Below are 57,671 nucleotides of genomic sequence, written 5' to 3'. Positions count from 1 at the left end.
CGGCGGCGGCCAGTTCGGCCGGGGCGAAGCGGCCGCGGATGCCCGTGCGCAGGCGCTCGCCGTGCTCGAGCGCGCGCATCTCCAGGTAGGGGTCGACGACGGCGTGCTGGTCACTGCCGAGCGCGATCACCGCGCCGGCGTCGGCGAGTTCGCGGGCCGGGCCGATCCCGTCGGCAAGGTCCGCCTCGGTGGTCGGGCACATCACGACGGTGGCCCGCGCCGCCCCCAGCGCGGCGATGTCCTCCCCGGTCAGGTGCGTGGCGTGGACCGCGGAGAGCCGCGGAGAGAGCAGCCCGTGGCGGGCCAGCAGGCCGGTGGGCGTGGTGCCGGTGGCGGCGAGGCAGGCGGCGTTCTCGGCGGGCTGTTCGGACAGGTGCACGTGCAGCGGGGCGCCATCTCCCGAAACGCCGGGCCCGAGGACGTCGTCCAGCCCGGCGGCAATGGCGGCCAGGTCCTCCTCCCCCACGGCGCGCACCGAGTGGATGGCGGCGCCGAGGCTGACCAGCCCCTTCCCGCTGCCCTCCCCAACACCATTTTCTTCGTCCAGCGCGGCGCGCAGCGAGGCCAGGCGCTCCAGCCAGCCGGCGGCGTCGCCGTCGGTGAAGCGGGCCTGGGTCGGGTTCAGCGGCAGCGGGGCGCCGGAAGCGTCCAGCCCGCCGCGCAAATAGCAGGTATCCAGCAGGACCAGCCGGATCCCGGCCGCCTTCGCGGCGCGGGCCAGCGCGCGTTCCATGGCGTGCCCGGACCAGTTTCCGGCGGCGCTCCCGGCGGCCCCGTACGGGACCCCATCCGGGCCGTGGTGCAGGTAGTGGAACTCCCCCACCGCGGTCCACCCGCTGACCACCATCTCGGCGAACACCGCGGTGGCGAGCTGTTCGTATCCGGCGGGGTCCAGCCGTTGGGCCGCGGCGTACATCTGGTCCCGCCACGTCCAGAAGGTTCCGGCCCCGCCGGCTTCGCCCTCGTGGGTGCGCCCGCGCAGGATCCGGTGGAAGGCATGGGAGTGGGCGTTGACCGGGCCGGGAACGCGGAGCAGGCCCTCCCCCGCCGAATCCTTCCCCGCCGGTCCCGTGCTCACAGCAGGTCCTCCAGCGCGTCGGCGAGCGCCACCACGCCGGCCTCGGCGTCGTCGTCCTCCACGAATTCCTCCGGCGAGTGGCTGATGCCGGTGGGGTTGCGCACGAAGAGCATGCCGGTGGGAACCACGGAGGCCAGCACCCCGGCGTCGTGCCCGGCACCGGTGGCCAGCACCGGCGCACCGGGCACCGTGCGCCGGACGGAGTGCTCCAGCGAGCGGGCCAGGGCGGCGTCGAAGTGCACGGTGCCGCTGTAGGACTCCTCGAACAGTTGGGCGGAGCAGCCCTCGAACGCCGCGATCTTCTGGGCCTGCCCGTGAAGGCGCTCGACGAGGTCCGCAACCACCGCGTCCTCCGGGTGCCGGACGTCCAGCCAGAGGTCCACCCGGGAGGCGATGACGTTGGTGCCGCCGGGGACAGGTTCCAGCCGCCCGACGGTCGCGCGCGCCCCGGGGACCGCGGCGGCGAGCTTGCGCACCGCGAGCACGATCTGCGCGGCGGCGACCATCGGATCGGCCCGGTCCTCCATCAGGGTGGTGCCGGCGTGGTTGCCCTGCCCGGTGACGGAGATCCGCCAGCGGCCGTGGCCGAGGACCGAGGACCCCACGGCGACGGCGGGCCCGCGGCCGGCGTGATCGGTGAATTCCGCGGAGTTCAGGCCGCGGCCCTGCTCCACATGCAGCTCCACGAAGTCGCCGATGCGTCCCAGCGCCGCCTCGTCCCGGCCCATCCGGTCCGGGTCCAGTCCGTGGGCGCGGGACACGTCGGCGAAGGTGTTCCCGTCGGCGTCGCGCAGGCGAAGCGCCTTGGCCGGGTCGATGGCCCCGGCCAGCAGGCGCGAGCCCAGGCACGCGACGCCGAAGCGGCTGCCCTCCTCCTCGGGGAACACGGCGACGGCGAGGGCCCGGTTGCGGTGCAGCGCGCCGGATTCCTCGCGCCGGCGCAGCAGGTCGACGGCGGCGAGTGCGGAGGCGACGCCGAGCGGGCCGTCGAACGCGCCGCCGCCGGGGACCGAGTCCAGGTGCGAGCCGGTGACCAGCGCGCCGCGGCGCGAGGACTCCGGCAGGCGGGTGCCGCCGTCGTGCAGGTCCCACCAGGCCCAGAGGATCCCGTTGGCGTCCGTCTCCACGGCCAGCCCGCGCGCGGAGGCCTCGGCGGTGAACCACTCGCGCAGGTCCTGTTCGGCGTCGGTGTAGACGGCCCGGCTGTAGCCGCCGCGGCGTTCGTCGCGGCCGGTGTCGGCGATGGCGGCCATGAGGCCGGTGATGGTGGACAAGACTGCTCCTTGGCTATTCGGGCGACGGGAAATGAGGTGCGGCAGGGTCCGCGCGAGAGAGCGGCCAGGGGTCCCCGTGCGCGGAGCGTGCGGGGCAGGCCGCGAACGGGCGACGGAGCCGACACGCCAGAACCCTGCGCCACCCTCCTCACTCTGCCATCGGGATGCGGACGCCGCGCTCGCGGGCGACCTCGGCGGCCCGCTCGTACCCGGCGTCGACGTGGCGGATCACGCCCATGCCGGGATCGTTGGTCAGCAGGACCTCCAGCTTGGCCGCGGCCAGGTCGGTGCCGTCGGCCACGGAGACCTGGCCGGCGTGGATGGAGCGGCCGATGCCGACGCCGCCGCCGTGGTGGATCGAGACCCAGGTGGCGCCGGAGGAGGCGGCGGTGAGCGCGTTCAGCAGCGGCCAGTCGGCGATGGCGTCGGAGCCGTCCTTCATCGCCTCCGTCTCGCGATACGGGCTGGCCACGGAGCCGGAGTCCAGGTGGTCGCGACCGATCACGATGGGGGCCTTGACCTTGCCGGTGCGGACCAGGTCGTTGAACAGCAGGCCGGCCTTGTGGCGCTCGCCGTAGCCGAGCCAGCAGATGCGGGCGGGCAGGCCCTCGAACTCGACGTGCGCCGCGGCGGCGTCGATCCAGCGGTGCAGGTGGGCGTTCTCCGGGAAGAGCTCCTTGAGCGCCTGGTCGGTGACGCGGATGTCCTCCGGGTCCCCGGAGAGAGCGACCCAGCGGAACGGGCCCAGGCCCTCGCAGAAGAGCGGGCGGATGTAGGCCGGAACGAAGCCGGGGAACTCGAAGGCGCGCCCGTAGCCGCCCTTGCGGGCCTCGTCGCGGATGGAGTTGCCGTAGTCGAAGACCTCCGCGCCGGCGTCCTGGAAGCCGACCATCGCCTCGACGTGGCGGGCCATGGAGGCCTGCGCCAGCTTGGTGAAGCCGATCGGATCCGCGGCGGCCTCGGCCGCCCACTGTTCCACCGTGTACTCGACCGGCAGGTAGGAGAGCGGGTCGTGGGCGGAGGTCTGGTCGGTGACGACGTCGACGGTCAGTTCCCCGGCCTGGTGGCGGCGCAGGATGTCGGGGAAGACCTCGGCGGCATTGCCGACGTAGCCGACGGAGAGCGCCCGCTTCTCCGCCTGGGCGGCCAGGACCTTGGCGATCGCGGCGTCCAGGTCGGTTTCGACGTCGTCCAGGTAGCGCTTGCCCAGGCGGCGGCGCAGGCGCTCTTCCGAGACGTCGACGATCAGCACGGCCCCGCCGTTGAGGGTGACGGCCAGCGGCTGGGCCCCGCCCATGCCGCCGCAGCCGCCGGTGAGGGTCAGCGTGCCGGCCAGGGAGCCGCCGAAGCGCTTGTTGGCGACCGCGGCGAAAGTCTCGAAGGTGCCCTGCAGGATGCCCTGGGTGCCGATGTAGATCCAGGACCCGGCGGTCATCTGCCCATACATCATCAGTCCCTCGGCCTCCAGCTTGCGGAACTCGGGCCAGGTGGCCCAGTCGCCGACCAGGTTGGAGTTGGCGATCAGCACGCGCGGGGCCCACTTGTTGGTGCGGAAGACGCCGACGGGCTTGCCGGACTGGACCAGCAGCGTCTCGTCCTCCTCCAGGTCGGCCAAGGTTTTCACGATCGCGTCAAACGCCTCCCAGGAGCGGGCGGCGCGGCCGGTGCCGCCGTAGACCACCAGGTCCTCGGGGCGCTCGGCGACCTCGGGGTCGAGGTTGTTCATGAGCATGCGCAGCGGGGCCTCGGTCTGCCAGCTCTTGGCGGTCAGCTCCGTGCCGCGCGGGGCGCGGACGGTGCGGGAGGGGTCGTGCTGGGTGAATCCGGTGCTCATTCCTGGTCCTCCAGATGGGTGGGGGTGGGCAGATGGGTGGGGGTTGGCAGCTGGGTGCCGGCGGGAAGTGGTGCGGGGCCGGCCGGGGCCTCCAGCAGGGATCGCGCCTCCGCGGCGACCAGCTTGCCGATGCGGGCCACCTCCTCCGGGCCGGTGCGGTAGGAGGGTGCGACGACGGAGAGCGCGGCGACCACGCGCGCCGCGCCACCGGTTCCGGCCATGACCGGCGCGGCGATGGCGGTGACGTCCCGCTCGACGCCGCGGTCCACGACGACGTAGCCCGCCTCCGGCGTCTGCCCGCGCAGCACGGCCCCGGCGGCGGTGCCCTCCAACGGGATGGACCGCCCGACCCAGGAGGTGTGGCGCACCGAGTGGGTGCCCTCCTGCACGGCGATGTAGATGCCGAGGTCGTTGTCGCCCGCGGCGGGCACGTTGAGGTAGGCGGATTCGCCGGTGCCGGCGACCAGCCGGAAGAGGGGCTCCTGGGCGAGCGAGACCAGCGACTCGTGGCTGAGCGCCTGGGCGCCGAGCTGGACCAGGCGCATGCCGGGCCGGTAGCCGCCGTCGTCGTCCCGGCGCACGAAGCCGCTGGCCTCGAGGGTCCGCAGCAGGCGCAGCGCCGTCGAGGCGGAGAGCCCGGTCCCGCGCGAGGCGTCGGCGAGGCTGATCTGCCCGGCGTCGCACACGGTGCCGAGCAGCTGCAGCGCCCGCTCGACCGTGCGGGTCGAGGCTTCGGCCATGGGTCCTCCTGGGTCGGGAACCAACCGGCAGACCTTGCCACCAGTCGGCATTTGCGTTTCACTTATTGAAACGTGAATTTCAGCACTTGGCAAGGGCCGGGTGCCCGACCTTCGAACAGGATGAGCCCGCATGCAGCAGACCGTCTCCGTCACCACCGCCCCCCTCTCCCCCGCGGAGGTGGTGGCCGTCGCCCGGCACGGCGCCGCCGTCGAACTCTCCACCGAAGCGCTGGCGGCCATGAAGGACTCCCGCACGGTCATCGATGCGCTGGTGACCGACGAGCGCCCGCACTACGGGGTCTCCACCGGCTTCGGCGCGCTGGCGACCAAGCAGATCCCCCTTGAGCAGCGCACCCAGCTGCAGCGCTCGCTGATCCGTTCGCACGCGGCGTCCTCGGGCGCCGAGGTGGACCGCGAGGTGGTGCGTGGGCTGATGCTCAACCGCCTGCACACCATGGCCACCGGCCGCACGGGCGTGCGCCCGGTGGTGGCGGAGGCCTACGCCGGGCTGCTGAACGCCGGCATCACCCCGGTGGTCGGCGAGTACGGGTCGCTGGGCTGCTCCGGGGACCTGGCCCCGCTGTCCCACTGCGCGCTGGCCGTGATGGGCGAAGGCCGGGTGCGCACCGCCGACGGCGAACTGGCTGACGCCGCCAAGGCGCTGGCCGACGCCGGCATCGAGCCTGTGGTGCTGGCCGAGAAGGAGGGGCTGGCCCTGATCAACGGGACCGACGGGATGCTCGGGATGCTGCTCATGGCGGCCGCCGACCTGCGCCGGCTGTTCGCCACCGCCGACCTCGCCGCCGCGATGAGCGTCGAAGGCCTGCTGGGCACCGACGACGTCTTCGCCGCGGACCTGCACGCCCTGCGCCCCCACCCCGGGCAGCTGGCCTCCGCCGCGAACCTGCGTGCCGTGCTGGCCGGGTCCGCACTGATCGCCGAACAGAAGGAAGGCTCCCACGCCTTCACCCGCGTGCAGGACGCCTACTCGCTGCGCTGCGCCCCGCAGGTGCACGGCGCCGCGCGCGCCACGCTGGACCACGCCGAGTCCGTGGCCGGGTACGAACTGGCCTCGGCCATCGACAACCCGGTGGTCACCACCGACGGCCGGGTCGAATCCAACGGCAACTTCCACGGCGCCCCGGTGGGCTACGTGCTGGACTTCCTGGCGATCGCCGCCGCCGACATGGCCTCCATCTCCGAACGGCGCATCGACCGCTTCCTGGACAAGGCGCGCAGCCACGGGCTGAACGCGTTCCTGGCCGACGACCCGGGCGTGGACTCCGGACACATGATCGCCCAGTACACGGCCGCGGGCATCGTCTCGGAGATGAAGCGGCTGGCCGTGCCGGCGTCGGTCGATTCGATCCCCTCGTCGGCCATGCAGGAGGACCACGTCTCCATGGGCTGGGCCGCGGGGCTGAAGCTGCGCCGGGCCGTGGACGGGCTGGAGCGCGTGCTCGCCGTGGAACTGCTCACCGCCGCCCGCGCCCTGGACATGCGCGACGGCGGCGTGGCCACCTCCAAGTCCTCCCCCGCCATCACCGCCGTGCGCACCCTGATCCGCACCGTGGTCGAGGGCCCGGACACGGACCGCTACCTGTCCCCGGAAATCGAGGCGGTGCGCCTGCTCACCCACTCCGGGCAGGTGCTGGAGTCGGCCAACGGAGCCCTGGGCTCGGAACTGCTCTGAGCCCCGCGGGGCCTCCGGTAGCGGGACCCCGGCTCTCCGCGCCCGCGCTCCGGCCCTCACGCCGGCCCGCCCTTGCCGGAAAATTCCCTGCCGTATGCGGGCGGGATATTTCCGGCAAGGGCGGGTCGAGCGGAGTCGGGCCGGTCGGGCCACTGCCGTCAGTTCGCCGGAACCACCTCCACGTCGTCGACGGTCACCACCAGCGGCGCGTTCGTGGAACTCGAGGACAGGTAGGCCAGCAGGCCAACGCCGCCGGCGGCCTGCAGGCCGGCCGTCGAATCGGTCGCCGAGACCTGCCACCCGGCGGGCTCCGCCGCACCCCGCTCCCACACCTTGGCCCGGACCGTGGTGGGGCTGGTTCCGGTGGCCTGCACGCGCACCTCCAGGCGGTCCCCCACGGCGTAGGCCACGCCCGGAACCGTCACCGCCGTCTGGAGCGCGGTCTCCGCGCCCGCCGCCGTCGTGCGCACGGTCTGGAGCCTGACCTGCCCGTTGGCCATCAGGATGGCCTTGGCCCGGTACTGCCCGGCTCCGGGGACGCTGCGCGCGATCGTGGAGAGGTACAGGCCGCTGCCCGTGGCGGGCTTGTCCGTCCCCAGGCTCAGCCTGAGGTCGGTGCTGTTGGAGGAGACCGCGTTCAACTGGGCGCTGCCCGAGTTCCCGGCGGCGGGCAGCCGCAGCCGGCCCAACCCGCCGGACACCGAGGTGTTCGCCGTGCTGGAAACGGTCCAGGTCCCGCCGGTCTCCGCGGCGCCGAACCCGCTGGCGACGGTCCGCCCGAACGTGTCGCGGGCCAGCGGCGCGGTGCCCGCCGTCACCGTGACGGAGCGCAGCAGCGTGCCGGTGGCGCCGTCGTCGTCCGTGACCGTGAGCCGCACCGGGTACGTCCCGGCCGCGGCGAAGGTGTGCTGGGCGAGGGCCCCGCTGCCGGTGGAGCCGTCGCCGAAGTCCCAGGCGTACTGCGCCACCGTGCCGTCGGTGTCGGAGGAGGCGCTGGCATCGAAGGAACAGCCCAGGCCGGTGCAGGAGTTCGTGAAGGAGGCAGTCGGCGGAGAGTTGGCCGGAGGTCCCCCGGCCGTGAGGGAGAAGTCGTCCGTGAACGTGCCCCCGGAGGCGCGCCGGAAGCTGGCCGTGAGGCTGTCCTGCCGGAGCGTGAGGTTCAGGGCTCCCCAGGTCGGGTTGCTGTTCAGGCCGGAAGCGGCGGCGAAGTACCCGGCCTCGGAATCGGCCATGTTCACGTCGCGCAGCGCGACGCCGCCGGTCCCGACGGTGGCGAAGACCGTGCCCGCCCCCTTGGCCATCGTGTTGTCCGGGTCCGCCACGCAGGAGGCGTTGTACGTGCCGGGGACCAGGGTGGAGCATCCGGGCACGCCCGTGGCCAGCTGGCGGGTGCGCTGGTATGCGTGCTCGTGCCCGGAGAGCACCAGGTCCACCTTGCGGTTGAGCATCAGGTTGGTGATGTCCGCGCCCGGCGAGCACGCGTACACCCCAATGGACAGGCAGGGGTAGTGCATGCCGACCACGACCCACGGGATGTCCGCGCTGCGCGCCCCGTCGATGGCGGAGGCCGTCCAGTTGTAGCGCGCGGTCCCGGCGTTGTAGTTGTACGTGCCGTCCGTGAAGGGAAGGTTCGGGGAGATCATCACGAACCGCACCAGCGGGTCCTCCTCGGGCACGTCGACGTACCACTGGCGCCCGTAGGTGCCGACGAGGCCGGGCAGCTGGTTGGGCAGGCAGGCGGAGAAGTCGTTGATGTTGCCGTTCTGGCCGTTGCTTTCGTGGTTGCCGGAGAGGAGCTCGAAGGGGAACCCCGCGCCGACGGCGCCGGTGACGGTGTCGCACCAGGCCTGTTCCTGCCCCGTGGTGCCGTAGGAGAGGTCCCCGAGGGCCAGGTGCAGGTCGGGCGAAATGCTGTCGATCTGGTTGAACACGGACAGGGCCGCGGCACTGGAGGAGTAGTCCCCCGCCGCGGTGAAGTGCACGGCGCCGGGTTCCTGGAGCGCCGCCGGTACCGCTGCCGGGGCGGGTGCGGAGATCGGGGCCGCCGCGGGCACCGCGGCCTGGGCCAGGACCACGGCCAGCGCGGCCAGAGCCGTCAGGGAGGTTTTCAGGGCTTTCACGGTGCGCTCCTCAGGGTCGGTGAACGCGTCCCGCCGTCCCCTGCGGCGTGGCTGCCCGGGCTCCCCCGTCGGGCCGCGTGGAGCAGAGGATACGCAGGGATCCCCGCCGCGGCATCGGTGGGCGGCACCCGTTCCGGGGCGGCGACACCCGTTTCTGCCCGCGGGCACACGCGCCGGGGCGCGGACAGCACCCGCCGCTCCACTCCGGCCGGGCCTTCCGGAAAAGACCCGGGGCAAAACCCACCGCCGCTACTTCAACCCGACCGTCCGGAAAAGACCCGCCAGCGGCCGGGCGGGAGATTTCCGGACGGTCGGGTCAGGCCGACTTAGGCCGGCGTCGTGGCGTCCGCCGGGACGGGAGGAGAGTCGGGGGCGGACACGGCGGCCTTGCGGGGCCTGGTGGCCGCGAAGGCGCAGAGCCCGACGAAGGAACTGCCGGCCAGCACGATCGCCAGCGGCAGGGCGCTCAGTTCGCCGCCGAGGCCCACCAGGACGCTGACCAGGGCGCCGACGCCGAACTGGATCCCGCCCATCCAGGCGGAGCCGCTGCCGGCGACGTGCCGGACCTCGGCGATGGCCAGGCCCGTCGTGTTGCCCATGACGAAGCCCATCGAGGACACCAGCAGGAACAGGCACGGTGCCAGCGCGACCGCCGGCAGGCCGGTCAGCACGAAAACCAGCATGAGCAGCGACACCCCGAGCATCACCGCAACGGCCACGCCGAGCGTGCGCCGCGCGGGGACCCGCACCGCCAGCTTGGAGGACACGATGCCGCTGGCCATCATGCCCAGGGCATTCATGCCGAAGAACATCCCGTACACCTGCGGGCTGAAACCCATCATGGACTGGTACACAAAGGGCGAGGCCGAAATGACGCCCATCAGGACCCCGAAGTTTGAACCGCCCAGCAAGGCGTAGCCCATGAAGCGGGGGTGCTTCGCCGCCTCGCCGAGCCCGCCCAGCAGCGCGCCCCTGCGGCGCTTCTCCGCCGGATGGCTCTCGCGGACCACCAGCAGCATGCCCAGGAGCATCACCACGGCCAGGCCGGCCACCACCCACAGGACTCCGCGCCACCCCGCGGCGGCGGAGACGAGGCTTCCCGCCAGCGGCGCCACGGCCGGCGCCACGCCAACGATGGTCATCAGGACGCTGAAGACACGCACCGCGGCGGCCCCGGACACGCGGTCGGAGACGATGGCCCGGGAAATGACGATGCCGGAGGACGCGCTCAGGCCCTGCAGGAGCCGGGCCGCCACCAGCACCTCCAGCGTGGGTGCGGTGGCAGCCAGGATGGAGGCCAGGAGGAACACGGACAGGCCCGCAAGGAGGGGCCTGACCCGCCCGTACTTGTCCGACACGGCGCCGAAGAACAGCTGTCCGGCCCCCATTCCCAGCAGGAACGCCGTGAGCGTCAGCTGCACCCCGGAGGCTTCGACGCCCAGGTCGAGGGCCATTTCCGGGAAGGCGGGAAGGTAGAGGTCAGTGGCCGCGGGTCCCACCATCGAGAACAGGGCCAGAACCAGGAGCAGGCTGAGCGGAAGCAGGCCCGGCTTGGTGGGCGCGGTGGAGGAAGTGGTGGAGGGCATGGGTAAATAATAGCCGAAATAATTTATGTGTAAATAACTATGAATTCATCATGACCTACACTGGTGGCATGGAAGTTGCCACCACCGGGATCGATGCGCTCGCTTCGTCGCTGGCCCGCCTGATCATGGACACCGCCCGCGAGATCCGTCCGCAGATCGAGGACGCCGCCCAGGCCATCCCGCTCACCCCCTCGGAGGTGCTGCTGGTGCGCCACGTCGCGCAGGCACCCGGCATCACCCCGGGCGAACTTTCCAGCCGGGCCCACATGCAGCGCAGCAACGTGAGCACCACGCTGCGTTCCCTCGAGTCCAAGGGCCTGGTCGAGCGCCGCTCCGGCGAAGGCGACGCCCGCTGCGTCGAACTGCACCCCACCCCCGCCACCCTGCGCAACATGGCCGCCTTCGGCGCGGCCCGCGCGGTGGTGGTTCGCGAGGCGGTGGACACCTCCGAGGAGGAGCTGCGCGCCGCCGTCGACCTCCTGGAGCGCCTGCAGCAGGGCCTGGAGCGCCGCCGCCTCAACCAGACCGCTGCCCAGGCCGCTGCCGACCCCGAAGCCGCCGCGGCCGACCGCTGAGGCGGGCCGCGGCGCCTGGGCCGTTCGGCGGGCTCCCCGGAGGGATAATGGTTCCCATGGCTCCCGCTTCCCTGTTGGCTTTCGCCGGCCTGTCCGCCGTCCTCGCCCTCACTCCCGGCCCTGACACGTTCCTGGTCCTGCGCCATTCGCTCGCCAACGCCCGCACCGGCTACGCGGCGGCGCTGGGATGCATTCTCGGGACGGTGCTGTGGTCGGCATTGGTGGGCCTGGGCGTGGCGGCCCTGCTCCAGCAATCGGCGGAGATCTACCACTGGCTGAAGGTCGCCGGCGGCCTGTACCTGTTCTACCTGGGGGCCAGCACGTTCCTGAAGGGACGCCGCACCGCCGGCGCCGCTCCCGGAACCGGTGCTCCGGACCGGAAGGCCGCCGCGTCGGGCCTGCGCGGCCCTTTCGCCGCCGGAACCCTCTCCTCCAGCCTGAACCCTAAGGTGGGCCTGTTCTTCCTGGCGCTGATGCCCCAGTTCATCCCGGCGGGCTCCAACACCCTGCTGTCCGCGCTGGGCCTGGGCGCGATCTTCGGCGCGATCGGCATGGCGTACTTCGTGGTGCTGGTGACGGTGGCGTCCAAGGCCATGGCCTGGCTCAAGCGCCCGGCCGTCAACGAGTGGCTGGAACGCGTATCCTCCGGCATCCTGGCGGCCCTGGGCCTCGGCGTGGTGGCCAGCGCATTCGCCGAGTCCCGGTAACCGGGTCCGGAACGCCATGGAACCCGTGCCCCTGGAACCCGTCACCCTGTCCGGCCGCCTCGTCACCCTGGAGCCGCTGGCCCCCGACCACCACGACGGACTGGTGGAGGCCGTGCGGGACGGCGAAGTGTGGAAGCTCTGGTACACCGCGGTGCCCGCGCCCGAAGGCATGTCCGCCGAGATCGGGCGGCGGCTGGCCCTGCAGGAGGCCGGGTCGATGCTGCCGTTCGCGGCCCGGCGCAACGCCGACGGCGCGCTGCTGGGAATGACCACCTTCATGAACATCGATGCCGGCCTGCCCCGCGTGGAGATCGGCTCGACCTGGAACCGGGCCTCCGCCCGCGGCACCGGAACCAACGCCGAATCCAAGCTGCTGCTCCTGGCGCACGCCTTCGAGGTGCTGGGCTGTCCCGCCGTCGAACTGCGGACCCACTGGATGAACCACCAGTCCCGCGCCGCGATCGAGCGCCTCGGCGCCAAGCTCGACGGCGTGCTGCGCTCGCACGCCCGGACCGCCGACGGGGCCCTGCGGGACACCTGCGTCTATTCGATCGTGGCCGCCGAGTGGCCGCAGGTGCGCTCCGGGCTGCTGCACCGGCTCCGCCGCGCCTGACCCCCGCCGCCCGATCCGCGGCGGCGGGGCGGCGGCCCGTCAGGTCCGGAACCGGCCCGGGTCCAGGGCGGCGAGCGTCTCCGCGGAGCCCTTGGGCCGCACCCCCTCCAGCAGCCCCACCGCCAGCGCGGCGATGCCGCTGGAGGTCTGGAAGCCGAAGCCGCCCTGGCCTGCCAGCCAGAAGAAGTCCTCGACGGCGGGGTCGAACCCGACCACCGGCACCCCGTCCGGGGCCTCGGTCCGCAGGCCCGTCCAGGCCCGCTGCACCCCGGTGATTCCCAGCGTGGTCACGGAATCGACCTTCGCCACGACCGCGTCCACCTCCCTAGGCACCGGCTGGGCGTCGCAGGGCTCGCTCGGCACCGCCTCCGACGGGGACACCAGCACCCGCTGCCCCTCGGGGCGGAAGTACCAGGTGTTGTCCGCGGAGGACACCATCGGGGTCTCCGGGGGCAGCGGACGGGCCACGTCCACGTAGGCGGCGGTGCGCCGCAGCGGCACCAGCCCCAGCGGTTCGGCTCCGAAGAGCGCCGCGACCCGGTCCGCCCACGCTCCGGCGGCGTTGACCACCCGGGCCGCGCGGATGGTGGTCTTCCCCGCCGAAACCAGCCAGCCGGGGTCGTGCTTTTCGGCCGCGTCCACGCGGTGGCCCGTGAGGATCCGTGCCCCGCGCGCGGCGGCGAGCGCCCGGTGGTGCTCGATCAGCGCCGTTGCGTCGGTGCGCACGCTGGTGGTGTCCAGCGCGGCGGACTCGAACGCCTCCGGAAGCAGCGCCGGGACCAGGGCGCAGGCCTCGGCGTGGGTGATCGTCTCCATGGCCTCGGTGCGGTGGGCCTGGACGTCGGCGGCGCGGCCCACCACCATGAACCGGCTGGGCCAGACCAGCCGGCGCGCGTCCGGCAGCGCGGCGAGCGCCGCGAGCGTGGCTCGGGTCAGTTCGCGCACCGGAGGCGGACCGTAGCCGGGGACCAGTTGCTGGGCGGAGCGGGCGGAGGTGTGGTGGGCCAGCGTCGGTTCGGCCTCCAGCAGCACGACGTCGGCGTGTTCGGCGAGCGCTGAGGCCAGGGACAGCCCGGCGATGCCACCGCCGATGATCAGGACATCGCAGAATGCGTGGTCGCTCATACTGCCGAGGATACCGGGTGCCGAGGATGCCGGCGTGTCGGCAAAGGACATTGCCTCTCCCCCGCGTTTCGCCAAGGGTTGATGTCGGGTTTGGGGGCCGAACCCAGCAGCTGCCTTTGGCGAAACGGAAGGGCGGGGGCGGTGGCTTTGGCGAAAACGACGGCGGGGGCCACCGGGAGGGGCTGCGCGGGCTAGCGGGAGGCGACGAAGGCGGCCACGCAGGCCTCGACGTCGTCCGGGGTGTGCGCGGCGGAGAGCTGGACGCGGATGCGGGCGCTTCCCTGCGGCACCACCGGGTAGCTGAAGGCGGTGACGTACACTCCGCGTTCCAGCATCCGGGCGGCGACCTTCCCGGCGGCCGCGGCGTCCCCGAACATCACCGGGACGATCGCGTGCTCGCCCTCGAGCAGCTCGAAGCCCTCCTCCAGCATGCGCCGGCGGAAGTGCGCGGCGTTGGCGAAGAGCCTGGTGCGCAGGTCCCCCGAGCCGGCGACCAGGTCCAGGGCGGTCAGCGTCGCGGCCACGATGGCCGGGGCCAGCGAGTTGGAGAACAGGTACGGGCGGGCCCGCTGGCGCAGCATCGCCACGAGTTCGGCGCGGCCGGAGACGTACCCGCCGGAGGCCCCGCCGAGCGCCTTGCCGAAGGTTCCGGTGTAGAGGTCCACCCGGTCGGCGACCCCTGCGTGTTCGGGGGTGCCGGCCCCGGTGGGGCCCATGAATCCGACGGCGTGGGAATCGTCCACCATGACCAGCGCGCCGTGGCGTTCGGCGAGGTCGCAGATTCCGGCCAGCGGGGCGAGGTACCCGTCCATGGAGAAAACGCCGTCGGTGACGATGACGCACCGCCGCGGGCCGGCGCCGCCGTTCATCGCCTGCGCGGCCACCAGCTGGGCCTCCAGGTCAGCGAGGTCGCGGTTGGCGTAGCGGTGGCGGGCCGCCTTGGACAGCCGGATGCCGTCGATGATGGAGGCGTGGTTGAGCGCGTCGGAGACGATCGCGTCCTCCTCCCCAAAGAGGGCCTCGAACACGCCGCCGTTGGCGTCGAAGCAGCTGGAGAACAGGATGGTGTCCTCCGTGCCGAGGAAGGCCGACAGCCTGCGCTCCAGTTCCAGGTGGCGGTCCTGGGTGCCGCAGATGAAGCGCACCGAGGCCATGCCGAAGCCGCGCTCGTCCAGGGCCTGCTTGGCGGCGGCGACCAGCCGGGGGTCGTCGGCCAGGCCGAGGTAGTTGTTGGCGCAGAAGTTCAGCACCTCGCGGGCCGGTCCGCCCAGCGGCCCGGCGGCGATGTGCGCCGCCTGGGGGGAGTCGATGTGGCGTTCCTCCTTGAAGAGCCCGGCCGCGCGCAGGTCCCTCAGCTCGGCGGCCAGCTGGTCCTTGAGCGTGTACATGGTCCTCCTCCTAGAAAACGGTCCAATCCATGACCACCTTGCCGCCGTGGGCCGAACGGGCGGCGGCGAACGCGGCCTCCCACTCTGTGGCGGGGAACCGGTCGGTGACCACGGATGAGATGGCTTGGCGCAGCCGCGGATTGGACTGCAGCATGGCGCTCATCGCGTACCAGGTCTCGAACATCTCGCGTCCGTAGATTCCCTTGAGCGTAAGCATGTGGGTGACGACCTTGTGCCAGCCGATCTCCAGCGGGCCGGCGGGCAGGCCCAGCAGCGCGATCCGTCCGCCGTGGTTCATGTTTTCGACCATTTCCTGCAGGGCGCCGGGATGCCCCGACATCTCCATCCCGACGTCGAAGCCCTCCACCATCCCCAGGTCCCGCTGGGCCTCGCCGATCCGGCGGGAGGACACGTCCACCGCCAGGTCCGCGCCCATCCCCCGGGCCAGTTCCAGGCGCTGGGGCGAGACGTCGGTGACGACGATCCGGCGGGCACCGGCGTGCCGGGCGACGGCGACGGCCATCAGGCCGATCGGGCCGGCGCCGGTGATCAGCACGTCCTCGCCCACCAGCGGGAAGGACAGCGCGGTGTGCACGGCGTTGCCGAAGGGGTCGAAGATGGCCCCCAGTTCCGGGGTGACGGCCGGATCGCGGTGAACCCAGACGTTGGTTTCGGGGATGACCACGTACTCGGCGAAGGCGCCGTCGCGCTGCACGCCCACGGAGACGCTGTTGATGCACATCTGGCGGCGCCCGGCGCGGCAGTTGCGGCACATCCCGCACACCACGTGTCCCTCGCCGGAAACCCGCTCCCCCACCTGGACGGTGCGCACCAGGTAGCCGGTCTCCACGACCTCCCCGTAGAACTCGTGCCCGGGCACCAGCGGCAGGGTGGCCATCGCGCGGGCGGCGGCGTCGCCGTCGAGCAGGTGCAGGTCGGTGCCGCAGATGCCGGCGGTCATCACGCGGATCTTGACCTCGTGGGCGCCGGTTTCCGGCTCGGGCAGGTCCACCAGTTCAAGCCCGGCGTCCCACGCCGACTTGTAGAGCGCTTTCATCACCCCATCCCACCACTGGAGGGGCCCTTCGACAACGGTCAGGCAGGAGGAGAACGGCCCGGCAAGCGCGGGGCAGCCGGGTCCCGGATTAGCCGGGCTCGGTGGCCAGCCGGCCCAAGGCGTGCAGCCCCACCGCGTGGAGCGGTTCCCCGGGCGGGTGCAGGGCCATGATCAGTCCCAGGGACACGGCCCAGCCCCTGGCCCTTTCCCATGCGGCCCGCTCCCCCGCCCCTGCCTGCCCGCCCGGCGGGGCGCCCAGGCCGGCGCGGAACCGCCCGTGCCCGGCGGCGGTGAAGTGCAGCCACCCGGCGGCCAGGTCGGTGGCCGGGTCCCCCGAGGTGAGGTCACCGAAGTCTCCGACGGCCACCAGGTTCCCGGCGGCGCCGGCGACCAGGTTGTGGGGATGCAGGTCCCCGTGCAGCCACACCCGCTCCCCGGTGTGCCGCGGCGCTTCCAGGGCCCTGGCCCACACCGCCAGCAGGACGGAGGCGTCGGGCGCCTGCGGGGCGTGGCGTTCGCGGAAGGCGTCCCATCCGGCCAGCCGGGTGCGGAACGCGTCGTCGCGCGCGGCCAGCGGAACGCCGCGGACCGGGTTCCGCGGGGCGTCCGCCGGCGCCGGCAGGTGCAGGCAGCGCAGGAACCCGGCCAGGGCCCCGGCGTAGCCGTCCCGCACCGGCGCCGGGAACAGGGCGGCGCTGGTGCCCTCGAACCACGGAACCACCGCCCAGGGGTAGGGGTATCCGGCCGCCGGCGCGCCGCGGCGCAGCGGGGCCGGCACCGGCACGGGCAGGCGCGGGGCCAGGACGGGCAGCCAGCGCAACTCGTTCTCCATCAGGGCGGCGGCCGCGGCGCGGCGGGGCAGCCGCAGGGCCAGGCCATCGCCGAGGCGGTAGACCACGTTGTCCCACCCGGCGCCGGCCGGCCGCAGCGGCAGCGCGGCCAGGTCCGGGTGCTGCTCCCGCAGCAGCCGCCGGACCAGCCGGTCGGTGATATCCACGTCGGGACCGGGAATTTCGGGGATGGGCATATCCGTTACCGGAACGTCCGCCCTGGGAAGCACGGCCGTCCGTCCGCTGCGACGCTACGGAGCCTTCAGCGCATGGCGGCGATCTGGATGAGGTTCCCGCAGGTGTCGTCCAGCACCGCGGTGGTCACCGGCCCCATTTCGGTCGGGGGTTGGGTGAAGGAGACGCCGAGCGCGCCGAGGCGCTCGTACTCGGCCTGCACGTCGTCCACGGCGAAGGACGTGAAGGGGATGCCGTCCCGGACCAGCGCGTCCTTGAATTGCCCGGAGGCCGGATGCGCGGCGGGCTCGAGCACCAGCTCGATGCCCTGCGGGTCCTCCGGAGACACCACCGTCAGCCAGCGGTACTCCCCGGTGGGGACGTCGGTCTTCTTCACGAATCCCAGCTTCTCCGTGTAGAACGCCAGGGCCTTGGCCTGGTCATCGACATAGACGCTGGTCAGATTGATCCTCATGGCCCCATCCCACCATCACCGGGTCCCCTGCGGCAACCCGCGCCCGGGGCGCCCGGCCGGCACCGCCGTCAGGGCGGGCCGGAAACGCAACGACGGCGGGAGGTGACCCCGGGTGCCCGGGGTCACCTCCCGCCGTCGTACCGTGCAGGAAGGCGCGCGCTAGGCCTCGATGCCCAGCTTCTCCAGGACCAGCTCGCGGACGCGGCCGGCGTCGGCCTGGCCACGGGTGGCCTTCATGACCGGGCCGATCAGGGCGCCGATGGCCTGCAGCTTGCCGTCCTTGATCTTGGCGACCACGTCCGGCATGGCGGCCATGGCGTCCTCGATCGCGGCGCCGAGCGCGGAGTCGTCGTTGACGACGGCCAGGCCGCGCTTCTCGACGATCGCGGCGGGGGTGCCCTCGCCGGCGAGCACGAACTCGAGCACCTGGCGGGCGATCTTGTCGTTGATCTTCTTGGCCTCGATCAGGCCGTTGAGCTCGACGATGGTCGCCGGGGTGACGCCCAGGCCCTCGGGGTCGGTGTCCGCGTTCTTGGCCAGGCGGGAGATCTCGCCCATCCACCACTTGCGGGCCACCGCGGCGGACGCGCCGGCGGCGATGGTGTCCTCGATCGCGCCGAGCAGGCCGGCGTTGACCACGTCGCGGAACTCGGCGTCGGAGTAGCCCCAGTCGGCCTTGAGGCGCTTGCGGCGCTCGGCCGGCGGCTCGGGCAGGCGGGCGCGCAGCCGCTCGATCCACTCGGGGGTGGTGACGATCGGAACCAGGTCCGGCTCCGGGAAGTAGCGGTAGTCGTCAGCGTCCGACTTCGGGCGCCCGGAGGTGGTGGTGCGGGTGTCCTCGTGCCAGTGGCGGGTCTCCTGGACGACCTTTTCTCCGGCCTCCAGGACCGCCGCGTGGCGCTCGATCTCGAAACGCACGGCGTGCTCGACGGCGCGCAGCGAGTTCACGTTCTTGGTCTCCGAGCGGGTGCCGAACTTCTCGGCGCCCTTGGGCATCAGCGAGACGTTGGCGTCGCAGCGGACGTTGCCGTGTTCCATCTTCGCCTCGGAGACGCCGAGGTTCTTGACGATCTCACGGACGGCGGCGACGTACGCCTTGGCCAGTTCGGGGGCGCGCTTGCCGGCGCCGACGATCGGCTTGGTGACGATCTCCACCAGCGGCACGCCGGCACGGTTGTAGTCGACCAGGGAGAAGTCCGCGCCCTGGATGCGGCCGGTGGACCCGCCCATGTGGGTGAGCTTGCCGGCGTCCTCCTCCATGTGCGCGCGCTCGATCTCCACGCGGAAGACCTCGCCGTCCTCCAGTTCGATGTCCAGGTAGCCGTCGTAGGCGATCGGGTCATCGTACTGGGAGGTCTGGAAGTTCTTCGGGGTGTCCGGGTAGAAGTAGTTCTTCCGGGCGAAGCCGCACGTCTCGGCGATCTTGCAGTTCAGCGCCAGGCCGATGAGGATCGAGTACTCCACGGCGGTCTTGTTGACCACCGGCAGCACGCCTGGCAGGCCCAGGCAGACCGGGGTGACGTTGGTGTTCGGCTCGTCGCCGAACACGTTCGGGGCGTCGGAGAACATCTTGGTCTTGGTGTTCAGCTCGACGTGGACCTCGAACCCGAGGACCGGGTCGTACTTGTCCAGCGCCTCGTCGAAGTCGACGAGCTCTTCGGTGGTTGCGGCCATGTTAGGCGACACCTTCCTTCTCGGCGGAAGCCAGGTCCGGGGCCTGGGAGATCAGCGGTCCGCCCCAGCCCTTCTCCAGCAGGGACTCCAGCGCGGCGCCGACCCGGTACAGGCGGGCGTCCTCGTGGGCGGGGGCCAGGAACTGGATGCCCACGGGCAGGCCCTCGGAGAGGCCGCCCGGGACGGAGATGCCCGGCACGCCGGCCAGGTTGGCCGGGATCGTGGCGACGTCGTTGAGGTACATCGCCAGCGGGTCGTCGGTCTTGGAGCCCAGCCCGAACGCCACGGTCGGGGCGGTCGGGGAGATCAGCACGTCGGCCTTCTCGAACGCGGCGTCGAAGTCGCGCTGGACCAGGGTGCGCACCTTCTGGGCCGAGCCGTAGTAGGCGTCGTAGTAGCCGGCGGACAGGGCGTAGGTGCCCAGGATGATGCGGCGCTTGACCTCGTCGCCGAAGCCGGCGGCGCGGGTCGCGCCCATCACGCGCTCGATGGTGAGCGGGCCGTCGGTGGGGATGACGCGATTGCCGTAGCGGACGCCGTCGAACTTGGCCAGGTTGGAGGAGACCTCCGAGGGCATGATCAGGTAGTACGCGCCCAGCGCGTACTTGAAGTTGGGGCAGTGGACCTCGACGATCTCCGCCCCGGCGGCGCGCAGCACCTCCAGCGACTCGTCGAAGCGGGCCTGGACCCCGGCCTCGTAGCCCTCGCCCTGCAGCTCGGCGATGACGCCCACGCGCACGCCGGTCAGGTCGCCGGTCAGGCCCTGCTGCGCGGCCTCGACCAGGGCCGGGACCGGCTCGTTGAGCGAGGTGGAGTCGCGGGGGTCGTGCCCGCCGATCAGCTCGTGCAGGTAGGCGGAGTCGAGCACGGTCCGGGAGACCGGGCCGATCTGGTCCAGCGAGGACGCCATGGCGATGGCGCCGTAGCGGGACACGCCGCCGTAGGTCGGCTTCACGCCGACGGTTCCGGTGACGGCACCGGGCTGGCGGATGGAGCCGCCGGTGTCGGTGCCCAGCGCCAGCGGGGCCTCGAACGCCGCCACGGCCGCGGCGGACCCGCCGCCGGAGCCGCCGGGGATGCGGTCCAGGTCCCACGGGTTGCGGGTGGGGCCGTAGGCGGAGTGCTCGGTGGAGGAGCCCATGGCGAACTCGTCCAGGTTCGTCTTGCCCAGCATCGGCAGCCTGGCCGCACGGATCTTGGAGATGACCGTGGCGTCGTAGGGGCTCATCCAGCCCTCGAGCATCTTGGAGCCGGCCGTGGTGGGCTGGCCCACCGTAACGATCAGGTCCTTGATGGCGATCGGAACGCCGGCCAGCGGGTGCAGGGCCTCGGCCTCGGCGCCGCCGGCGGCGCGGATGGCGTCCACCTCAGCGGCCACGGCCAAAGCCTCCTCGGCGTTCAGGTGCAGGAACGCGTTCACTCCGCGCTCCCCGCCGTCGACGGCGGCGATGCGGTCCAGGTGGGCCTGCACGGCCTCCACGGAGGTGACTTCGCCGGCGCGCAGCTTCTGGGCCAGCTCGGTGGCGGACAGCTTGATGATCTCGGTCATGTTCTACTCCTCGTCCAGGATCGCCGGGACCTTGAAGCGGGAGTCCTCGGAGTCGGGGGCGTTCTGCAGCGCCTGCTCCACCGTGAGGGTCTCGCCGACCACGTCCTCGCGGAACACGTTGGCCAGCGGGATGGGGTGGCTGGTGGCGGGCACGTCGGCGCCGGCGGCCTCGCTCACGCTTGCGATGGCATCGACGATGACGCCGAGTTCGCCGGTCATCTTGTCCAGCTCGGCATCGCTCATCTCGATGTGGGCAAGCCGGGCAAGGTGCACGACGTCCTCACGGCTGATGGCAGACATGTATCTCCCCGTGAAAGTGGGTGGGCGGTTATCCCCACCATTCTATGCGCGCACGGTCCGCCCAACAGACGGGGGCCGCCGGCTCAGAGACCCAGGACGTAGACGTGCAGCAGGATGTCGGTGCCGGGGACCAGCCAGTCGCGTTCGGGAGCGCGGCGGAACCCCGCCGAGCGGTAGAGCGCGTGGGCGGCGTGCCAGTCGGTGCCGGTGGTCAGGCTGACCGCGGTGATCCCCGGCGTGGCGCGGGCGCGCTCGACGACGGCGTCCACCAGGGCCCGTCCGGCGCCGGAGCGCTGGATGGCCGGGTCCACCACCAGCATCCGGACCTCGAGTTCGTTGGCGCGGGCGACGTCCGCGTACTCGTTGCCGTGCCGGGCCAGGGTGAGCGAGCCGACGATCCTGCCCTCCCGCTCGGCCACCCACACGTCCGTCCGGGCGTGCCGTTCGGCCACCTTCCGCATGTGCCGCACGTAGGGCGCGTCGGCGTCGTCGAAGTGCCCGGCCTCCAGGTAGGCCTCCACCGTGATCCGGGCGATCTCCCCGTAGTCCGCGGGCACCGCGTCCCGCACGACGACGGCGGGACCGGAGGGTCCGTGGGCGCCGTCACCGGCCACGGCCTGCCCCTTCACGGTTGGACCCACTCACAAGTGGTCGGTCCAGCGCTGGAGGGTGTCGAAGTCGACGTCCCCCACGGCGGACCAGCCCGGCTCGACGCGGGGGCGCAGCACGGGGCAGCCGGCTTCCTCGGCCACCAGGGCGCCGGCGGCCCAGTCGTACTCCTGGGTGCCGTACTCGGCGTAGGCGTCCAGCGTCCCGTCGGCCACGAAGCACAGGTCCAGCGCGGCGGAGCCGAGCCGGCGGATGTTCGCGAAGCCGGGCAGCAGCAGGTTCAGGGCGCCGACCTGCATCTGGCGGCGGTCGGCGTCGTAGCCGAACCCGGTGGCGATCAGGCGCCCGTCGGTGTCCGGGTCCGGGCCCATCAGGCGGCGGATGCCCACCGGAACCGGGCCGCCGTCGTCGTGCATCTGCCCGTCCGGGAGGTCCCCCACGAACTGTTCGTCCAGCAGCCAGGCCCCGGCCCCGCGCGAGGCCCAGTAGGTGCGCCCGAGCGCGGGGGCCTGCACGACGCCGGCGAGCCAGACCACCTCCGACGGCGCGTCGGGAGCGGGTCCGGCAACCGCGACGGAGGTCGCGTAGTAGGCGATGCCGCGCACGAAGTTCACGGTGCCGTCGAGCGGGTCGATGGACCAGCGGTAGGGGGTGGGGTTGCTGGGCAGGCTGGTGCCGTATTCCTCGCCGGAAATCTCGTCGTCGGGGCGTGCGGCGCGGATGACGTCGCGCACCGCGTCCTCGGCGCGGTGGTCGAACTCGGTGACCCAGTCCCCGGCGGCGGACTTGGTGGCGGCGTTCACGTGCAGGCCGCGGCGCTCGGCCAGCACGGCGGCCCCGGCCGCCGCCGCTGCGCGGGCGATGGCGAGCAGTTCGGCCACCGGGGGGACGTCGGGGCCCGTTCCGGGGGTGCCGTCGGCGGCGTGTTCGGGGGTGGTGCCGCTCATGCGCGGGTCTCCGTTTCTTCTGCGTGGGCTTCCACGTCTTCTGCGTGGGTTTTCCCGTCATCGTTTGCGGCGTCCGCAAAGGCGTCCGGCCCCTGGTCCAGGAGCAGGCGGAAGCCGTCCTCGTCCAGGACCGGAATCCCCAGCGAAACCGCCTTGTCCAGCTTGGATCCGGCGGCGTCGCCGGAGACCAGGAAAGCGGTGTTCTTCGAGACCGAGCCGGAGGCCTTGCCGCCGCGCACGATGATGGCCTCCTTGGCCTCGTCGCGGCTGAAGTTCGGCAGCGTGCCGGTGACCACGATGCTCAGGCCCTCCAGGTGGCGCGGGGCGTCCGCGTGGGCCTCGTCGGCCATCAGCACCCCGGCGTCCTTCCACGCGTCCACGATGTCCCGATGCCAGTCGACGGCAAACCACTCGATGAGCGCGTCGGCGATGGTGGGGCCGACGCCGTCGACGTGGGCCAGGTCCTCGCGGGCGGTCTCCTGCGCGACGGCGGCGCGGATCGCGTCCATGCTGCCGTAGCGGGTGGCCAGGGCGCGGGAGGCGGTGGGCCCGACGTGGCGGATGGACAGCGCGACGAGCACCCTCCACAGCGGCTGCGCCTTGGCCTTCTCCAGTTCGCGGAAGAGCTTCTCCGTGTTGGCGGCCGGCTTCGAAGGGGTCTTCGCGGTGGCCTTGGTCCAGAAGTACGGGACCAGCTCGAAGACGCCGGTGCCCTCCCCCTTGGAGCGCTTCTCCCGCCAGACCACCACGTCGGCCAGGCGCTCGCGCAGGGCGGAGTCGGGGTTGCCGGCGGCGAGGTCGAACACCTGCGCCTCGCTTGTGATCACCCCGGGGCCGGAGGGCTGGACCACTCCCCCGAGTTCGGCCGGGTCCGGGCCCGGGCCGGAGGTCAGCGCCATCGCCGCCTCGTAGCCGAGGGCCTCGATGTCGAACGCCCCGCGCCCGGCCAGGTGGGCCACGCGCTCGGTGAGCTGGACGGGGCAGGATCGGGCGTTGGGGCAGCGGATGTCCACGTCCCCCTCCTTGGCCGGGGCCAGCGGCGTGCCGCAGGAGGGGCAGTGGGTGGGCATCACGAACTCGCGCAGCTCGTCCTCATGGCCCTCGCGCAGCGCCAGCACCGGCCCGACGATTTCCGGGATGACGTCGCCGGCCTTGCGCAGGATGACGGTGTCGCCGATGAGCACGCCCTTGGCCTTGACCACGTCCTGGTTATGCAGGGTGGCGCGTTCGACCGTGGAGCCGGCGACCTTGACCGGCTCCATGATGCCGAAGGGGGTGACGCGGCCGGTGCGGCCCACCTGCACCCGGATGTCCAGCAGCCGGGTGTGGACCTCCTCCGGAGGGTACTTGTAGGCGGCGGCCCAGCGCGGCACGCGCGAGGTGTAGCCCAGGGCCCGCTGGATGGCGAAGGAGTCGGCCTTGATGACGATCCCGTCGATCTCGTGGATGAGTTCGTGGCGCTTCTCGCCGTACTCGCGGATGTACTCCAGGACCTCGGCCAGGGAATCCAGCACCCGGGAGTACGGGGAGACGGGCAGGCCCCAGCCGCGCAGCAGCTCGTAGGTTTCCGACTGGGAGGCGGCGGCGAGGCCCTCCCGGGCCCCGATGCCGTGGACGTACATGTTCAGCGGCCGCTTGGCGGTCTCGGCAGGGTCCTTCTGCCGCAGCGAGCCGGCGGCGGCGTTGCGGGGGTTCGCCAGCTGCGCCTTGCCGGCCTCCTCCAGCACGCGGTTGAACTCGCGGAACGCCTCGGAGGGGATGAACACCTCGCCGCGGATCTCCACCTCGGAGGGCCAGCCGGCGCCGGCCAGGCGCTGCGGGATGTCCTTGATGGTGAGCACGTTGTGGGTGACGTCCTCGCCGGTGGTGCCGTCGCCGCGGGTCGCGGCGCGGACCAGCTGGCCGTCGCGGTAGAGCAGGTTCACCGCCAGGCCGTCGATCTTGACCTCCGAGAGCCAGCGCAGCTTCTGGTCCGGGGCCTGCACCGCGGCGTTGGCGGACGCCTTCTCCACCCAGGCCTCGAGCTCCTCCAGGGAGAACACGTCCTCCAGCGAGTACATGCGGCTCAGGTGGATCACGGGGGCGAACGCCGCGGACACCTCGCCGCCGACCTCCTGGGTCGGGGAATCGTTGGCGACGATCTCCGGGTGCAGCTGCTCGAGCTCCTCCAGGCGCCGGTAGAGCAGGTCGAACTCGGCGTCGGAAACCAGCGGGGAGTCCTCGTTGTAGTACGCGAACCGGTACCGGCGCACCTCATCCACCAGCCGGTCGTACTCGGCGCGGACGTCGCCGGCCGGGATGACTTGCTCGGACTCGTTCAGGACTGACTCGTTCAGCGGGGTCTCACTCACAGGCACTATCTTGCCGCATGAGCCCCCGAACGGCCCCGCACAGGGGCCCGGCCGGGCGGGGCCCCGGCAAGCGCGGGGCAGCCGGGTCCCTACGTGGCGACGAAGTCGACACGAAAGGGCCGTCCCCCGCAGAGCGCGGGGCAGCCGGGTCCCTACGTGGCGACGAAGTCGACACGAGAGGGCCTGCCCCGCGCGCTAGTCGACCACCAGGCCGCGGCCCTCGCCGGGCGCGAGGACCACCGGGTTGATGTCGCCGAAGCCGCGCACCGACGTCGTTTCCTGCGGGATGAGGACGAACCGGGCGTCGTCGGCCAGCGCCGCGGCGGTCAGCGAGTCGGTCAGCACGGTGCCCGGGTCCGCGAGGGCGGTCAGGCGGGCGGCAAGGTTCACGGTGGGGCCGTAGATGTCGCCCAGGCGGGAGAGCACCCGGCCCCAGACCATGGCCACGCGTGCGTTGGGGAGGAACTCATCCTCCTGGAACTCCTTGGCCAGGGCCAGGGAGATCTGCGCTCCGGCCTCGGGGGTGTCGGCCACGTACAGCACCTCGTCCCCGACGGTCTTGACGAGGCGGCCGCCGCCGACGGAAATGATCTCCGCGCACTTGTTCTCGAAGCGCTGCACCAGCTGCGCCAGCGTGCGCTCGTTCATCCGCCGGGACAGCGAGGTGTAGGAGACCAGGTCGGCGAAGCCCACGGCGCGGGCCAGCGGCAGCGGGGCGTCGTCCTCGAACCCCTCGTGGCCGGCGGGGCCCGCGGGGCCGGTGACCGGGCGGACCACCATACGCTGCACCGCCGAGTTGAGCTGGCGGCGCCACGAGTAGATCAAGACCTTCTCCATCGCATCGATCAGGTTCGGGAGCCGCTCCAGCAGGGCGCGCCGGGCCTCGCGGTCCCCGAGGCCCTCGTTCTGGATCATGTCCTCGACCATGGCCTCGAGCTGCCACACGACCATCCGGTCCGTCATCTGGCCGATCGAGCGGGTGATGGAGATCGCGGCCTCCTCCGAGAGGGAGCCGTCGCGGACCTTTTCGACGATCATCAGCAGGGCGTCGAGGTCGACGGTGGTGAAGGCCACCTCCTCGTCGCCGAGGTTCGGGAAGCCCATGGCCCGCCACAGCTTGCGGGCGCTGAGCAGGGAGATTCCGGCGGCGGCAGCGACCTCGCGCCGGCGCATGGTGCGCTCGGCGCCCAGCAGCCGGCGCTCGAGTGCGCGCGCGTCGTTGCGGGTGGCTTCGCGGGCCAGCGCCTGCGCCAGCGGCAGCGCGCGCGTCTCCGGGCCAGCGGACTGGCTGAGCACCGGCAACGGCGCGGTACGGGGAGGGCGCGCGCCATCCGCCTCCGTGCCATCAACCATTGCCCATCCAATCCGTGTTCGGGTTCCCATCAATTTCTACACCATGTAGCGGGGCTGGCCAGCGGGGGCCCGCGATTGCGTCGGTCACGAGTTCGGCGAAGCGGTGCACGGCGGGCATGTTCACCAGCACGCTGGGCCGGCCGCCGGTGTGCAGGACCAGGCTGCCCGCACCGGAGCCGCGCTGGGCCATGGACTGTTTGACGTCGATGCCCCGCACCAGGACCAGCGGCAGCTCCCACTGCTGTTGGCCGGCCATTCCCCGGCGCACCACCAGCCGCCGGTTGGTCAGGTAGGTCCAGGTCGTGGACCAGCGGACCAGCGGAATGACGCACCAGGCCAGCACCAGCACCAGGGCCGTGATGGGTACCACCACGTTCAGGAAGGGCAGGGCCGTCTCCAGCGGGGCGGGCAGGTCGCTGCGGCCCAGCAGGCCGGTGACGTAGCCGGTCACCGCCGAGACCAGCAGCAGCGCGATGGCCGGACGCAGCAGCACCCGGCGGTGGGTGCGGGTCTTGACGATCACGCGTTCGCCGTCGGCGAGCCGGAGCCGCATGCCGCACCTCCTTCGGGTCGGTTGGGGAATTTCATGGACAATCTTAGGTTTCGCGGGCCTGCGGACGTGCTGGCGGACGGCCTAGGCGTACCGCCCGTCGGCCCGCCGGAGGTGGACGACGTCCCCGGCCAGGATCCGGTGCAGCCCGCCGGCGGCGTCCCGCACCACCAGCGCCCCGTCCGAGGCCAGTTCGGCCGCGGTCCCGTCCAGGAATTCGCCGCCGGGCAGCTCCGCCCGGACCCGGGCACCGAGCGTGGCCATGCGCTCGGCCACCAGGGCGCGCAGGCCGGGCTGGGATGTTCCGGCCTGCGAGACTCCCACCAGGGGCGCCTCCGGATCGCCCCCGGCCGCCACGAAGGCCCCGTAGTAGCGGCCGATGCGGCGCAGGAATCCGGCCAGCACCTCGGTGGTGCCGAGCCGGGAGCCCTCCAGCAGCAGGCTGGTGGCCGTCGGCGCGGGCAGCTCCTCCGCGGTGAGGCTGATGTTCACGCCGATGCCCACCACGACGCCGGGCACCGGGGCCAGCGGCACCAGCCGCGCCAGGATTCCGGAAATCTTTTTGCCGCCGGCCAGGACGTCGTTGGGCCACTTGACCGCCGAGTCCACCCCGGCGTCCTCGCGCAGCGTGTCGGCGAGCGCCACGGCGCACAGCAGCGAGAGCCAGGCGTAGGCGGTGTGCGGCAGGGCGGGGCCGCCGGACGCCCCGGGCCGGAACAGCACGCTGACGGCCAGCGAAGAGTACGGCGGCGCCTGCCACACGCGGTCCAGCCGGCCGCGGCCCGCCGACTGGAAGTCGGTGGCGAGCACCGACAGGTCCGGCCAGGCGTCAGGGTCGGCCGTTGCGGCCCGGGCCAGGTCCTCGTTGGTGGATCCGGTGGCCTCCACCGCCTCGATCCGTGCGTACGGACCCGCGGGCGCCAGCAGCCCCGCGCGCAGCGCGGCCCGATCCAACGGATCACGACCCAGCGGCGCACGGGACTGGGCAGCGGTCTCGGAGGCAGCGGTCTCCGGCGAAATGGTCTCCAACGAAGGGTGGGCCGGCGGAACGGAAGGCGGGCCCGCGTCCGGGCCGAGGTCGGTCATGCATCCAGCCTACGGCGGGCGGCCGACAGTTTGCTGCGAGCCGTTCTCCCCCAACGGTCAGCGGCGGCGCGGCCGAGCCGCAGGGGGCGTTTTTGTAGGATTCCTACACCTAGGGGCCCGAACCACCTCACTAGACTGGCTGAGTTGGCATGCTCGTTGTGCCATTCCCACTAAACCCACCCAGACGGGAGTCCACGGCATGGCAGAGAGCCGCACCGACCAGACCGGCGAGGCGATCGACGTGTCCACCACGGCGGGCAAGATCGCGGAGTTCCGGCGCCGGCAGGCCCTGTCGCTGCTCCCCTCCGGCCAGGAGGCCGTGGACCGCCAGCACGCCCGCGGCAAGAACACGGCCCGCGAGCGCATCGACCTGCTCCTGGACGAAGGCTCCTTCGTGGAGTTCGACGCCCTGGCGGTGCACCGGACCACCGCCTTCGGCATGGCCAAGAAGCGCCCGCTGGGCGACGGCGTCGTGTCCGGCTACGGCACGGTGGACGGGCGCCTGGTCGCCGTGTACTCCCAGGACTTCGCCGTCTACGGCGGCTCCCTGAGCCAGGTCAACGGCGAGAAGATCGTCAAGGTCCAGGAGTTCGCGCTGCGCAACGGCTGCCCCGTGGTGGGCATCAACGACGGCGGCGGCGCGCGCATCCAGGAGGGCGTCGCCTCGCTGGCGATGTTCGCCGACATCTTCCGCAACAACGTGCACTCCTCCGGCGTGGTTCCGCAGATCTCCCTGATCATGGGCCCGTGCGCCGGCGGCGCGGCCTACTCCCCCGCCCTGACCGACTACGTGGTCATGGTGGACAAGACCAGCCACATGTTCATCACCGGCCCCGACGTCATCAAGACGGTCACCGGCGAAGAGGTGGACATGGAGACCTTGGGCGGGGCCCGCCAGCACAACACCACCACCGGCACCGCCACCTACCTCGCCAGCGACGAATCGGACGCGATCGAGTTCGTCAAGGAGCTGTTGGACTTCCTTCCGGCCAACAACATGGCGGACGCCCCGGTCTTGGGCTTCGAGGAGGAGCTGCACCTCACGGCCGCGGACCTGGAACTGGACGCACTGATCCCGGACTCGGCCAACCAGCCGTACGACATGCGCACCGTGATCGGGCACATCGTCGACGACGGCCACTTCCTGGAGATGCAGTCCCTCTACGCCCCGAACGTGATGATCGGCTACGCCCGCGTCGAGGGCCGCACCGTGGGCATCGTGGCCAACCAGCCGATGCAGTTCGCCGGCACCCTGGACATCGCCGCCTCGGAGAAGGCCGCCCGCTTCGTGCGCCACTGCGACGCCTTCAACATCCCGATCCTGACCCTGGTCGACGTGCCCGGTTTCCTGCCCGGCAAGGACCAGGAATTCCAGGGCATCATCCGCCGCGGCGCCAAGCTGCTGTTCGCCTACGCCGAGGCCACCGTGCCGAAGCTGACCGTGATCACCCGCAAGGCCTACGGCGGCGCCTACATCGTGATGGGTTCCAAGAAGCTCGGCGCCGACCTGAACCTGGCCTGGCCCACCGCCCAGATCGGCGTCATGGGCGCCCAGGGCGCGGTCAACATCCTCTACCGCCGCGACCTGGCCGAGGTGGAGGCGGCCGGCGGCGACGTCGAGGCCCGCCGCACCGAGATCATCGAGGGCTACGAGGCGGAGCTGCTCAACCCCTACCAGGCGGCCGAGCTCGGCTACATCGACGCGGTAATCGCCCCGGCGGAGACCCGCCTGCAGATCGTGCGCGGGCTGCGCGCGCTGCGGGACAAGCACGCCTCGCTCCCGGCCAAGAAGCACGGCAACATCCCCCTCTAAGGAGAACGCAGTGACCATCACGGACACGCAGGACCAACCGCTCTTCCGGGTCGAGCGCGGCAACCCGACGCCGGAGGAAATCGCGGCGCTCGCCGCCGTCGTGCTCTGCCTGCGCAACGGCACCGAACCCGAGCCTCCCGCCCCGACCCGCGGCGAGCAGGTCCGCCGCGGGTTCCGCCGCGGCCGCCAGATGGCCACCATGCCCGGCACCTGGCGCAGCGGAAGGGCCTAAGGCCCCGCCCTTGGCTCGGCCTTCCCTGCCCCGCCCCTGACCGGAGCATCCGGAATAGACCCACCCGCACACGGGCGGGTCTATTCCGGAAGGCCGGGTCCGCTCGCCGGAAGCCCCGGTGCTTGCCGGATGCTCCGGCCGGTTGAAGGGACGGGATCGATCCGGCTCAGCGCGGATCGCCCACGGTGCCCAGGAACAGCGGCAGGCCCGTGCGCGTGTCCACGATCTGGTAGAGGAACGGGCGGTCCAGCAGCAGTTCCTCCACGGGCAGGGGCACGGAGGTCGCCTCGATGCCGATCTGGGTGACGGCGGCGGCGACCGTGCCCTTCTCCGCCACCACGATGTCCCCGCTCTGCGCGATCCCGGTCACGACGGCGCCCGGCTGGATCGCGTCCAGGTCCGGTTCGGACCCCAGGGTCCGCTCTAACCCCAGCGCCTTCAGCGCCGGGACCAGCTGGAGGGTCCCGTTGAAGTCGAACTTCGGCAGGCCCACCCTCAGCTCCCCGGAGGGCGCCGCCTCCGCGGCGGCCTCCAGGGCGGCCAGCGTGTCCGCGCCGGCGGCCGGCGCGACGCCCTCGGGCGGCAGGGCCAGGCGCATGAGGAATCCCTCGTTGTAGGGCAGTTCCACGATCCGCCAGCCGTCCGCCTCGGCGTGGCGGAGCTCGCCCGTCCGGTACATCGTGGGCACCCTGACCACCTCGCCGGAGGCCGTGGTGAAGTCGGCGTCCAGGGTGTCCGCGGGGAACGGGGTTTCCCAGGCGGCGGCGAAGAAGACAGCGTTGAGCAGGCTCAGCGTGGTGTCCGGATCCCAGTCCAGCGGGGCCTTCTCGATCCTCCCGCCGGTATTCTCCGACACCCAGGCGTCGATCGCCTGTCCCGTGGCGGGGTCGGCGTAGTCCACCGGGTACACCCCTGCGCCGAAGTTCCGGCCCAGCCCCTCCAGAAACGGCTCGCCCGTGGGGGTGGCCTTGTCCACGAAGACCCCGTTGGCCAGGTGCAGCAGGGGCCGGGCCGGGGGTTCGTCGTCCTTGACGGAGGCGGGGTCGCCGTCGAACTCCTCCCAGGCGGCCAGCACGGCATTGGCCGCGTCCGCCGAACCGTCACCCCAGCCGAGCACGCTGTCCATTTCCTCGGCGGTCCGTCCCTCGGCCCCGACGCGCAGCATAGCCAATGCCAGCAGCAGGCTGGCCGGGCTGGTGACGGCGTTGGCCTGTCCGTCCTCCGCGGCGGCCGCCAGCAGCGTGGCGCCGAGCGTGCGGGCGGTGCCGCGCAGCTGCTCCACTCCCTCACCGGTGGACTCGACGGCGAGGGTGGCGCGTTCGACGTCGGCGCGCACCTGCTCCGGGGCCGGAGGCCCGGGCGTCGTCGGGCCGGCGCATCCGCCCAATGCCAACGCCGAGGCGGCGAGGATCGCCAGCCCGGCCCGCCGCGGGCCGCGCCCGCTCCGCTGTCCGCCCATGGTGCTCCACGCCTCCCCGGCCACGTTCCTTCCCTCACACTAGGCAGTGCGGGCCGGTGCGGCCAGCACGGAGGCATAACCCTTCGCGACCGGACCTCCGCACGGGCGGAAGTTTGTGCACAAAATTACTCAACAACAGTTTCACGTCGGGGTAGGCTCGGACCATGACGAATGCCACAGCCGGCACGACGCGTGTGCCCACCGCCATCGACGCAGTCGCGAACAAACACTTCGCCCGCATCCTGGAGCTCTCCCCGGAGTTCGCCACGAGCCTGGGCCTGCCCGGCCACGAGACCGAATACGGGGATTACTCCCCCGCCGGCACCGCCGCCCGGGCGGAGGCCGCCCGCGAGGCGTTGGCCGAACTGGAGGGCCTGGAACCGGTGGACGGCATCGACGCCACCACCCTGGACGCGATGCGCGAACGGCTGGGCCTGGAGCTGGAGATCATCGGCACCGGCATCACCGAGCTGAACAACATCGCCTGCGCCGCCCAGGAGATCCGCGCGATCTTCGACCTGATGCCGCAGGACACCGTGGAGCAGTGGGGCCACATTGCCGGCCGGCTGCGCAACGTGCCGGCCGCCCTGGCCGGATACACCGAGTCGCTGCGGCATTCCCTCGCGCTGGGCAAGGTCGCCGCCCGGCGCCAGGTGGACATCGTCGCCGAGCAGGCCAACGACTACGCCAAGGCGGACGGCTTCTTCCGCACCCTCGCCGCCGGCGCCGCACTGGCCGACGGCGGCGAACTGCCGGCCGCGCTGTCCGCCGACCTGGCCGAGGGTGCCGACCTGGCCACCGGGGCCTACCGCTCCTTCGCCGGCTTCCTTGGCACCGAGCTGCGCCCGGCGGCCCCGGAGAAGGACGCCGTGGGCCGCGAGTACTACGCCCTGATGTCCCGGCTCTTCCTGGGCGCGGCGGTGGACCTGGAGGAGACCTACCGCTGGGGTGTCGAGGAGCTGGACCGGCTGATCGCCGAGCAGGAGAAGGTCGCCGCGCAGGTCAGGCCGGGTGCCGCCATCGAGGAGGCCAAGGCCATCCTCAACGCCGATCCGGCCCGCCAGCTCAAGGGCACCGAGGCGCTGCGGCAGTGGATGCAGGAGAAGTCGGACGCCGCCGTCGCCGCGCTGCGGGACGTGCACTTCGACATCCCGGCCCCGATGGACCGCCTCGAATGCCTGATCGCCCCCACCCAGGAGGGCGGCATCTACTACACCGGGCCTTCCGACGACTTTTCGCGGCCGGGCCGCATGTGGTGGTCCGTGCCCGCGGGCGAGGACGACTTCACCACCTGGGCGGAGACCACCACCGTCTACCACGAGGGCGTCCCCGGCCACCACCTGCAGGTCGGCACCGCCACCTACCGCAAGGACACGCTCAACGACTGGCGCCGCCACGCCTGCTGGGTGTCCGGCCACGGCGAGGGCTGGGCGCTGTACGCGGAGCGGCTGATGCTGGACCTGGGGTTCCTTGCCGATCCGGGCGACCACATGGGCATGCTGGACATGCAGCGGATGCGCGCGGCGCGGGTGGTGTTCGACATCGGCGTCCACCTGGAGCTCGAGGTGCCCGCCCGCTGGGGCGAGGGCACCTGGACCGCGGAGAAGGGCCGTGACTTCCTGGCCCTGCACCTGGACATCTCCGAGGGGCAACTGAACTTCGAGTTCACCCGCTACCTCGGCTGGCCCGGGCAGGCCCCGTCCTACAAGGTCGGGCAGCGCCTGTGGGAGCAGATCCGCGACGCCCGCCTTGATGCCGAGGGCGAGGCCTTCGACATCAAGGCCTTCCACAGCGAGGCACTGAACCTGGGTTCGGTGGGCCTGGACACGCTGCGCCGGGCCCTGCTGCCGCAGGCCTAAAACAACACGGCTGCCGCAGGCCCAAGGCCACACGGTCGCCGCGGGCCCAAGGCAACACCGCTGCGGCCCGCCCGCTCCTCCGGCCCCGCCGCCCTGTCGGGCGGCGGGGCCGGAGAGTTTCGTCACAGGGGTCCGATGCGCGGGGGTGCCTGTGCCGCGGATCCGCGCCGATCGGGCAGTGCGAGGCGGGCACCGCCAAGTCCGAGGCCCGTAACATTTCTCAACATCGACTCGGCCTGATATAGGAAGCACGTCTAGCGTCGACGGGTGACTACCGCATCCCCCGCACCGACCACGCGCGTTCCCCGCTGGATGACCTCCTTCGGGCCGCAGATCATCGCCGCCCTGGTCCTCGGCGTCGTCCTGGGCCTGGTGGCCCGCCAGTCCGGCCACACCGAGGACACCCCGACCGCCCTGGGCGAGACCCTGGCCACGATCGGCTCCAGCTACGTCAGCCTCCTGCGCTCGGCCGTGATCCCGCTGGTGTTCTTCGCCGTCGTCGCCTCCATCGCCAACCTCTCGCAGGTCGCCAACGCGGCCCGGCTGGCCTGGAAGACCCTGCTGTGGTTCGCGATCACCGCCTTCGTCTCGGTGGTCATCGGCATCACCCTGGGCCTGGTGTTCCGCCCCGGCGCCAACACCGGCCAGCCGGCCCCCGCGGACTACAGCGGCAAGACCGGCGACTGGTGGGCCTTCCTCCTCGGACTGATCCCCTCCAACTTCCTGGGCCTGGGCGCCAGCTCCAAGGTCGCCGAAACCGGCGACGTGGCCACGAGCGTGAGCTTCAACGTGCTGCAGGTGCTGGTCATCGCCATCGCCGTCGGCGTCGCCGCGCTCAAGGTCGGCAAGGCGGCCGAACCCTTCCTGGCCTTCAGCGCATCGATCCTCGCCGTGATCCAGAAGGTGCTCTGGTGGATCATCCGCATCGCCCCGATCGGCACGGTGGGCCTGATCGGCAACGCCACCGCCTCCTACGGCTGGGACACCATCGGCGCCCTGGGCAAGTTCACCGTCGCCGTCTACGTGGGCCTGGCCCTGGTGCTGTTCGCGGTCTACCCGGTGCTGGTGAGGCTGCACGGCCTGGGCGTGCGCCAGTACTTCTCCGGCGTGTGGCCCGCGGTGCAGCTGGCCTTCGTCTCCCGCTCCTCGATCGGCACCCTGCCGCTGACGCAGCGCGTCACCGAGCGCAACCTGGGCGTGCCCTCCGGCTACGCGGCGTTCGCCGTGCCGCTGGGCGCCACCACCAAGATGGACGGCTGCGCCTCGATCTACCCGGCCATCTCGGCGATCTTCGTCGCCCAGTTCTTCGGCATCGACCTGGACCTGGGGAGCTACCTGCTCATCGCCCTGGTCTCCGTCCTCGGTTCCGCCGCCACCGCGGGCACCACCGGCGCCGTGGTGATGCTGACCCTCACCCTGTCCACGCTGGGCCTGCCGCTGGCGGGCGTTGGCCTGCTGCTGGCCGTGGACCCGATCCTGGACATGGGCCGCACCGCGGTGAACGTCGCCGGCCAGGCGCTGGTGCCGGCGATCGTGGCCAAGCGCGAAGGCATCCTCGACGAGGCGCTCTACAACGCGCCGCGCAACGGCACCCCGTTCGCCGACGAGTCCGCCACCGACTCCGCCGATGACGCCGCCGTCCCGGCCCTCGAGGCCGAGCCCGCGCACCGCTGACGCACCGACGGCGGGGACCGCACCGGACCCCCGCCCCGCGGCGCCGCACCATCACTGCGATGGTGCGGCGCCGCCGTCGTTCCCGGCACCCGCGGAGGGAGCATCCCGGCCGACTCGCACTCCTTCGAATTGCACCCCATCGAATTGGGCGCCGATGAATTGCACAGGGTGCAAACTTGCACATAGTGTAAGTTCATGAGCTCCTCCGACCCCACCTCGCGCCGGGAACAAAACAAGACGGCCACGCGCGCCGCCATCGCCGACGCCGCGCTGGACCTGCTGCGTGCAGGCGGCCCCGAGGCCGTCACCGCCGACCGCATCGCCGAGGCCGCCGGGGTGTCCCGGCGCACCTTCTTCAACTACTTCCCCTCCGTCGAGGCGGCGCTGAACGTGCCCGTGGAGCGGTTCCTGGACCACGCGCTGCAGACCATGGATGCCGTCCCCGAGGGGCTCACCGTCGTGGCCGCCGCCGTCCAGGCCATGCAGTCGCTGGCCGAGCCGCGCCTGCTGGCCCCGGTGGCCGAACTGTTCGTGCTCGCCGCGGGCAACGCCCAGCTGGGCCGGCTGCAGCTGGAGGCCTGGGACGACTGCGCGGACCACCTGGTCGACTCCATCCGCGAGCGCATCCCGGCTCGCAACGACTTCGAGGTCGTGGTGTTCGCCCACTCGATCGTCGGCGCCGGCCGGGCCGCCTTTGCCCACTGGGCCCGCGACCACGCCGGAGACCTGTCCGACGCCTCCATGGCAGCCCTCCAGGGGCACCTGATCGACGCGCTCGCCCTGCTGCGCGACGGCTTCCCCCACCTCCAGAACCAGGCGTCCGACGCCGAGCGAAAGGCCTGACGCGATGGCAAGTTTCCTCTACCGCCTGGGCCGGTTGGCCTACCGCCGCCGCTGGTGGTTCGTGGCCGCGTGGACGGCCGTGCTGCTGGCCATCGGGGCCAGCGCCGGCGCCTTCATGGGCACCCTGAGCAACAGCTTCAGCATCCCGGGCGCGGCCAGCCAGCAAACGCTGGACCGGCTCAAGACGGAGCTTCCCGACCTGGCCGGCGGCAACGGGTCGATCGTCTACCGCACGGCGGACGGATCCGCGTTCACCCCCGCCCAGGCGGCCGCGGTGCAGGGCGCCCTCACCCGGCTGGGGGACCTGGAGGACGTCGCCTCCGCCACCGACCCCTTCGACCTGCAGTCGGAGATGGACTCCGCGCAGGAAAAGCTCGCCGACGCCCGCCTCCAGCTGGCCGACGGACGCGCCGAGCTCGCCGACGGACGCCGGCAGCTGGACGACGGCAAGGAACAGCTCGAGCAGGGCCGCACCGACATCGAGGACGGCCGCGCCAAGCTGGAGGCGGGCAAGGAGGAGATCGCCTCCGGCACCACCAAGCTGCAGGCCGCGAAGGCCGAGGTCGCCGCCGGACGCGCCGAACTCGCCGACGCCAGGAAGGAGGTCGCGGCGGGCCGGGCCAAGCTGGAGGCCGGCCAGGCCGACCTCGCCTCCGGCCAGGGGAAGTACGACGCCGGCGCCGCCCAAATCGCGGACGGCACCAAGCAGATCGCCGCCGCCAAGAAGACCCTCGCCGCCAGCGACAAGGAACTCGCCGCCGGACGGAAGCAGTACGAGGCCGGGGTGGCCGAGCTGACCGCGGGCCTGGGTGTGGACACGCTGGCCGAGGCGGAGGATGCCCTCGCCTCCCAGGAGCAGCAGCTCGCCGGCCTGGCCACGCAGGTGGACGAGCTCACCCAGCAGCAGGAGGCCCTGGACGCCAACACCTCCCTCACGGAGGAGAAACGCAAGGACGCCCAGGACAAGCTTGATGCGGGCAAGCAGGCGATTGCCGGCGCCCTGGGGGTCGCCTCCTTCGGCCAGGTTCCGGCTTCCCTCGACGCCGCCCAGGCCGGAGTGGCGGAGGGGCAGGAAGGCGCGGCAACCCTCAAGGCCTCCAAGGCGAAGCTCGACGACGGCGCCAAGCAGCTGGCCGCCGGCCACAAGACGCTGGCCGCGAAGGAGGCCGAACTGGCCGCCGGGCGGAAGACCCTGGCCGCGTCGAAGACGAAGCTCGATTCCGGCGCCGCGACCATCGCCGAAAACCGGACGAAGCTCGATGCCGCGGCCGCGCGGATCGCCGCGGGCGAGGCCAAGCTCAACGCCGGCGCCTCCACCATCGCCGCCAATGAAACGAAGCTGAAGGCCGGCGCGGCCATCATCGCCGAAAACGAAGCCAAGCTCGACGACGGCGCCAAGACGCTCGAGGAGAAGGCCGCCGAGATCCCGGAGGCGGAGCAAAAGCTCTCCGACGGCGAAGCGGAACTGGCCGACGGCGAGGAGGAACTGGCCCTCGGCGAGCGCAAGGCGGCCTCCACCGCCGGCATGCGCTTCATCTCCGCCGACGGCACCACCGCCGCCGCCAACCTGACCTTCACGGGATCGGCCGACGCGCTGAGCACCGGCGCCCGGGCGCAGATCAAGGAGATCGCTGCCGCCCCCGTCGGCGAGGGCGTGGAGGTCTACTACTCCAAGGAGATCGTCCAGGACCTCTCCTCCGTCTTCGGCATCGCCGAGGTCATCGGCCTGGCAATCGCCGCCGCCGTCCTGCTGGCCATGCTCGGCACGCTGGTGGCCGCGGGCCTGCCGCTGCTGATGGCCGTGCTCGGCGTCGGGGCGGGCGTGGGCGGCACGCTGGCCCTGTCCAGCGTGATCGAGATGGCCTCCATCACCCCCGCGCTGGCCCTGATGTTGGGCCTGGCCGTGGGCATCGACTACTCGCTGTTCATCGTCCACCGCCACCGCCGCCAACTGCTGGAGGGCATGGCCATGGAGGAGTCGATCGGCCGCGCCACCGGAACCAGCGGCAACGCCGTCGTCTTCGCCGGCCTGACCGTGGTGATCGCCCTGGCTGCGCTGGCCGTCCCGGGCCTGCCGTTCCTGGCCGTGCTGGGCTACTCGGCCGCGTTCACCGTGGCGGTCTCCGTGGTCATCTCCCTCACCCTGACTCCGGCGCTGCTGGGCATCATCGGCACCCGGCTGGTCTCGAAGCGGGCCTGGGCCAAGGCCGCCGCGGCCGGCGGCTCCCGCCGCGCGAACGACGACGGCGCCCGCGGCTGGGGCGCGCTGGTCACCCGCCGCCCGTGGCTGTTCGCGGTGGCCGGGATCCTGCTGCTGGGCATCGTCGCCCTGCCTGCCGCCAGCCTGCGCACGGCGCTGCCCGACGGCAGCGCCGAGCCCGAGGGCTCCAGCGCGCTGCAGGCCTACGAGCTGATGAGCGACCGCTTCGGCGGCGGCTACAACGGCCCCGTCATGGTGGTCTCCGACCTGCCCGCAGGGCTGGACGCCGACGGCGCCGAGGCCGCCAACCTGGACCTGGCCGACCGCCTGCGCCAGGTCCCCGGCGTCGTGGCGGCGGTGCCCGTGGACACCAACGAGGCCAACACCGTCGGCGTCATCCAGGTCATCCCGCAGGACGGGCCCGCCAGCGAGGCCACGGAGGAGTTGGTGCACACGCTGCGCGACTCCGCCGCGCAGATCCAGGCGGAGACGGGCTCGGCGATCCAGCTCACCGGCCAGGTCGCCATCCAGGTGGACGTGTCCGAGAAGCTCGCCGAGGCCCTGCCCCCGTACCTGGGCATCGTCGTCGGACTGTCGCTGATCCTGCTGCTGCTGGTGTTCCGGTCGGTGGTGGTGCCACTGCTGGCCACCGCCGGGTTCCTGCTCTCCCTGGCGGCCGCATTCGGCGCGACCGTCGCGGTGTACCAGTGGGGATGGCTGGGCACCGTGTTCGACGTCCACACCCCGGGCCCGATCATGAGCTTCCTGCCGATCCTGCTCACCGGCATCCTCTTCGGGCTGGCGATGGACTACCAGGTGTTCCTGGTCTCGGGCATGCGCGAGTCCTACGCCCACGGCAGGCCGGCCCGCGCGGCCGTGCGCTCCGGCTTCGCGCACGCGGCGCCGGTGGTGACCGCAGCGGCCCTGATCATGGCCAGCGTGTTCGCCGGGTTCGTGTTCGCCCACCTGACGATGATGCGGGCCATCGGGTTCTCGCTCGCCGTGGGCGTGCTGATCGACGCGTTCATCGTGCGCATGACCATCACCCCGGCGGTGATGCACCTGCTCGGCCGGCACGCCTGGTACATCCCGCGCTGGCTTGACCGGATCCTGCCGGACGTGGACGTGGAGGGAGCCAAGCTGGAGCCGGCCGGCGCGCGGGAGACGGAGCGGGCACGGGATACGGTGGACGCATGAGCGCATCCCCCGCATCCGAATCGGCCCTCTCCGACCTCGACGACCTGCCCCTGCTCGTCCTGGCCTCCGCCTCCCCCGGCCGGGCCCGGATCCTGACCGACGCCGGCATCGGCTTCCAGGTCATCGTGTCCGAGGTGGACGAGGACGCGGCGGTGGCCGCCGCCGTCGAACGCTTCGGGGACCTCGACCCGGCGGACACCGCCCTGCTGCTCGCGCGCGCCAAGGCCGAGGCCGTGGCCGCGCTCGAGGACGCCGACGGGGCCGTGGTCCTGGGCTGCGACTCGGTGTTCGAGTTCGAGGGCGCCGCCTACGGCAAGCCGCACACCGCCGAGGCGGCCACCGAGCGCTGGCACGCGATGCGCGGCAAGTCCGGGATCCTGCACACCGGCCACTGGCTGGTGGACAACCGCAGCACCGAGGACGACGACGGCGGCACGGGCGCCACCGTGGGGGCGGTTTCCTCCGCCGCGGTGCACTTCGAGGCGGTCTCCGACGCGGAGATCGAGGCCTACGTGGCCACCGGCGAACCGCTGCCGTGCGCCGGCGGCTTCACCATCGATGGCCGCGGGGCCGCGTTCCTGCGCAAGGTCGACGGCGACCCGCACACCGTGGTGGGCCTTTCGGTCTCCACCCTGCGCAGGCTGCTGGAATCGGCGCAGCTGTCCGTCACCGACCTCTGGGACTAGGGGCCGGCCCCTAGGCCTCGCTCCGCAGCCCCGGTTGGCGGCGTGCTTTCGGACGGGCTCATGTCCGTTGCATGGCCGTGCGTCGAATACGGGTGACGCGTCGCCATGCGGCCGACGCACGGGCATGCAGGACCAGGTCTCGGCACGGGCACCGCTCAGGACGCGGTACGACGCCGGCGCTCGGTGGCGCGCGGAACCCCGGCCTCGCTGAGGATGCGGCGCAGCGTCGGCAGGTCCTTGGCGTCCTGCCAGTCCCAGCGGACCACCCGGATCCCGGTGCGCCGGATCCTGTCTTCGCGTTTCTTCTCCCGCATCACCACCTCGCCCGGCGGCAGGCCCTGTGCCTGCGCCGAGCGCAGGTACTTGCCGCGGCCGTCGAACTCGCCGGCCAGGTTCGCCTCCGGCCAGTAGTAATCGGTGCGGGCAAACTCGCCGTGGGCGTCCGCGATCCTGTGCTGCAGTACCGGCGGAGCAAACCCCAGCAGGTGGATGTTGGCCCGGCTCAGCGATTCGCCAGGCGATTCCGACGCGGGTGAGGAGAATTCCAGCACGGCCGTGGCCCGGGTCCTCTGCGAAGCATTCGGCAACTCGGCGATGGCTGCCTCGATCTCCCCGAGGAGGACATACCGGAACATGCCGGGAAGGCGCGCCGCATCCATTATTGCCACCGCTTCGGCGAACGGCAGGCGGGCGGCGCAGTCGGCCAGGGTGTGGTGCCTCGCGGTCAGGCGCAACCCGTCGTGGAGAACCGTTTCTGGCCGCACCGGCATCACACGGCGCCGGACGGCAAAGCCCAACGGTGCAACGCTCCCCGGGTACGCGGACGCCCCTGCCGCAGACAGCAGCGGGGCCGGCCGGACATAGGCCGCCGCGCTGCGGTCCGCCACGGCCACGCACACCTCCTGCGGCACGCTGACCAGCGGATAGCCCTGGTGCAGTGCGGCGGTTTGAAGGCAGAACAACGTGTCCGGCAGGGCCAGTGCCATGGCCGCCGCAAAGAGCCGGTAGCGCTCCCATACGGTGGCCTCGGCCCACTCCCCCGCGGGAAAGTAGCAGCCGCGGCGGAGCCTGAGCACCTCTCCCCGGTAGAAGCTGCGGCGCAGCGCCAGGTTGGAGCCGGGATTGAGGCTCTCGTTCAGGGATTGGATGATCTTTTCTCGCATCCACGCAGTCTCCGCCGCCACCGGAGCCACCGGGAGGGGGCGGCGCGGGATTGTGGAAAACCTCCGGCCGCACCCTCCTTCTTTCGCCGGCCGCACGCGTGCATGCCCATGCGTCGGGCGCATGCCGACGCGTCGCCCGTATCCGACACACGGGCATGCAGGGCTGCAGTTGTAGGGAACCTACAAAATTTTTGGCGGGTTGGTCGGCTCCGGAGGGGCTTGGGCGTTGGAACCCCACAATCCCGGTAGGCTCCAAGTCAGCACAGTGAAGGAGACACCCCTGCCATGAGTCAGCTGACCAAGGTCCTCATTGCCAACCGCGGCGAGATTGCGGTGCGCGTGATCCGCGCCGCCCGCGACGAGGGCATCGCATCCGTTGCGGTCTACGCGGAGCCGGACCGGGACGCCCTGCACGTCCGCCTCGCCGACGAGGCGTACGCGCTCGGCGGCAACACCGCCGCCGATTCATACCTGGTCATGGACAGGATCCTCGAGGCGGCGGTCCGCTCCGGCGCCGACGCCATCCACCCGGGCTACGGATTCCTCTCCGAGAACGCCGAGTTCGCGCAGAAGGTCATCGACGCCGGCCTGACGTGGATCGGCCCGTCCCCGGACGCCATCGCCAAGCTCGGCGACAAGGTCCAGGCCCGCCACATCGCCGAGAAGGTCGGGGCCCCGCTGGTCCCCGGCACCAAGGACCCGGTCACCGGCACCCAGGAAGTCCTCGACTTCGCGGACTCCCACGGGCTGCCGCTGGCCATCAAGGCTGCCTACGGCGGCGGCGGCCGCGGCATCAAGGTGGCGCGCGTGCGCGAGGAGATCCCCGAGCTCTACGAGTCCGCCGTCCGCGAGGCCACCGCGGCGTTCGGCCGCGGCGAATGCTTCATCGAGCGCTTCCTGGATGCCCCACGGCACGTCGAAACCCAGTGCCTGGCGGACGCCTCCGGCAACGTCGTGGTGGTCTCCACCCGCGACTGCTCGCTGCAGCGCCGCAACCAGAAGCTGGTCGAGGAGGCCCCGGCCCCGTTCCTGAGCGCTGAGCAGAACGAGCGCCTCTACACCGCTTCCAAGGCCATCCTGAAGGAGGCCGGCTACGTCGGCGCCGGCACCTGCGAGTTCCTCGTCGGCCAGGACGGGGCGATCTCCTTCCTCGAGGTCAACACCCGCCTGCAGGTCGAGCACCCGGTCTCCGAGGAGGTCACCGGCATCGACTTGGTCCGCGAGCAGTTCCGCCTGGCCCGCGGCGAGGAGCTCGGCTACACGGATCCGGAGATCCGCGGCCACTCCTTCGAGTTCCGCCTCAACGGCGAGGACGCCGGCCGCAACTTCATGCCCGCCCCCGGCACCATCTCCACGCTGAAGTTCCCCACCGGACCGGGCGTGCGCGTGGACTCCGGCGTCGAGGAGGGCGAGGCCGTCTCCGGCAACTTCGACTCCATGATCGCCAAGCTGATCGTCACCGGCGCCACCCGCGCCCAGGCCGCCCAGCGTGCCCGCCGCGCCCTGGACGAACTGGTCATCGAGGGCATGCCCACCGTGGCCCCCTTCCACCGCGCCGTCATGGCGGACCCCGCCTTCGTCCCGGCCGAGGGCCCCTTCTCCGTCCATACCCGCTGGATCGAGACCGAATTCCGCAACGGGATCGAACCGTGGTCCCCCACCGGCGTGGCGGAGGCGGACGAGGACGGCGAGCAGCAGCGCGTCACCGTCGAGGTCGCCGGCAAGCGCTTGGAGGTCGTGCTCCCGGCAGGGCTGGGCCTGGGCAACGGCCAGCGCTCCAACGGCAAGGCCAAGAAGAAGCGCGCCGCCCGCTCGGGCGGATCCGCCGCCGGCGTTTCCGGCGACGACCTGACCTCACCCATGCAGGGCACGATCGTCAAGGTCGCGGTCAGCGACGGCGACACCGTCGCCGAGGGCGACCTGATCGTGGTCCTGGAGGCCATGAAGATGGAACAGCCGCTGACCGCCCACAAGGCCGGCGTCATCAGCGGCCTCAGCGCCGCGCCCGGGGACACCGTCTCCGCCGGGACCGTGCTGGCCTCGATCGCCGACTAACGCGCGGGGCAGGCCCTTTCGTGTCGACTTCGTCGCCACGCAGGGACCCGACTGCCCCGCGCTTTGCGGGGGAACGGCCCTTTCGTGTCGACTTCGTCGCCACGCAGGGACCCTGCTGCCCCGCGCTTTGCGGGGCAGCACCGCTAACGCAGGGAGGGCCCGCCACACGGCGGGCCCTCCCTGCGTTAGCGGTGCCATCGCGGCACGCCGCCCGGCGGCGGAATCGCGCCGGAATGCCACCGGGAACAACGACGGCGGGGGCCCACCAAAGGTGGGCCCCCGCCGTCGTGCTCATGTCCCGGATTCGGTTCCGGACCGCGCCGGAAAACTAGGCGACGTTGTCCTCGTAGGCCACGTCGCGGGTTTCCTTGGTCATGAACAGCGCGACCAGGGTCAGGACGGCGCCGAGTGCCAGGTAGAGGCCCACCCACATGGTGTTGCCGCCGCCGGCCTGCCACAGCGCGATGGCCACGAAGGACGCCGGGGCCGCACCGATCACGGAGGACATGTTGTAGGCGACCGCCGAACCGGTGTAGCGGACGTTGGAGGGGAAGAGCTCCGGCAGGATGGCGGCCATCGGGCCGAACGTGAGGCCCATCAGGGTGAAGCCGACGATCAGGCCGACCATTGCGGCGCCCTTGCCGGGGCCGAACATGAGGGTCCAGGTGCCGCCGAACACGCCGATGGCCAGGGTCACCCAGATCAGGAACCGGCGGCGGCCGAACTTCTCGGCCAGCGGGCCGGAGACCACGGTGAAGATGCCGAAGAAGACCACGCCGATGATCAGCATCGTGAGGAACTCGGGGCGGGCGATGCCCAAGCCCGGCACGAACGCCTCCGCCTGGGCGGCGGTGAACTCCTTGCCCTTGGCCGCGGCGGCCGCTGCGGCCTGCTCGACGGTGGCCGCAGCCGTGCCGTAGGTCAGGGTGAAGGAGGTCATCAGGTAGAACAGCACGTAGGTGGCGAGCATGATGAAGGTGCCGGCGAGGGTGGGGCGCCAGTGCTTCTTCATGGTGGCCGCGAACGGGGACTTCTCCACCTTGTGCTGGTCCAGGACCTTCTGGAAGGACACGGATTCGACCAGCGACAGGCGCACCCACAGGCCCACGGCCACCATGACGGCGGAGAGGATGAACGGCACGCGCCAGCCCCAGGCCATGAACTGCTCCGCGGTGAGGTAGGTCTGCAGGCCCACGAAGATCAGGTTCGCGATGATGAAGCCGATCGGCGCGCCCAGCTGCGGGAACGTTCCGTAGATGGCGCGCTTGTTCGCCGGGGCGTTCTCGGTGGCCAGCAGCGCGGCGCCGGACCATTCACCGCCGAGGGCCAGGCCCTGGGCGAAGCGCAGCAGCACCAGCATCAGCGGGGCCAGCACCACGAAGGATCCGGTGGCCGCCGGCAGGAAGCCGATCAGGAACGTGGCGATGCCCATGGTCAGCAGGGAGGCCACCAGGGTGCCCTTGCGGCCGATCTTGTCACCGTAGTGCCCGAAAAGGATGGAACCGAGGGGGCGGGCGACGAACGCGACGCCGAAGATCGCGAAGGCGCTGAGGATGGCGTTGATGTCCGTGGCGTTCGGGAAGAACAGCGTCGGGAAGACCAGCACGGAGGCGGTCGCGTACGCGTAGAAGTCGTAGAACTCGATCGTGGTGCCGATGAGGCTCGCGAAGATCACGCGTCCGCGCGTGTTCTTCTTCGCGACCGGTGTGGCGGCAGCGGTTGACACTTGGTGTTCTCTTTCAGAAGATGCGGCGGGCATATACCCTTGATTTCCGAAAAAGTCTACTACCCGGTACCAAACTCCGGACAAGTCGGTCCACATGGTGGACGCGGAGCGGACCCTCGGGGCCCGGTCATGCAGCGGGCTGGGCCTTTCCCCGAATTTTGGACACCGGACGGGATCCGGCCCGGCCTTTTTCCCGCCGCCAAGGGGGATGCGCCGAACCCGCCCAGCGGCACGACCGGTCCCCCACAAGGCGAAAGGGACCGCCACGTTACGCGGCGGTCCCTTTCGTGTCGGCGACGGTGCTAGATGTGCACGTGCAGGCGGCGGGCCGCCTCGGAGATGGATCCGGTCAGCGACGGGTAGACGGTGAAGGTCTCCGCGAGGTCGTCCACGTGCAGGCGCTTGTGCACGGCCAAGGCGATCGGGAAGATCAGTTCCGAGGCGCGCGGGGCCACGACCACGCCGCCGATCACGGAGCCGGATCCGCGCCGCGAGATGATCTTCACGAAGCCCTCGTCCACGTTCATCATCTTCGCGCGGGCGTTGGTGGGCAGGTTCAGCTTGATGATGTCCGCCTGGTACTTGCCCTCGGCGACCTCGCGCTCGGTGACCCCGACCGTGGCGATCTCCGGGCTGGTGAAGATGTTGGAGGAAACCTCGGTGAGCTTGAGCGGCTTCACCGAATCGCCGAGCAGGTGGGCCATTGCGATGCGGCCCTGCATGGCGGCCACGGAGGCCAGCGCAAACACGCCGGTGCAGTCGCCTGCGGCGTAGACGTTGGTCACGGACGTGCGGGAGACGGCATCGACCTTGATGTGCCCGCTTTCGGTGAGTTCGATCCCGGCCTCCTCGAGGCCGATCCCGGCGGTGTTCGGGATGCCGCCGACGGCCACCAGGCAGTGGCTTCCCTCGATGGTGCGCCCGTCGGCCAGGGTCACCACCACCCCGTCGCCCGCCCGGTCCACGGCCTGGGCGCGGGCGCGGGCGATGACGTTCACTCCGTTACGCTCGAACACCTGCTCCAGCACCTGGGCGGCGTCGGCGTCCTCGCCGGGGAGCACGCGCTCGCGCGAGGAAACCAGCGTGACCTTGGTGCCCAGCAGGTTGTAGGCGGAGGCGAACTCCGCGCCGGTGACGCCCGAGCCGATGACGATCAGGTGCTCGGGGACCTCCTTGAGGTTGTAGATCTGCGTCCAGTTGAAGATGCGCTCGCCGTCGGGCTTGGCGGTGGGCAGTTCGCGCGCCTGGGCGCCGACGGCCAGCAACACGGCGTCCGCCTCCAGCGTCAGCTCGGTTCCGTCGGTGCGGTCCACGTGGACCTTGTGCGCGGAAAGCAGGCGGCCCTCGCCGATGACCACGCGCACGCCGGCGCGCTCCAGGCCGGTGCGGATATCGCTGGACTGGTCCTGTGCCAGCGCCAGCAGGCGGGAGTTGACGACGCCGAGGTCGGCCGAGGTGCCGGCGTCGGCCCCGATGTGGACGCCGAACTTGCCGGCGCTGGCGACCCGGCGCATGGCGTCGGCGGTCGCGATGAGGGTCTTGGAGGGAACGACGTCCGTCAGCACGGCCGAACCGCCCATGCCCTGGCGTTCGACGATCGTGACCTGCGCACCGAAGTGCGCCGCGACGATGGCAGCCTCGTAACCGCCGGGTCCTCCCCCGAGAATGACGAGCCGATGGGTCCTGAAATCTTGTTGTGCGGTCACGGAAAGCCATTCTTCCCCACTTGGAAGCATCTTGCACACCCGCGGACCGCTCCCCACCTGTGCCGTTCTTGGGTAGGTTGGATCCGTGAATGACTTGCGCACCGACCTGTCCGACCCCGATTCCCTCGCCCCCGGAACCGACCCGTTCGAGCTGGCCTCTTCCGCCGCCGCCGCCATCGCGGAGCGCACCGGAGTGGACCGCCACGACGTCGCCCTGGTGCTCGGCTCCGGGTGGGGCGGTGCCGCCGGGCTGCTCGGCGAGACCACGCATACCCTCCAAGCCGCGGACATCCCCGGCTTCAGCTCCCCCGCGGTGGCCGGGCACGTCGGAACGATCCTGTCGGTGCTCACGCCCGCGGGCCGCCGGGTCCTGGTGCTCGGTGCCCGCACCCACTTCTACGAGGGCCGCGGCGTGCGGGCCGTCGCGCACGGGGTGCGCACCGCAGCCGCTGCCGGCTGCTCCGTCCTGGTGCTGACCAACGGATGCGGCGGGCTCAACCCGGACTGGCCCGCCGGCACCCCGGTCCTGATCCGCGACCACATCAACCTCACCGCCGCCTCCCCGCTGGAGGGGGCGACGTTCGTGGACCTCACCGACCTCTACTCCCAGCGCCTGCGGGCGATCGCCCGCGAGGTGGACCCGACGCTGGACGAGGGCGTGTACGCCCAGTTCACCGGACCCCACTACGAAACCCCCGCGGAGGTCCAGTACGCCAAGCGCATCGGCGCGGACCTGGTGGGCATGTCCACCGCGCTGGAGGCCATCGCCGCCCGGCATGCCGGGCTGGAGGTCCTGGGCGTTTCCCTGGTCACCAACCTCGGGGCCGGAATCAGCCCGGTTCCGCTGAGCCACGCGGAGGTCATCGAGGCCGGCCAGGCCGCCGGACCGCGGATTTCCCGGCTGCTCGCCGACATCGTTGGCCGCCTGTAGGGAGCATCCAGTGAACACCACCCCCACGGAGACCGCCGCCCTGCTCGCCCGGGCCCGCGCCTGGGCCGCCGAAGACCCCGATCCGGAAACCGCCGAACAGCTGCTCGCGCTCGCGGGGGCGGCCGAGGCGGACGACGCCGGGGCCGCCGCGCGGGACCTCGCCCTGCGCGAGCTCGCCGACCGCTTCGCCGGACCGCTCGGGTTCGGCACGGCCGGCCTGCGCGCGGCCCTGGGTGCGGGACCCAACCGCATGAACCGGGCCGTCGTGCGGCGCACCGCGGCCGGCCTGGCCAGCTACCTCCTCCAGCGGGCGGCCGGCGCCTACGTGCCCACCGCCGTCGTCGGCTTCGACGCCCGGCACAAGTCGGAGGTCTTCGCGCTGGACACCGCCGCGGTGTTCACCGCGGCCGGCATCGAGACGTTCCTGCTGCCCGCTCCCCTGCCCACCCCGGTGCTGGCCTGGGCGGTGCGCGCCCTGGCCTGCGAGGCGGGGGTCATGGTGACCGCCAGCCACAACCCGGCGCAGGACAACGGCTACAAGGTCTACCTCGGGGGCGAGGCGGCGCCCGGCGACGGCGAGGGCGCCCAGATCACGGCCCCCACCGACCGCGAGATCGCCGCGTTGATCGACCATGCGGCCGCGCTGGACTCGATCCCGCTGGCCGCATCCGGGTGGACGGTGCTGCCCGGCGCCGGGGAGCCGGGGGACGTGGCCGCCCGCTACGTCTCCGACGTCGCGGCCCTGGCCTCCGCGGACGCCAACACCGCAAGCTCGGGGCACGGACTGCGGATCGTGCTCACCCCGATGCACGGGGTCGGCGGGGAAACCCTGTCCCGGGTGTTCGCCGCGGCCGGGTTCACGGACGTGGCGCTGGTGGACGCGCAGGCGGCCCCCGATCCCGACTTCCCCACCGTGGATTTCCCGAACCCGGAGGAACCCGGCGCGCTGGATCTCGCGTTGGCCCAGGCGGAGTCCTCCGGCGCGGACCTGGTGATCGCCACCGACCCCGACGCCGACCGGTGCGCCGTGGCCGCCGATTTCCCCGGCGAGGGCTGGCGGATGCTGCGCGGGGACGAGGTCGGTTCGCTGCTGGGCGCGCACCTGGCCACTCATCCTGCCACGCGCTTCCGGGCGGAGGCGGAGGGCGCCGATCGGCCGGTGTTCGCGAACTCGATCGTCTCCTCCCGCCAACTGGGGCGCATCGCCGAGGCCCACGGGCTGGGGCACCGCACCACGCTGACCGGCTTCAAGTGGATCGCCCGGGTTCCGGGCCTGGCCTACGGGTACGAGGAGGCGCTGGGCTACTGCGTGGCCCCGGACCTGGTCCGGGACAAGGACGGGATCTCCGCGGCGCTGCTGGTGGCCGAGCTGGCCGCCGGACTCAAGGCCGCCGGCCGCTCCCTGCCCGGGGCGCTGGACGAGCTGGCACTGGTCCACGGGCTGCACGCCACCGACCAGCTTTCCGTGCGGGTCGCCTCGCTGGACCTGCTCGGCGCCATGATGGGGCGCCTGCGCGCCCAGCCTCCGACGTCGTTCGCCGGCTCGGAGGTGGTGTCCGTCCTCGACCTGGCCGAGGGCGGAGAACTGCCGCCCACCGAGGGCCTGAGCTTCCTGGCCGCCGACGACACCCGCGTGATCGTCCGTCCCAGCGGCACCGAGCCCAAGCTCAAGTGCTACCTCGAGGTGATCGCGCCGGTGGGCGCCGCCGACGAGCTGCCCGCCGCCCGGGCCGCCGCCCGCGAACGCCTGGATGCTGTCCGCCGCGACGTCGAGGAGGCCCTCGGACTCTAACGGGATCCCGCGCGCACGGCCCGCCGCCGGCGGGCGCCCACCACACCGAACGCACCAAAACCCTGCTCCCCAAACCCAGGAGGGACCGCCATGGAACCAACCACAGGCCGCGACGTCGCCGGCTACATCGACCACACCCTGCTCAAGCAGGACGCCTCCCGCGACGAGATCCTGAAGGTGTGCGGCGAGGCCATCGACCACGGCTTCAAGGCCGTGTGCGTCAACCCCATCTGGGTTACCACGGTCAAGCGCGCGCTGGCCGGTTCCGGGGTGCTGACCTGCTCCGTCGTCGGCTTCCCGTTCGGCGCCTCCACCACCGCCGCCAAGGCGTTCGAGGCCGCCGACGCCGTGGCCAACGGGGCGGACGAAATCGACATGGTCATCGACATCGCCGCGGCCAAGCGCGGGGACCGGGCGGCGCTGGAGCGCGACATCGCCGGCGTCGCCGCGGCGGTGCATGCCGGCGGGGCCATCCTCAAGGTGATCATCGAGACCTCGCTGCTGAACGAACACACCAAGGTCCTCGCCTGCGAAGCCGCCGCGGCGGCGCGCGCCGACTTCGTCAAGACCTCCACCGGGTTCGCCGGCGGAGGCGCCACGGTCGCGGACGTCGCCCTGATGCGGCTCACCGTCGGCCCGAAGGTGGGGGTGAAGGCCTCCGGCGGAGTGCGCACGCTCGCCGATGCGCTGTCCCTGATCAAGGCCGGGGCGACACGGCTCGGGGCAAGCTCCGGAGTTGCTATTGTTGGAGGAGAACAGGGCACCACCGGGTACTGACGCGCACCATGCGGCCCCGGACGCTGGATTTCAAGAGGACTTCAAGGGAGAACGCTGTGTACTCGAACGGCAAGAACAAGGCCTATTCCGGCCAGGGCAACTTCGTTGGCAATTTCGTCGCCTTCCTGGTGATGTTTGCCCTCCTGGTGGGATCGTTCTACGTGCTGTCCCTGTGGACGCTGGAGAACGCCTGGGTCCCGGGCCTGCTCTGCCTGATCCTGGCCGGCCTGGCCTTCGCCATCCCGCAGCACGTCCTGGGCCGCTCCCGCAGCACCAAGGAGCTCATGGAAGAGCAGAAGTAGCGCCGGCCGCACCGCCTGCCCCGCAGGCGCCGCAGGGCCCTCGCCGATCCGGCGGGGGCCCTGCGGCTTATTTGGATCGATTGGCGCTGCCGAAGGCCGACGCCGAGTGCGTGACCGGAACGGTCGGGACGGCTAGGGTTGTGTCCGGGACCTGCCCCGTTCCAGCCCTGAGGAGGCTCGACATGCGCATTCTGACGTTTCTCGCAGGCGCCGCAACCGGCTACGTGCTGGGTACCCGCGCCGGACGCGGCTCCTACGACAAGATGATGGCCAAGGCCCAGCACCTGTGGGATGACCCGCGCACCCAGCAGCGGATCGACGCCATGGGCGACAGCCTGAGGTCCAAGTCCCCCGCGGTGGGAGAAGCCGTCGAAAGCGCCGTCTCCACCGTCTCGCGCAAGCTCCACGAACCTCAGTAGACCGCCCGGAACCAGTACCACCGAGGAAAGCGAGGAACAGCATGACCGAGGCATTCGGATCGCGTGGCCGCATCGTGGTCGGCGTTGATGGTTCCCCCCAGTCGATCACGGCCCTGCGCTATGCGCGCAAGCTTGCCGACGCGCTGGGGCACAACGTCGAGGCCGTGGGCGCGTGGCAGATCCACACGACTTTCGAGCAGTACGCGCCCACCAACTGGGATCCGGAAGAGGACGCGCGCACCGTCGTCGACGACGCGGTCAAGGAGGCCTACGGGGACCAGCCGCCCGCCGGACTCACCGTCCGCATGGAGATGGGCGTCCCGACCCAGGTCCTCATCAACGCCAGCGAAGGCGCCGAGATGATCGTGGTGGGCACGCGCGGACGCGGCGGCTTCAAGGGCATGGTCCTCGGCTCCGTCTCCTCCTCGGTGGCCTCGCACGCGAAGTGCCCGGTGGTCATCGCCCACGGCACCGAATAGCGCCGCCCGCCGGGGCTCAGTCCTCGAAGATGGCCCCTACGACCTCCCCCGCCCAGGCGAGGATTTCGGCGTCCACCTTGTCGCGTCCGCCCACCGGGGCGGTCTTCGGCTTGGGGACCAGCACCGCGTTCAGGGCCGGCTTCACCTGCGCCCCCTTGTACATCCGGGCCAGGCGCATCTGCCGGGACTCGGGCAGGTCCGCCGGGGCGAACTTGATGAAGTTGCCCTGCATCGCCACGTCCGTCAGCCCGGCGGCCCGCGCGCGCACCCGGAACCGGGCCACCTCCACCAGGTTCACCACCGGGGCCGGCGGCTCGCCGTAGCGGTCCACCAGCTCCTCCACGACGGCGTCGATCGCCTCGGGATCCTGCGCGGCGGCCAGCTTGCGGTAGGCCTCCAGGCGCAGCCGCTCCCCCGGCACGTAGTCGTGGGGCAGGTGCGCGTTGATCGGCAGCTCGATCTTCATGTCCGCGGGCTTGTCCTCGGCCTCGCCCTTGAAGTCGGCCACGGCCTCGCCGACCAGCCGGATGTACAGGTCGAAGCCGACGCCGGCGATGTGGCCCGACTGCTCGCCGCCGAGCAGGTTGCCGGCGCCGCGGATCTCCAGGTCCTTCATGGCCAGCTGGAAGCCTGAGCCGAGCTCGTTGTGGGCGGCCACGGCCTTCAGCCGCTCCAGCGCCACCTCGCCCAGCGGCTTCTCCGCGTTCCAGAGGAAGTAGGCGTAGGCGCGCTCGCGGCCGCGGCCCACGCGCCCGCGCAGCTGGTGCAGCTGGGACAGCCCGTAGGCATCGGCCCGGTCCACGATCAGGGTGTTGGCGTTGGAGATGTCCAGGCCGGTCTCGATGATGGTGGTGGAGACGAGCACGTCGAACTTCCGCTCCCAGAAGTCCACGATGATCTGCTCCAGCCGGGACTCGCTCATCTTGCCGTGGGCGACCTCCACCCGCGCCTCCGGGACCAGCTCGCGCAGCTGCGCGGCGACGCTGTCGATGGAGGAGACGCGGTTGTGCACGAAGAACACCTGGCCCTCGCGCATCAGCTCGCGGCGGATCGCCGCGGTGACCTGCCGGTCCGTGTAGGGGCCCACATAGGTCAGGACGGGGTGGCGCTCCTCCGGCGGGGTGGCCAGCGTGGAGGTTTCGCGGATGCCGGTCAGCGACATCTCCAGCGTGCGCGGGATCGGGGTGGCGGACATGGCCAGCACGTCCACGTTGGTGCGCATCTTCTTCAGCGCTTCCTTGTGCTCGACGCCGAAGCGCTGCTCCTCGTCGACGACCACCAGCCCCAGGTCCTTGAACTCGATTTCCTTGGACAGCAGCCGGTGCGTGCCGACCACCACGTCCACCGACCCGTTCCGCAGCCCTTCGATGACGTCCTTGGCCTCCTTGGCCGTCTGGAAGCGGGAGAGCGAGCGCACCCGCACCGGGAAGCCGGAGAACCGTTCGGTGAACGTCTCGTGGTGCTGGCGGGCCAGCAGCGTGGTGGGCACCAGCACGGCCACCTGCTTGCCGTCCTGCACGGCCTTGAACGCGGCCCGGACGGCGATCTCCGTCTTGCCGAAGCCGACGTCGCCGGAGACCAGCCGGTCCATCGGAATCTCGCGCTCCATGTCGGCCTTGACCTCGTTGATGGTGGTCAGCTGGTCGGGGGTCTCGGTGAACGGGAACGCTTCCTCCAGCTCATGCTGCCACGGGGTGTCCTTCTGGAAGGCGTGCCCGCGCGAGGCCATGCGGGCCGAGTACAGCCGGATCAGTTCGCCGGCGATCTCCTTGACGGCCTTGCGCGCCTTGGACTTGGTGCTGGACCAGTCCGCGCCGCCCATCTTCGACAGGGCCGGCGTCTCGCCGCCGACGTAGCGGGTGACCTGGTCCAGCTGGTCGGTGGGCACGAAGAGCCGGTCCCCGGGTGCCCCGCGCTTGGCCGGCGCGTATTCGAGCACCATGTATTCGCGCACGCCCGCCTCGCCCGATCCGGTGGCGACCTTGCGCTGGATGAGCTCAACGAACTTGGCGATTCCGTGCTGCTCGTGCACCACGAAGTCCCCCTCTGCCAACTGCAGGGGGTCGACGGCGTTGCGCCGCCGGGCGGCCAGCTTGCGTCCGCTCTTGGCCGCGTAGGCGCTGGAGCGGCCCAGCAGGTCGGCCTCGGTGAGCAGGCCCAGCTTGAGTCCGTCGAAGACGAAGCCGCGTCCGGCCACCGCGGTGGTGATCTCGATGATGCCCTCCTGCGGAGGCTCCTCCAGCGAGGGCACCCGGTGGCAGGGTATGCCGGCGTCGTGGAAGAGTTCGGCGAGGCGCTGGGCCGGCCCCGGGCCGTCAGTGACGACGACGACGCGCCAGTCCTCGCGCACGCGCGAACCGATGAACTCCATCATCTCGGCGACGTCGCCCTGGTAGCCGCGCGGTTCGCGGGCGGCCAGCCGGATGCTGTCCACCTCCGGCAGCAGTTCCTCGTCCTGCCCCAGCGAGGTGACCGACCACCAGCTGACCCGGCCCTCCAGCGCGGCGGCGCGGGTGTCGGCGAGCGTGGCGAAGTTCCCGGCGTCCAGGGAGGCGGAAACCCCCTCGGCCTGCAGCAGGTCCACGGGGGCCGCGCCGCCGTCGGAGGCGGTGGACCAGGCCGCGGCGAGGAACTCGGCGTTGGTTTCGGAGAGGTCGTGGGCGCGGGCGCGCACGCGTTCGGGCTCCATGACGACGGCGATGGAGCCGCGCGGCAGCTGGTCGACGAACGGGACCATCGCGTCCACCAGCACCGGGGCCAGGGACTCCATGCCCTCGACGGCAATGCCGCCGGCGATCTTCTCCAGCATGTCCGCGGCGGCCGGCATCGCCGCTTTCAGCTTCGCCGCGCGGCTCATCACCGCGGGGGTGATCAGCAGTTCGCGGCACGGCGGGGCATGCAGCTCGGTCGGGCCGGCCGGGCCGTCCTCCCCTGCACTGAAGGAACGCTGGTCCGCGACGGCGAACCAGCGCATCTGCTCGACCTCGTCGCCGAAGAACTCGATGCGCACCGGGTGGTCCTCGGTGGGCGGGAACACGTCGAGGATGCCGCCGCGCACCGCGAACTCGCCGCGGTGGGTCACCATGTCCACGCGCGCGTAGGCCGCAGCGGCCAGTTCCCGCACCACGTCGCCGAACGGCTTTTCCTGCCCCACCTTCACGTCCACCGGGGAAAGGTCGCCGAGCCCGGCAACCAGCGGCTGCACCACCGCGCGGATCGGGGCCACCACGACCTTCAGCGTGCCGTCCGGGTGGGCGAGCCGGCGGAGCACCGCCAAGCGCCGGCCCACGGTGTCCGAGCGCGGGGACAGCCGTTCGTGCGGCAGCGTCTCCCAGTTCGGGAACTGGGCGACGGCGTCGGCCGGCAGGTAGGCGCCCAACGCCGCCTCGAGGTCCTCGGCTTCGCGTCCGGTGGCGGTGACGGCCAGCACGATCGCGGCGGCGCCGTCCGCCCCTTCCGCGGCCAGGCCGTCGACGGTTTCCGCGACCAGGGCCGCACGCAGCCCGGCCGGGGCGGCCACCTCAAGGTCGGGGCTGCGGTCCGCGAACGGGCGCGCCGCGTGGGCGCGCACGCGGGCATAGGAGGGATCGGCCGCGAGGGCGGCGCGGAGTCCAGCAAGAGCCATGGGGCGGTGTTCCTTCCGGGGGCACGGCGGAGCGCACGTGGAGCCCGGAATCGTCGTCGAATCCCGGGCCGTTAACAGCCTACCGCCGGTGCGGCCGGCCCGCTCCGGAGGCGCCGGTGCGCCGGCCGTGGCCCCGCCTCCCACCCCTCGGCGGTGCGCGCGGCGGGTACCGCGCCCCCACCTCCCACCCCTCGCTGGCGCTCGGGGCGGGTCCCGCGGCGGGTACCGCGCCCCCACCTCCCACCCCTCGCTGGCGCTCGGGGCGGGTCCCGCGGCGGGTACGCTTAGATCACGAAACCGCAACGATGGAGGACGCCCCCATGGCCCTGAACGCCACCACCACCCTGCCCTACACCCCCGCCGAAGTGGTCGCCACCTTCGCCGACCGCGCCTTTGTGGAGCACCTGGGCACCCAGGTCGGCGGCACGCTGAAGGACTTCACCGTCTCCGGCGACCTGGCCGGGGCCTTCGAGTCCGTCACGGTGCGCAGCGTCCCGACCGACCGCCTTCCGGAGATCGCCCGCAAGTTCGTCGGCGCCTCGGTGGACGTCACCCAGCGCGAGGCGTGGTCCGCACCGGCCGCCGACGGCTCCCGCGAGGCCAACGTCACCGTCGAGGTCTCCGGCATCCCGGTGAACGTCTCGGCCGTCCAGCGCGTGGCCGCCGCGGCCGGGGGCAGCCGCGTGGACCTGGAGGGCGAGGTCTCCTCCGGCATCCCGTTCCTGGGCGGCAAGATCGCCAGCGCCGCCGAGCCGTTCGTCGGCAAGGCGCTGAACCTGCAGGCCGCCCAGGCGAAGGCTTGGCTGGAGCGCCAGGCCTAGGCGGGAACCCTGCTTCGACGCAAGCGCACCCTGCTGGGCCACCTGCCGCTGCTGCGGCGGGTGGCCTGGCTGGTGGTGCCGGCCATCTGCTACGCGGTTTGCCTGCTGCTGGTGGTCTTTTGGCCCGTTCCGGTGGACCGGGACGCGGGCGCGGACCTGCTGCGTGCCCTGGACTGGCTGCACCGGCACGGGATTCCGGAATGGTTCGACTACGCGCTGGTCGAATGGCTGGCCAACGTGGCGATGTTCGTGCCGTTCGGCTTCCTGCTCGCGGCCGCCCTGCGGCCGCCGCACTGGTGGATCGCGCTGCTGTCCGCGGCGGCCGCCAGCGCCGGCATCGAATGGGCCCAACGCCAATTGCTTCCGGAACGGTACGCCTCGGCGGCCGACATTGCCGCCAACACGCTCGGCGCACTGGTCGGGATCGCCTTGTGCGGCCTCGCGCTGCTGGCCGCGGCGGCCCGATCCAGATTCAGGATCAGAAGGCGCGCCAGTCCGACGGCGGCCAGGCCTTGAGCACCACCTTGCCGACGACGTCGGGCGGGGAGACGAACCGGGCACAGGTGGCCTGGGCCTCCCGGTCGCGGCCCCGGCAGGTCGCCACCGAGTCCGAGGACGTGCTCCGGTGGTCGCCCAGCACCAGCACCTTGTCCTCCGGGACCGCGATCGGCCCGAAACACCGGAACGAGGCCGGCGTGCTGGCGCAGTCTAGCGTTCCGGGCGCGAAGTCGAAGTCCTCGTACAGGTAGTCCTCCGCCAAGGCCTGGCCGTTCACCGTGACCGCCCCTTCCGGGGAGCAGCATTCGACGGTGTCGCCGGGGGCGCCGATCACCCGCTTGACCAGGAACTTCTCATTGGACGGCCCGATCCCGGTCAGGTCGCCGAAGCCGCGCAGCACCCGTTCGGCCACGTCCTGCTCGTTGGCCAGGAACTCCTGCTCCCACGCCGCGTCCGCGCCGAACACCACGATGTCGCCGCTCGGCGGCGCCCCGCCCCCGTAGGCCAGGCGGTTGACCAGGATGCGGTCGCCGACGTTGAGGGTGGTTTCCATCGACCCCGAAGGCACGCTGTAGAGCTTGACCAGGAACATCTGGACCAGCGCCACCACGGCCACCGCCACGACGACGTTGACCAGGGTGAGCAGCCAGAGGGGAAGGTGCCTGCGTTCGTCCCCTGACGTGCGCCGAAGTATTGCCATGGGCACAGTTTACGTGCGCCCGAGTGTGCACACTGGCCCTCGGCACCTTGACGCCGAAGGTGGGTGGAAAGCTAAGCGGCGTTCCCGGGGGCCGCGGTGAGCAACGCACCCTCGGCGGCCACCCAGGCGAGCATGGCGCACTTGACCCGGGCCGGGAACCGGGAGACGCCGGAGAAGGCTGCGGCGTCCCCGAGCAGTTCCTCGTCGCCCTCGCGGGTTCCGCGCGAACGCATGGTCTCGCGGAATTCCTCGAGCATGTCCGTGAAGGTGCCGCGGTCCTCCCCCTGCGCCAGTTCCACCAGCGCGGAGGCGGAGGCCATCGAGATCGAGCAGCCGTTGCCTTCCCAACTGATGCGGGCGATCGTGTCCCCGTCGGTCTCCACGCGCAGCCGGATCTCGTCGCCGCAGATCGGGTTGTGCTGGTGTGATTCGCCCCAGGCGTGGCCGGCTTCGGCCTCCTTCAGCCCATCGCCGACGCGCCGCTTGGCGTGGTCGAGGATGATCTGCTGGTACAGCTGTTCAAGGCCGCTCATGCTTGTGCTCCAAAGAAGCCGCGGACACCGGAGACGGCGTCGAGGAACGCGTCCACGTCCGCGGTGGTGTTGTAGAGGTAGGTGCTGGCGCGGGTGCTGGCCGAAACGCCCAGGGCGCGGTGCAGCGGCTGCGCGCAATGGTGGCCGACGCGCACGGCGACGCCGCGGCTGTCCAGGAACTGGCCGACGTCGTGCGGGTGCACGCCCTCGACCTCGATCGTGGCGGTGCCGATGCGCTCGGCGCCGGCCGCCGGGCCGAGCAGCCGCACGCCGGGGATCTGCGCCAGGCCGGCGGCCATGCGCCGCCCGAGGTGTTCCTCCCAGGCCGCGACCCGGTCCATGCCGATCTCCGTCAGGTAGGAGGCGGCGGCCGCCAGCGCGACGGCCTGCGAGGTCCGCTGGGTGCCGGCCTCGAAGCGCGTCGGGGCCGGCAGGAACTCCGCCCTCTCCATGGTCACCGTAGTGATCATGGATCCGCCGGTGAGGAAGGGCG

General features: G+C 71.8%; 48 protein-coding genes (2 of these 48 cut by a window edge). 20 read left to right on the top strand and 28 right to left on the bottom strand.

Going from position 1 to position 57,671, the window contains the following annotated elements; translation table 11 throughout:
- The 4 genes from ABD912_RS16725 to ABD912_RS16710 all read right to left on the bottom strand — a co-directional run.
- Window positions 1–1,078: the 5' portion of a formimidoylglutamate deiminase gene (locus tag ABD912_RS16725; RefSeq protein WP_345152559.1), read on the bottom strand. Its footprint begins 263 nt before the window's first position; the window shows 1,078 of its 1,341 coding nt (coding positions 1–1,078); the start codon lies at window positions 1,076–1,078; the stop codon falls past the left edge of the window.
- Window positions 1,075–2,352, bottom strand: a complete 1,278-nt coding sequence (locus tag ABD912_RS16720) for an allantoate amidohydrolase (protein WP_345152557.1) — start codon at window positions 2,350–2,352, stop codon at window positions 1,075–1,077. Before ABD912_RS16720 ends, ABD912_RS16725 begins: the two co-directional genes overlap by 4 nt.
- A 148-nt stretch (window positions 2,353–2,500) precedes the next feature.
- Entirely contained in the window at window positions 2,501–4,186 is a 1,686-nt protein-coding gene (hutU, locus tag ABD912_RS16715; protein ID WP_345152555.1) for a urocanate hydratase, read from the bottom strand.
- Window positions 4,183–4,926, bottom strand: coding sequence for an IclR family transcriptional regulator (locus tag ABD912_RS16710; protein WP_345152554.1), 744 nt, complete (start codon window positions 4,924–4,926; stop codon window positions 4,183–4,185). Before ABD912_RS16710 ends, hutU begins: the two co-directional genes overlap by 4 nt.
- 130 nt (window positions 4,927–5,056) lie before the next feature.
- Between ABD912_RS16710 and hutH the strand changes: the two genes are divergently transcribed.
- A complete protein-coding gene (hutH, locus tag ABD912_RS16705) occupies window positions 5,057–6,619 on the top strand; it encodes a histidine ammonia-lyase (RefSeq protein WP_345152552.1) in 1,563 nt (520 codons plus the stop codon).
- 158 nt (window positions 6,620–6,777) lie between these two features.
- Here the strand turns inward: hutH and ABD912_RS16700 are convergent, their stop codons facing one another.
- Both ABD912_RS16700 and ABD912_RS16695 read right to left on the bottom strand, forming a co-directional pair.
- Window positions 6,778–8,739, bottom strand: a complete 1,962-nt coding sequence (locus ABD912_RS16700; protein WP_345152550.1) for a PKD domain-containing protein — start codon at window positions 8,737–8,739, stop codon at window positions 6,778–6,780.
- Between the two features lie 326 nt (window positions 8,740–9,065).
- A complete protein-coding gene (locus ABD912_RS16695; RefSeq protein WP_345152548.1) occupies window positions 9,066–10,325 on the bottom strand; it encodes a multidrug effflux MFS transporter in 1,260 nt (419 codons plus the stop codon).
- Between the two features lie 50 nt (window positions 10,326–10,375).
- On the opposite strand from ABD912_RS16695, the gene ABD912_RS16690 reads away from it, so the two are divergent.
- The 3 genes from ABD912_RS16690 to ABD912_RS16680 are packed head-to-tail and all read left to right on the top strand — an operon-like array spanning window position 10,376 to window position 12,220.
- Window positions 10,376–10,900 carry a MarR family winged helix-turn-helix transcriptional regulator gene (locus ABD912_RS16690; protein ID WP_345152545.1) on the top strand — a complete coding sequence of 175 codons (525 nt, stop codon included), beginning with the start codon at window positions 10,376–10,378 and terminating at the stop codon, window positions 10,898–10,900.
- A 56-nt stretch (window positions 10,901–10,956) separates the two neighbouring features.
- Window positions 10,957–11,607: a LysE family translocator gene (locus ABD912_RS16685; RefSeq protein ID WP_345152544.1), complete on the top strand. Its 651-nt coding sequence runs from the start codon at window positions 10,957–10,959 to the stop codon at window positions 11,605–11,607.
- A gap of 25 nt (window positions 11,608–11,632) precedes the next feature.
- The gene (locus ABD912_RS16680) at window positions 11,633–12,220 is read left to right on the top strand and encodes a GNAT family N-acetyltransferase (RefSeq protein WP_425548091.1); all 588 of its coding nucleotides are present in this window, start codon (window positions 11,633–11,635) and stop codon (window positions 12,218–12,220) included.
- Window positions 12,221–12,259: 39 nt separating this feature from the next.
- Here the strand turns inward: ABD912_RS16680 and ABD912_RS16675 are convergent, their stop codons facing one another.
- The 14 genes from ABD912_RS16675 to ABD912_RS16610 form a co-directional block, all read right to left on the bottom strand.
- Window positions 12,260–13,345: an NAD(P)/FAD-dependent oxidoreductase gene (locus tag ABD912_RS16675; RefSeq protein ID WP_345152541.1), complete on the bottom strand. Its 1,086-nt coding sequence runs from the start codon at window positions 13,343–13,345 to the stop codon at window positions 12,260–12,262.
- Between the two features lie 191 nt (window positions 13,346–13,536).
- On the bottom strand, window positions 13,537–14,733 hold the full coding sequence (locus tag ABD912_RS16670; protein ID WP_345152540.1) for a glycine C-acetyltransferase: 1,197 nt from the start codon (window positions 14,731–14,733) through the stop codon (window positions 13,537–13,539).
- A gap of 10 nt (window positions 14,734–14,743) precedes the next feature.
- Window positions 14,744–15,790 (bottom strand): L-threonine 3-dehydrogenase, encoded by a 1,047-nt coding sequence (tdh, locus tag ABD912_RS16665; protein ID WP_345152539.1) that lies wholly within the window; start codon window positions 15,788–15,790, stop codon window positions 14,744–14,746.
- 88 nt (window positions 15,791–15,878) lie between these two features.
- A complete protein-coding gene (locus ABD912_RS16660; RefSeq protein WP_345152537.1) occupies window positions 15,879–16,817 on the bottom strand; it encodes an aminoglycoside phosphotransferase family protein in 939 nt (312 codons plus the stop codon).
- Window positions 16,818–16,882: 65 nt separating this feature from the next.
- Window positions 16,883–17,269 carry a VOC family protein gene (locus ABD912_RS16655; RefSeq protein WP_345152535.1) on the bottom strand — a complete coding sequence of 129 codons (387 nt, stop codon included), beginning with the start codon at window positions 17,267–17,269 and terminating at the stop codon, window positions 16,883–16,885.
- Window positions 17,270–17,428: 159 nt separating this feature from the next.
- Window positions 17,429–18,943 (bottom strand): Asp-tRNA(Asn)/Glu-tRNA(Gln) amidotransferase subunit GatB, encoded by a 1,515-nt coding sequence (gatB, locus tag ABD912_RS16650; protein ID WP_345152533.1) that lies wholly within the window; start codon window positions 18,941–18,943, stop codon window positions 17,429–17,431.
- 1 nt (window position 18,944) lies between these two features.
- Window positions 18,945–20,492, bottom strand: coding sequence for an Asp-tRNA(Asn)/Glu-tRNA(Gln) amidotransferase subunit GatA (gene gatA, locus ABD912_RS16645; protein ID WP_345152531.1), 1,548 nt, complete (start codon window positions 20,490–20,492; stop codon window positions 18,945–18,947).
- A 3-nt stretch (window positions 20,493–20,495) separates the two neighbouring features.
- The gene (gatC, locus tag ABD912_RS16640; RefSeq protein WP_345152530.1) at window positions 20,496–20,792 is read right to left on the bottom strand and encodes an Asp-tRNA(Asn)/Glu-tRNA(Gln) amidotransferase subunit GatC; all 297 of its coding nucleotides are present in this window, start codon (window positions 20,790–20,792) and stop codon (window positions 20,496–20,498) included.
- An 83-nt stretch (window positions 20,793–20,875) separates the two neighbouring features.
- Window positions 20,876–21,406, bottom strand: a complete 531-nt coding sequence (locus ABD912_RS16635) for a GNAT family N-acetyltransferase (RefSeq protein ID WP_345152529.1) — start codon at window positions 21,404–21,406, stop codon at window positions 20,876–20,878.
- 27 nt (window positions 21,407–21,433) lie between these two features.
- The gene (locus ABD912_RS16630; protein ID WP_345152527.1) at window positions 21,434–22,348 is read right to left on the bottom strand and encodes an inositol monophosphatase family protein; all 915 of its coding nucleotides are present in this window, start codon (window positions 22,346–22,348) and stop codon (window positions 21,434–21,436) included.
- Window positions 22,345–24,705, bottom strand: coding sequence for an NAD-dependent DNA ligase LigA (gene ligA / locus ABD912_RS16625; RefSeq protein WP_425548090.1), 2,361 nt, complete (start codon window positions 24,703–24,705; stop codon window positions 22,345–22,347). Before ligA ends, ABD912_RS16630 begins: the two co-directional genes overlap by 4 nt.
- A gap of 189 nt (window positions 24,706–24,894) precedes the next feature.
- Window positions 24,895–26,052 (bottom strand): adenylate/guanylate cyclase domain-containing protein, encoded by a 1,158-nt coding sequence (locus ABD912_RS16620; RefSeq protein ID WP_345152524.1) that lies wholly within the window; start codon window positions 26,050–26,052, stop codon window positions 24,895–24,897.
- Window positions 26,045–26,605, bottom strand: coding sequence for a PH domain-containing protein (locus ABD912_RS16615; protein ID WP_345152523.1), 561 nt, complete (start codon window positions 26,603–26,605; stop codon window positions 26,045–26,047). Before ABD912_RS16615 ends, ABD912_RS16620 begins: the two co-directional genes overlap by 8 nt.
- An 81-nt stretch (window positions 26,606–26,686) precedes the next feature.
- The gene (locus ABD912_RS16610) at window positions 26,687–27,688 is read right to left on the bottom strand and encodes a biotin--[acetyl-CoA-carboxylase] ligase (protein ID WP_345152522.1); all 1,002 of its coding nucleotides are present in this window, start codon (window positions 27,686–27,688) and stop codon (window positions 26,687–26,689) included.
- Between the two features lie 199 nt (window positions 27,689–27,887).
- On the opposite strand from ABD912_RS16610, the gene ABD912_RS16605 reads away from it, so the two are divergent.
- Entirely contained in the window at window positions 27,888–29,501 is a 1,614-nt protein-coding gene (locus ABD912_RS16605) for an acyl-CoA carboxylase subunit beta (RefSeq protein ID WP_345152520.1), read from the top strand.
- A gap of 10 nt (window positions 29,502–29,511) precedes the next feature.
- The gene (locus tag ABD912_RS16600; protein WP_345152517.1) at window positions 29,512–29,733 is read left to right on the top strand and encodes an acyl-CoA carboxylase subunit epsilon; all 222 of its coding nucleotides are present in this window, start codon (window positions 29,512–29,514) and stop codon (window positions 29,731–29,733) included.
- A gap of 166 nt (window positions 29,734–29,899) precedes the next feature.
- Here ABD912_RS16600 and ABD912_RS16595 read toward each other — a convergent pair whose 3' ends face one another.
- Entirely contained in the window at window positions 29,900–31,216 is a 1,317-nt protein-coding gene (locus tag ABD912_RS16595) for a serpin family protein (RefSeq protein ID WP_345152515.1), read from the bottom strand.
- A gap of 140 nt (window positions 31,217–31,356) precedes the next feature.
- On the opposite strand from ABD912_RS16595, the gene ABD912_RS16590 reads away from it, so the two are divergent.
- From ABD912_RS16590 to ABD912_RS16570, 5 genes are all read left to right on the top strand, one after another.
- The gene (locus tag ABD912_RS16590) at window positions 31,357–33,051 is read left to right on the top strand and encodes a DUF885 domain-containing protein (RefSeq protein WP_345152513.1); all 1,695 of its coding nucleotides are present in this window, start codon (window positions 31,357–31,359) and stop codon (window positions 33,049–33,051) included.
- A gap of 312 nt (window positions 33,052–33,363) precedes the next feature.
- Window positions 33,364–34,725, top strand: coding sequence for a dicarboxylate/amino acid:cation symporter (locus tag ABD912_RS16585; protein ID WP_345152896.1), 1,362 nt, complete (start codon window positions 33,364–33,366; stop codon window positions 34,723–34,725).
- 195 nt (window positions 34,726–34,920) lie between these two features.
- Complete coding sequence (locus tag ABD912_RS16580; protein WP_345152510.1) at window positions 34,921–35,568, top strand: TetR family transcriptional regulator; 648 nt, start codon at window positions 34,921–34,923, stop codon at window positions 35,566–35,568.
- 4 nt (window positions 35,569–35,572) lie between these two features.
- Window positions 35,573–38,965, top strand: a complete 3,393-nt coding sequence (locus ABD912_RS16575; protein WP_345152509.1) for an MMPL family transporter — start codon at window positions 35,573–35,575, stop codon at window positions 38,963–38,965.
- Window positions 38,962–39,651 (top strand): Maf family protein, encoded by a 690-nt coding sequence (locus ABD912_RS16570; protein WP_425548089.1) that lies wholly within the window; start codon window positions 38,962–38,964, stop codon window positions 39,649–39,651. The genes ABD912_RS16575 and ABD912_RS16570 overlap by 4 nt, the downstream gene beginning before the upstream one ends.
- A 155-nt stretch (window positions 39,652–39,806) precedes the next feature.
- Here the strand turns inward: ABD912_RS16570 and ABD912_RS16565 are convergent, their stop codons facing one another.
- Window positions 39,807–40,814 carry a hypothetical protein gene (locus ABD912_RS16565; RefSeq protein ID WP_345152508.1) on the bottom strand — a complete coding sequence of 336 codons (1,008 nt, stop codon included), beginning with the start codon at window positions 40,812–40,814 and terminating at the stop codon, window positions 39,807–39,809.
- A 285-nt stretch (window positions 40,815–41,099) separates the two neighbouring features.
- Between ABD912_RS16565 and ABD912_RS16560 the strand changes: the two genes are divergently transcribed.
- Window positions 41,100–42,869, top strand: a complete 1,770-nt coding sequence (locus tag ABD912_RS16560; RefSeq protein WP_345152506.1) for an acetyl/propionyl/methylcrotonyl-CoA carboxylase subunit alpha — start codon at window positions 41,100–41,102, stop codon at window positions 42,867–42,869.
- A gap of 328 nt (window positions 42,870–43,197) precedes the next feature.
- On the opposite strand, the gene ABD912_RS16555 is transcribed toward ABD912_RS16560, so the two are convergent.
- Both ABD912_RS16555 and ABD912_RS16550 read right to left on the bottom strand, forming a co-directional pair.
- Window positions 43,198–44,595, bottom strand: coding sequence for an MFS transporter (locus tag ABD912_RS16555; protein ID WP_345152504.1), 1,398 nt, complete (start codon window positions 44,593–44,595; stop codon window positions 43,198–43,200).
- A gap of 302 nt (window positions 44,596–44,897) precedes the next feature.
- Window positions 44,898–46,301 (bottom strand): NAD(P)H-quinone dehydrogenase, encoded by a 1,404-nt coding sequence (locus tag ABD912_RS16550; protein WP_345152502.1) that lies wholly within the window; start codon window positions 46,299–46,301, stop codon window positions 44,898–44,900.
- A gap of 94 nt (window positions 46,302–46,395) precedes the next feature.
- Here ABD912_RS16550 and ABD912_RS16545 point away from each other — a divergent pair, with 94 nt between their 5' ends.
- From ABD912_RS16545 to ABD912_RS16520, 6 genes are all read left to right on the top strand, one after another.
- Window positions 46,396–47,232 (top strand): purine-nucleoside phosphorylase, encoded by an 837-nt coding sequence (locus ABD912_RS16545; RefSeq protein ID WP_425548102.1) that lies wholly within the window; start codon window positions 46,396–46,398, stop codon window positions 47,230–47,232.
- Between the two features lie 10 nt (window positions 47,233–47,242).
- Window positions 47,243–49,024: a phospho-sugar mutase gene (locus ABD912_RS16540; protein WP_345152500.1), complete on the top strand. Its 1,782-nt coding sequence runs from the start codon at window positions 47,243–47,245 to the stop codon at window positions 49,022–49,024.
- A gap of 90 nt (window positions 49,025–49,114) precedes the next feature.
- Entirely contained in the window at window positions 49,115–49,801 is a 687-nt protein-coding gene (gene deoC / locus ABD912_RS16535) for a deoxyribose-phosphate aldolase (protein WP_345152498.1), read from the top strand.
- A 56-nt stretch (window positions 49,802–49,857) separates the two neighbouring features.
- Window positions 49,858–50,103: a hypothetical protein gene (locus ABD912_RS16530; protein WP_345152497.1), complete on the top strand. Its 246-nt coding sequence runs from the start codon at window positions 49,858–49,860 to the stop codon at window positions 50,101–50,103.
- A 182-nt stretch (window positions 50,104–50,285) separates the two neighbouring features.
- Window positions 50,286–50,522, top strand: coding sequence for a hypothetical protein (locus ABD912_RS16525; protein ID WP_345152496.1), 237 nt, complete (start codon window positions 50,286–50,288; stop codon window positions 50,520–50,522).
- A 41-nt stretch (window positions 50,523–50,563) separates the two neighbouring features.
- Entirely contained in the window at window positions 50,564–51,001 is a 438-nt protein-coding gene (locus ABD912_RS16520) for a universal stress protein (RefSeq protein ID WP_345152495.1), read from the top strand.
- Window positions 51,002–51,017: 16 nt separating this feature from the next.
- Here ABD912_RS16520 and mfd read toward each other — a convergent pair whose 3' ends face one another.
- Entirely contained in the window at window positions 51,018–54,626 is a 3,609-nt protein-coding gene (mfd, locus tag ABD912_RS16515) for a transcription-repair coupling factor (protein WP_345152494.1), read from the bottom strand.
- A 320-nt stretch (window positions 54,627–54,946) separates the two neighbouring features.
- Here mfd and ABD912_RS16510 point away from each other — a divergent pair, with 320 nt between their 5' ends.
- On the top strand, window positions 54,947–55,447 hold the full coding sequence (locus tag ABD912_RS16510) for a DUF2505 domain-containing protein (RefSeq protein WP_345152492.1): 501 nt from the start codon (window positions 54,947–54,949) through the stop codon (window positions 55,445–55,447).
- A gap of 60 nt (window positions 55,448–55,507) precedes the next feature.
- The gene (locus tag ABD912_RS16505) at window positions 55,508–55,963 is read left to right on the top strand and encodes a VanZ family protein (RefSeq protein WP_345152491.1); all 456 of its coding nucleotides are present in this window, start codon (window positions 55,508–55,510) and stop codon (window positions 55,961–55,963) included.
- Here the strand turns inward: ABD912_RS16505 and lepB are convergent.
- The 3 genes from lepB to ABD912_RS16490 form a co-directional block, all read right to left on the bottom strand.
- On the bottom strand, window positions 55,926–56,645 hold the full coding sequence (gene lepB, locus ABD912_RS16500) for a signal peptidase I (RefSeq protein ID WP_345152489.1): 720 nt from the start codon (window positions 56,643–56,645) through the stop codon (window positions 55,926–55,928). The two genes, ABD912_RS16505 and lepB, sit on opposite strands and share 38 nt — an antisense overlap.
- A 71-nt stretch (window positions 56,646–56,716) precedes the next feature.
- Window positions 56,717–57,178 (bottom strand): Fe-S cluster assembly sulfur transfer protein SufU, encoded by a 462-nt coding sequence (gene sufU / locus ABD912_RS16495; protein ID WP_345152486.1) that lies wholly within the window; start codon window positions 57,176–57,178, stop codon window positions 56,717–56,719.
- Window positions 57,175–57,671: the 3' portion of a SufS family cysteine desulfurase gene (locus tag ABD912_RS16490; protein ID WP_345152484.1), read on the bottom strand. It continues 826 nt past the right edge of the window; 497 of the gene's 1,323 nt are visible here — the last part of the coding sequence; its start codon lies off the right edge, out of view; it ends in the stop codon at window positions 57,175–57,177. The genes sufU and ABD912_RS16490 overlap by 4 nt, the downstream gene beginning before the upstream one ends.

Source organism: Arthrobacter ginkgonis (assembly GCF_039540195.1).
Classification (GTDB): domain Bacteria; phylum Actinomycetota; class Actinomycetes; order Actinomycetales; family Micrococcaceae; genus Zafaria; species Zafaria ginkgonis.
This window is presented reverse-complemented; position numbering and strand designations above follow the sequence as displayed.

Coding starts and splice junctions, on each gene's coding strand:
- ABD912_RS16695 (WP_345152548.1), bottom strand. CDS start 10,325: ATGCCCTCCACCACTTCCTCCACCGCGCCCACCAAGCCGGGCCTGCTT.
- lepB (WP_345152489.1), bottom strand. CDS start 56,645: ATGGCAATACTTCGGCGCACGTCAGGGGACGAACGCAGGCACCTTCCC.
- ABD912_RS16655 (WP_345152535.1), bottom strand. CDS start 17,269: ATGAGGATCAATCTGACCAGCGTCTATGTCGATGACCAGGCCAAGGCC.
- ABD912_RS16575 (WP_345152509.1), top strand. CDS start 35,573: ATGGCAAGTTTCCTCTACCGCCTGGGCCGGTTGGCCTACCGCCGCCGC.
- ABD912_RS16570 (WP_425548089.1), top strand. CDS start 38,962: ATGAGCGCATCCCCCGCATCCGAATCGGCCCTCTCCGACCTCGACGAC.
- ABD912_RS16670 (WP_345152540.1), bottom strand. CDS start 14,733: ATGTACACGCTCAAGGACCAGCTGGCCGCCGAGCTGAGGGACCTGCGC.
- ABD912_RS16580 (WP_345152510.1), top strand. CDS start 34,921: ATGAGCTCCTCCGACCCCACCTCGCGCCGGGAACAAAACAAGACGGCC.
- ABD912_RS16620 (WP_345152524.1), bottom strand. CDS start 26,052: ATGGTTGATGGCACGGAGGCGGATGGCGCGCGCCCTCCCCGTACCGCG.
- gatC (WP_345152530.1), bottom strand. CDS start 20,792: ATGTCTGCCATCAGCCGTGAGGACGTCGTGCACCTTGCCCGGCTTGCC.
- hutU (WP_345152555.1), bottom strand. CDS start 4,186: ATGAGCACCGGATTCACCCAGCACGACCCCTCCCGCACCGTCCGCGCC.
- deoC (WP_345152498.1), top strand. CDS start 49,115: ATGGAACCAACCACAGGCCGCGACGTCGCCGGCTACATCGACCACACC.
- ABD912_RS16605 (WP_345152520.1), top strand. CDS start 27,888: ATGGCAGAGAGCCGCACCGACCAGACCGGCGAGGCGATCGACGTGTCC.
- ABD912_RS16685 (WP_345152544.1), top strand. CDS start 10,957: ATGGCTCCCGCTTCCCTGTTGGCTTTCGCCGGCCTGTCCGCCGTCCTC.
- mfd (WP_345152494.1), bottom strand. CDS start 54,626: ATGGCTCTTGCTGGACTCCGCGCCGCCCTCGCGGCCGATCCCTCCTAT.
- ABD912_RS16630 (WP_345152527.1), bottom strand. CDS start 22,348: ATGAGCGGCACCACCCCCGAACACGCCGCCGACGGCACCCCCGGAACG.
- ABD912_RS16585 (WP_345152896.1), top strand. CDS start 33,364: ATGACCTCCTTCGGGCCGCAGATCATCGCCGCCCTGGTCCTCGGCGTC.
- ABD912_RS16560 (WP_345152506.1), top strand. CDS start 41,100: ATGAGTCAGCTGACCAAGGTCCTCATTGCCAACCGCGGCGAGATTGCG.
- ABD912_RS16510 (WP_345152492.1), top strand. CDS start 54,947: ATGGCCCTGAACGCCACCACCACCCTGCCCTACACCCCCGCCGAAGTG.
- gatA (WP_345152531.1), bottom strand. CDS start 20,492: ATGACCGAGATCATCAAGCTGTCCGCCACCGAGCTGGCCCAGAAGCTG.
- ABD912_RS16520 (WP_345152495.1), top strand. CDS start 50,564: ATGACCGAGGCATTCGGATCGCGTGGCCGCATCGTGGTCGGCGTTGAT.
- ABD912_RS16660 (WP_345152537.1), bottom strand. CDS start 16,817: ATGCCCATCCCCGAAATTCCCGGTCCCGACGTGGATATCACCGACCGG.
- gatB (WP_345152533.1), bottom strand. CDS start 18,943: ATGGCCGCAACCACCGAAGAGCTCGTCGACTTCGACGAGGCGCTGGAC.
- tdh (WP_345152539.1), bottom strand. CDS start 15,790: ATGAAAGCGCTCTACAAGTCGGCGTGGGACGCCGGGCTTGAACTGGTG.
- ABD912_RS16710 (WP_345152554.1), bottom strand. CDS start 4,926: ATGGCCGAAGCCTCGACCCGCACGGTCGAGCGGGCGCTGCAGCTGCTC.
- ABD912_RS16590 (WP_345152513.1), top strand. CDS start 31,357: ATGACGAATGCCACAGCCGGCACGACGCGTGTGCCCACCGCCATCGAC.
- ABD912_RS16565 (WP_345152508.1), bottom strand. CDS start 40,814: ATGCGAGAAAAGATCATCCAATCCCTGAACGAGAGCCTCAATCCCGGC.
- sufU (WP_345152486.1), bottom strand. CDS start 57,178: ATGAGCGGCCTTGAACAGCTGTACCAGCAGATCATCCTCGACCACGCC.
- ABD912_RS16525 (WP_345152496.1), top strand. CDS start 50,286: ATGCGCATTCTGACGTTTCTCGCAGGCGCCGCAACCGGCTACGTGCTG.
- ABD912_RS16675 (WP_345152541.1), bottom strand. CDS start 13,345: ATGAGCGACCACGCATTCTGCGATGTCCTGATCATCGGCGGTGGCATC.
- ABD912_RS16615 (WP_345152523.1), bottom strand. CDS start 26,605: ATGCGGCTCCGGCTCGCCGACGGCGAACGCGTGATCGTCAAGACCCGC.
- hutH (WP_345152552.1), top strand. CDS start 5,057: ATGCAGCAGACCGTCTCCGTCACCACCGCCCCCCTCTCCCCCGCGGAG.
- ABD912_RS16690 (WP_345152545.1), top strand. CDS start 10,376: ATGACCTACACTGGTGGCATGGAAGTTGCCACCACCGGGATCGATGCG.
- ABD912_RS16610 (WP_345152522.1), bottom strand. CDS start 27,688: ATGACCGACCTCGGCCCGGACGCGGGCCCGCCTTCCGTTCCGCCGGCC.